This window comes from Streptomyces roseofulvus (genome assembly GCF_039534915.1).
In the GTDB taxonomy this organism is placed as follows: domain Bacteria; phylum Actinomycetota; class Actinomycetes; order Streptomycetales; family Streptomycetaceae; genus Streptomyces; species Streptomyces roseofulvus.
The window spans coordinates 563988-621141 of record NZ_BAAAWE010000001.1 but is presented as its reverse complement, the minus strand read 5'-3'; the positions used below and the strand labels follow the sequence as shown (position 1 = coordinate 621141).

Below are 57154 nucleotides of genomic sequence, written 5' to 3'. Positions count from 1 at the left end.
TCACCGCGGACGGCGGCTGGAGCCTGGACCTCTCCGAGCCGGTGGTCGCCCGCGCGCTCTGCCACATCGACAACACCTACTGGATCCCGAACGCCCGGGTCACCGGCCGCATCGCCAGGACCCACAAGGTCTCCAACACCGCCTTCCGCGGCTTCGGCGGCCCCCAGGGCATGCTGGTGATCGAGGACATCCTGGGCAGGTGCGCCCCGCTGCTCGGCCTCGACCCCATGGAGCTGCGGGAGCGCAACTTCTACCGGCCCGGGCAGGGCCAGACGACACCGTACGGACAGCCGGTCACCCACCCCGAACGGATCACCGCCGTCTGGCGGCAGGTCCGGTCCGACGGCGACGTCGACCGCCGCCGGCGCGAGATCGCCGCGTTCAACGCAGCCCACCCGCACACCAAGCGCGGACTCGCGGTCACCGGCATCAAGTTCGGCATCTCGTTCAACCTCACCGCCTTCAACCAGGCGGGCGCGCTCGTGCTGATCTACAAGGACGGCTCGGTCCTGATCAACCACGGCGGCACCGAGATGGGACAGGGCCTCCACACCAAGATGCTGCAGGTGGCCGCCACCACCCTCGGCATCCCCCTGCACAAGGTCCGGCTCGCCCCGACCCGTACCGACAAGGTGCCCAACACCTCGGCCACCGCCGCCAGTTCCGGAGCGGACCTCAACGGCGCGGCGGTGAAGAACGCCTGCGAGCAGCTGCGCGACCGGCTGACGCGGGTCGCCGCCACCCGGCTGGGGGCGAACGCCTCCGACGTCCGCGTCGTCGACGGCGTCGCCCGCGTCCTCGGCCAGGACGAGGTGCTGGCCTGGGACGAACTGGTGCGCACCGCCTACTTCCAGCGGGTGCAGCTGTCGGCGGCCGGCTTCTACCGGACCGAGGGCCTGCACTGGGACGCCCGGACGTTCAGGGGCTCGCCGTTCAAGTACTTCTCCTACGGCGCCGCGGCGGCCGAGGTCGAGGTGGACGGCTTCACCGGCGCGTACCGCCTCCGACGGGTGGACATCGTGCACGACGTCGGCGACAGCCTCTCCCCGATGATCGACATCGGCCAGGTCGAAGGCGGCTTCGTGCAGGGCGCGGGCTGGCTGACGCTGGAGGACCTGCGCTGGGACACGAGTGACGGGCCCGGCCGCGGCCGGCTGCTGACCCAGGCGGCGAGCACGTACAAGCTGCCCAGCTTCTCCGAGATGCCCGAGGAGTTCCACGTCCGCCTCCTGGAGAACGCCACGGAGGAGGGCGCGGTCTACGGCTCCAAGGCCGTGGGCGAGCCTCCCCTGATGCTGGCCTTCTCGGTGCGCGAGGCGCTGCGGCAGGCCGCCGCGGCGTTCGGGCCCGCCGGAGCGAGCGTGGAACTCGCCTCGCCCGCCACTCCGGAGGCGGTGTACTGGGCGGTCCAGGAGGCCCGGGCGCGGACCACGGCCGACGTGTCGCACCGTGTCTGACATGACCTGGGTCACCGCGGTCGCGGGGCTGCGGGCACGCCGGGAGCCCGGCGTGCTCGTGACCGTCGCGACCGTACGCGGCCACGCCCCCCGCAAGGCCGGAGCGAAGCTCGTCGTGGGGCGGACCGGGACGTGGGGCTCGATCGGCGGCGGCAACGTCGAGGCCGTCGCCATCGACCGGGCCCGCGAGCTGATCGCCGCGTCCGCCGCCGAACCGGAGATGCTCGACTTCGCCCTGAACGACAAGGTGACCAACCGCCACGGCGTCCAGTGCTGCGGCGGCACCGTCTCGGTGCTGCTCGAACCCCTCCCGGTGGTACGGGCGGTGGCCGTCTTCGGCGTCGGACACGTCGGGATGGAACTGGCCCGCGTCCTCGCCCGCCAGGACCTCGACCTCCACCTGGTCGACAGCCGCGCCGAGGTCCTCGCCGAGGAGCGGCTCGCCGCCCTCGCGGACGCCGTCGCGCGGATCCGGGTGCACCACACGCCCCTGCTGCCCGAGGAGGTCATCGAACAGCTGCCGGACGGCACCCACGTCCTGATCATGACGCACGACCACGCCGAGGACGCCGCCCTGTGCGACGCGGCCCTGCGCGCACCCCACCTCGGCACGATCGGCCTGATCGGGTCGGCGGCCAAGTGGGCGCGCTTCCGCACCCGCCTCCTCACGGAGGGCGGCCACGACGAGGCCGCCGTCGACCGCATCAAGACCCCGATCGGTCTGCCCGGCATCACCGGCAAGGAACCCGCGACCATCGCGGTGAGCGTCGCCGCCGACCTGCTCCGCACCTTCGAGAAGGAGGGCGTCTGACCGCCGGACACGGACGACCGGCAACCGGACCCGCCGGCTCTCACCGGCGCGTCACGGCAGGGCGACCTCGCGGGCCCTGCCGATGCCGGCGCGCCGGGCCAGCCGGGTCATGGCCTGCGACATCCTCGACGGCATCGAGTCGGGCTCCGGGATGGTCACCGGCCGCTGGCGGCCGTTCTGGATCGCCGCGATCCGCCAGCCCTCCGGAGTGCGCACGCAGACGATGATCTGCCGCGACAGCCGGCGCTTCGGCAGGCTCCTGCGCCAGGGCATGAGCACCGAACCGTTGCCCACCAGGACGGCGACGGAGTCGGTGAGGAGGCGCAGCGACTCGATCTCGCCGACCATCGCGGAGCCGGCGATCACACCGCGGAACAGTTTGTCGTGGTTGTCCTGGAGGCGGGTGACGCCGGCCGCCCAGCTGCCGTCGTACGAGACGTAGTCGGCGTCCTCCGTGAAGAGGCGGCCGAACCCGACCGCGTCGCCCTCGGTCCAGGTCCTGCAGTACTCCGCGAAGAGGTCGCGGATCTCCCTCTCGTAGGTGTCCATGGCGTTCTCCTTCCCCCATTTTTATTTCGTTCGGCCGAACGAAATATATGGGGGGTGGAGGAGGCCGTCAAGGGAGCCAGGGGGCGGGACGAAACGAAGTGGCCCGCCGCGTACGCGGCGGGCCACTTCGATCGACTCCTGAGGGCTTACTTCACGCTGCTCACAGGCCCAGCGGCCGCTGCTCGGCCTCCGCGTCCGACGCCGGGGCGCTCGGGCCCCGGAAGCGGGCGAAGGCCTTGCCGAAGGACTTCCAGGGCGAGTCGTCCTGCTTCGCCGCCGCCGCCGGCGACGCCGGCCGGGCGCCCTCGCCGCCGGTCGCCGCGGCGAGGGCTTCGAGCGCCGCCTCGGCGGCCTCGCGGTACGCGTCGCAGGAGGTCGTCATGGCCTCCAGGGCCCTGGCGTACCGGGTGACCATGGCCTGCGCGTGGGCCAGTTCCTCGGCCGGAGTGAGCAGGTGCCAGCCTTGGCGCAGCCGGGTCAGGGCCTGTTCGGCATCGGCCGGCAGGGGCTGCGGCAGGGACGTGAACTCCTCGATCTTGCGGAGGAGTTCGGTGGGCTCCGTACCGTCCAGGAACACGTTGCGGACTGTGAAGCGCTCCGCGTCGTCGTCCGGGGACCGCGGTGCCGTCGGCAGGACGACGGCACCCCCGCGCGGCAGCCCCACCCCCAGCTCGCGCCTCAGCACGAAGTCGGCGATCAGGGCCTGCTCCGGCGTGGCCCGGTGCTCGACCACCCGGTGGCGCAGGCTCGGCGGCAGGAACGCCGTGACCGGCCGACGGCCCAGCGCGTCCGGCGTCATCGCCTCGTGCACGACGACATGGAGGAACCAGCTCTGCCGGGTACAGGCCCGCAGCAGGCGGCGCACCTCGTCGTCGTCCTTCGGCAGGTGGTTGGCCGCCCGCAGACGCGGACCGGGCACCGTGTCGTGGTCCCAGGCGACCTGCTCGCTGTCGGGCCAGAAGACGGTGGCCGGCGAGGGCCAGTTCGCGTCCCACGCCTGCTCGGCCTCGGCGGCCAGGACCCAGACGACGCCCTCGCGCTTCATCGCGCGGGACTCGGGATCGAACGTGGTCAGTTGGGCCCGCACCGTGACGTCGTCGGCCACGCGCCAGCGGGCCTCGAAGAGACGGCGGGCCGCCGGACCGGGGTCGGCGGACTCGTCCCGCGGGTACAGGTCGGTGGAGCGCGCCGCCTCGACGGGGTCGAGGTCCAGGAAGTCGTCGATCACCCGGGCCGCCTTGAGGGCGATCAGGTTGCGCCGGACGTCCTGCTCGGGCTCGGGCCCGAGGTGACGCCCGCGCCCGACCCAGGCGGTGTCGGGGACGGTGGTCGCTGCAGTCGTGTTCTTGGCCATGGAACCGTTCGGTGGGCGATGGCGATCAGGGCCTGACCAGTATGGTCCGCGGCCCGCGCAGGGGAAGAGGCAACCCGTCCTACGGCTCGACGGGTGAGCCGAACGAGGCTCCACCCGTACGTGCGGACGAGGCCGGCCGCCTCAGGGGTGCTCGGGCGGACCGCTTTCCCGGCCCTTCAGCAGGGCCTCCGCGGCGGCCGTCGCCACGACCTGGGCCACGGTGGACAGGGCGGGTGAGTCCAGTTTCCACTGCTGCCAGTACAGGGGGACGTCCATGGGCCGCCCCGGTGCCAGTTCCACCAGCCGGCCCGAGCGCAGCAGCGGTTCCGCCTGTGGCTCGGGGACCATGCCCCAGCCGAGGCCGAAGGCCACCGCGTCCCGGAAGCCGTCGGACGTGGGTACCAGGTGGCGCACCGGTCCCGCGCCCCAGCGGCCCCCGGTGAGCGACTGCACGAAGGCGTCCTGGAGGCGGTCGCGCCGGTCGAAGACCACCGTCGGGGCCTCGCGCAGCGCCTCCGGCAGGGGTCCGGCGAGGTGGGCGGCGGCGAAGGCGGGCGTGGCCGCCGCCCGGTAGCGGGCCAGGCCCAGCCGCCGCACCGTGCAGCCGGCCACCGGGTCGGGGGAGGACGTGACGGCCGCCATGACCTGCCCCTCGCGCAGCAGGGCGGTGGTGTGGGACTCGTCCTCGCGGTAGAGCTCGAAGCAGATCGGCGGGGACTGCGGGACCCGGGTGAGGGCGGGCAGGAACCAGGTGGCCAGGGAGTCCGCGTTCACCGCGATCGGGATCCGGACCGGACCCGGCTCGGCCGCCAGGCCCAGCTCGGCGCGGGCGTCCCGCTCCAGCCGGGCCAGCTGGCGGGCGAACCGCACCACGACCTCGCCGGACTCGGTGGGACGCACCGGCTTGGTCCGCATCAGCAGGACTCGGCCGGTGCGCTGCTCCAGCGCCTTGACGCGCTGGCTGACGGCGGACGGGGTCACGTGCAGGGCGGCGGCCGCTGCGTCGAAGGTGCCCTCGTCGACCACCGCCAGCAGCGTCCGGACCTGGTCCAGGGGAAGCTCTTCCATAAGTACGGCTAAGGGTACCTAAGAATCTTTAGCTGTACTCATCCGCGAACCCTTCCTACCGTCGTAGCCATGACCAGCAGCCTCCTCGCCGCCGTGCTCGCCGGATTCGGAACCGGCCTCTCCCTCATCGTCGCCATCGGCGCCCAGAACGCCTTTGTCCTGCGCCAGGGCGCCCGCCGCCACGCGGTCCTCGCGGTGGTCGCGATCTGCGCCGTGTCGGACGCGGTGCTGATCGCCCTCGGCGTGGCCGGGGTCGGCGCGGTCGTCACGGCGTGGCCGGCCGCGCTGACCGCCGTGGGCCTGGCGGGCGGGGCGTTCCTGCTCTGTTACGGCTTCCTCGCCGCCCGGCGGGTCGTGCGTCCCGACGCGACCGCCGCCCTGACCGCCGCGGGCCCGGACGCCGGCTCGGCCCGCCGGGCCGTCCTGACCTGCCTGGCGATGACCTGGCTGAACCCGCACGTGTACCTGGACACCGTCCTGCTCCTGGGCTCCCTCGCCTCCGACCGCGGTGACCTGCGCTGGGCCTTCGGCATCGGCGCGGCCCTCGCCAGCCTGACCTGGTTCTTCGCCCTGGGCTTCGGCGCCCGGCTGCTCAGCGGTCTCCTCTCCCGCCCGAAGGCGTGGCGCGTCCTGGACGGGCTGGTCGCGGCCACCATGCTGACCATGGGCGGCATGCTGGTGGCCGGCGCCTAGGTCGTTTCTTTCGGATCAGGCCGGATCAGGGAGCGGCGTCTGGTGCGTGCGCTCGCAAGGCGGAGGAGGGAGTGAACGCGGAGCGTTGGCGACCGACGACAACGCCGCGAGCGTGCGTGCCAGGCGTCGCGAGCCCGGCATGATCCGGAAGAGACGGCCTAGCCGCGCACGACCCGACGCTCGGACGGGCCGGGCCCGCTCGGATCAGACGGGCAGTCGCCAGATCTGGTTCGAGGTGGCGTTGCAGTCCCAGATCTGCACGACGTTGCCGTTGGTGGTGTCGTAGCCCCGGACGTCCAGGCAGCGGCCGGACTTCGTGTTGACGATCGCTCCGTCGCTCCGGACCGACCACTGCTGGGCGATGTTGCCGTTGCACGGGCCGGTGTGCACCTGGGTGCCGTTGCCGGTGCGGCCGTCCCAGATGTCCAGGCAGACGCCGACGGCGCGGATGGTGCCGTCGGCGCCGATCTTCCACCGCTGGTTGACGTTGCCGAGACAGTCCCAGATCTGGGTGGGCGTCTTGTTGGCCATGCTGCCGCCGCGCACGTCCAGGCACTTGCCCCCGAGGCCGGTGACCTGGCCGACCGGGCCGGCCGGGACGGGGGATCCGAACGCGACGCCGCCCGCCCACCACGTGCTCGTGCCGAAGCAGCTCGCCGAGTGGGTGGTGTCGCCGACGACCCAGCTGCTGAACGCCTGCGAGAAGACGTACGAGTTGGTGCTGAAGTCCCAGGCCATGCAGGTGCCGCTGACGGTCCAGGTCTGCATCGGGTCGAGGCCCGTGCAGGTGGCGGACATGCCGCCGTCGGTGCAGCTCCCGACACCGCCGGGGCCCGGGACGGTCGCCGCGGCCCCCGTCGTGACGGCGGGGTTCTCGGCGGCGTGGGCGCCGGGCGCGGTGAGCGCGGCGGCTCCGGCGAGCAGGGCGGTGGCTAAGAGCGCGACGATTCGGCGCATCGAGGGTCCTCACGGAGACGGGATACGCGTCCCCACGCCTGCCGAGCGGGCGTGGGGACGTCGTGACGGTTGTGCGGGTCACGTGAGAGCTTCGGGCGCGAGGTGAGCACGGTCAACAACGCGGGGTGGAGATCACGCCAGCGCCCGGTCCGCGGAGGGCGCCGGGGCGAGAGGGGCCGCCACCTGCGCGTCCGGCGCGGACGGCTGCCTTCCGCCCTCGCCGGTCCCGGATCCGGGACCGGCCGGGACGGAGAGGGATCCCCGTCCCGGCCGGGCCGTGCCGGGTCAGGCGCAGGCGCTCGCGTTGAGGGTGAAGGCCGTGGGGGAGGGGGTCGATCCGGTGTGGGTCCCCTGGACTCCGAAGCTCACGCTCGCGCCGGGCGCGATCGTCCGGTTCCAGTCCGTGCCGCGGGCGCTGACGGACGGGCCGCTCTGGGTGACGGTGGCGTTCCACGCGCTCGTGACGGTCTGGCCGGCCGCGTAGGTCCAGGCCAGCTGCCATCCGTCCACGGCCGCCGTGCCGGTGTTGCGGATGGTGACGTTCGCGGTGAAGCCGGTGTTCCAGGAGTTGGTCACGGTGTACGTCACCGCGCAGGTGGCGGCGGGCGGTTCGCCCCCGCCGCCGTCGGAGGTCCGCTCGGCGGCGTAGGCGGCGAGCCAGGCCAGCGGGGCGTTCCAGTTCACGGCGACTTCGTTGGTCGAGTACGAGTCGATGTGGTCGATGTAGCAGGCGGCCGGGGCGCAGCCGCGCAGCCGCTCCTGGGCCACCGGGTCCTGGAGCCCGCTGTTCGGACCGCCCGCCAGGGATCCCGCGGGCGGGTGCGGCAGGGAGGCGTCCAACTGGTGGGCCCAGAAGCGGTGGTGCTGGTTCTGCGCGGTCGCCTCGCCGTGGCCCGTCACGTACGACACGCCGAGGGCGTTGCGGCCCAGCAGGTAGTCCATGGTCTCCAGCGCGCCGGCGCGGTAGCGCGCGTCGCCCGTCAGCTCGCCGGCGACGGCCATGACGACGGCGTCGTTGGCGACCTCGCCGTTCGAGCCCCAGAAGTAGCCGTCCGCGGGGACGGGTACGGCGTAGCCCTGGGCGGCCATCCGGTTCAGGTAACCGTCGGCCGCGGCGGTCACCGAGGCGCGGACGCGGGCCACGTCGGAGGCGGGCAGGCCGGTGGGGACGGTGGCCAGGACGAGCCGGCCGAGGGCGGCGGTGTCCGCCCAGCCGAAGCCGTACGCGCTGAAGGCGTCGGCGGAGGTGTGCCAGGACGAGGAGGTGAGCGCGTCCCGGAAGGCGCTCTCGCCGGTGGCCGCGTACAGCTCGGCGGCCGCCCAGTAGAACTCGTCGGTGACCCGAGTGTCCTCGTAGGCGCCGCCTCCCGTGCTGTCCGAACTCGGCGCGTACATGGCCGGGTTGGCCCGGGCGGCGGTCCAGGCCCGGCGGGCGGCCGACAGACAGCGGTCGGCGTAGGCCGCGTCGTACGGCCGGTAGACCCGGGCGCACTGCGCGGCGGCGGCCGCGAGGTTGAGGGTCGCGGCCGTCGACGGGCGGTGGAGCTCGCGCGGCTGGGCGTCCTGGTCGGGGCGCAGCGGCATGCCGGTCCAGGCCGCGTCGTGGACCTTGTGGAACGCCATGCCGGCGTACGGCTTGCCCTCGGGCACCTGCATCCGCATGAGGAAGTCCAGCTCCCAGCGGGCCTCGTCGAGGACGTCGGGCACGCCGTTGCCGCGCTCGGGGACCCGGAGCGTGGAGTCGCCGAGCGCCGCGCCCTTGCCCGCCCGCTCGGCCCGCTCGAAGGAGTTGACCACCAGCCAGGTCGAGAGGCCGCCGTTCACGACGTACTTGCCGTGGTCGCCGGCGTCGTACCAGCCGCCCCTGACGTCCTGCGTGTAGTCGCACACGCCGGCCTGGCAGGGGACGGAGACGTCGCCCTTGTTGGGCGCGATGCCCAGGTGCCCGGCCGGGCGCGCGTAGGCGGAGCCGACCAGGGAGGCGTCGATCGCGATGCCGCTGCGCTGGTGGTGGAAGAAGGCCATCGCGTCGGAGCGCAGCGCGTCGTAGAGGTCCGCGCGGATGTCGAAGGGTGCGCTGCTGCTGCCGTCCACGGTCAGGACGTATCCGGTGCCCGTCGCCCGGTGCGCGGAGAAGTCGGCCACCTGGACGGACTGCCCGGAGGGGGCGTCCGCGCCGCGCGGGACCGTCGAGCCGGAGGCGACCACCGTCCCGGACGCGTTCCGCAGCTGCCAGCCGAGCGCCTGCGTCGCCGTGGTGACGACGGTGGCGCGCTTGGGTCCGTCGGGCAGGTAGCCGACCTGGTTGACGCGGACGGCCGTGGTCGCCGCCGCCGTCACGGCGGGGGAGCCCGCCGCCGTCGGTGCGGCCGCGAGGCCGCCGAGGAGGAGTGCGCCCGTGAGGAGCGCGGCGGATAACGAGGACGTGGTGGGGGGCATGTGCGGCTCCTGCGGGGTGTCGTGGACGTCAGCGGGACCGAGCGGGTGGCGCGCGAGCCGGTGGAGACAGAGATCCCGGCGGGGAGGTGGGAGCGCTCCCAAAGGGTGCCGTGCCCCACCGAGGCCGTAAGGTCGGGGATCTGGAGCGGAGATTAGTGACGCCCGCCGTCCACCGTCAACGGTCGTGACGGCGGCGGCGTGCACGAGGCCGCACGTGCTCCGGTCCCGGGCGGGCGGGAGCCCGCCCGGGACCGGGCGCGGGAGGAGCGGACGTCAGCGGTTGAAGGTCAGCCGCGGTGCCGCGTTGCGGGCCAGGGTGTGGGCCTGGTCGGGCCACCAGGTGCCGGCGGGCGGGTCGACGATGCCGTACTCGGGGTCGATCGTGCCGCCGGTGTTGCGCGTGCAGCTGCCGTCGGACTCGCCGGGGATCTTGATCCACAGATAGGCGTCGACGAGCGGGACACCGGTGTCGGCGGTCGGGCGCGGGCCGAGGCCGCGGCCGGGCGCGTTGCACCAGATCTCCGGGTCGCCGGTGTACTTGCCGGGCTCCGGGGTCCAGGCGCCCAGGCCGTTGCGGCTGGTGTCGATGACGAAGTGCTCCAGCGCGTCGGCCGGCGGGGTCCCCATGGCCTGGTCGTACCAGGCGTCGGTCCAGCGCCAGGTGGCGGGGTCGGCGGAGTCGACGGCGTTGCCGGGGGCGCCGTCGTTGGGAGCGGCGGCCGAGTAGTACTGGGTGGCGCACCAGTCGGTGTGGCCGCGGGCGTGCTCGGGCCCCTCGGTGGCGTACCACATGCACTGGGCGATCCAGGTGCCGTAGCGCGCGTTGTGGTCGGTGGGGTGGGTGTTGGAGACGTTGAGGGCGAAGCCGTCGCCGTCCCCGACGCCGGCGTCGAGCAGGCGCCGCGCCATCTCGCCGACGGGTCGCCACAGGACGTTGCCCGCGTCGAGGTAGACCGCGGTGCGGGCCTTGGACTTGAGGGTCCTGACGGCGTAGGCGAGGTCGGCGACGCGGGTCGTCGTGAGCTCGCCGGTCGGGTCGACGTCCGGCCCGCAGTCGTTCGGGAGGAGCGCCAGGCCGTCGGGCTCGACCACGACGACGGCCTTGCTGTCGCCGATGCCGGCGGCGAAGGCGTCGATCCACTGCCGGTAGGCGGCGGAGGAGGCGGCGCCGCCGCTGGAGTACTGGGAGCAGTCGCGGCCCGGGACGTTGTACGCGACCAGGACGGGGGTGCGGTTCACCACGCGGGCCTCGCGGACGAGGCCCCTCACCTTGGCCCGGACCTCGTCGGGCGTGCCCTCGGTGAACCACTCGGCCTGCGGCCAGCTCGCGAGCCGGGCCATGTTCACCGCGTTGGTGAGGTCGCCCTTCCGGAGGTCGGTGAGCGCCTGCTCGGCGGCCTTGCTCTCCGGGTCCACGTAGAACCGGGTGGTCGGGGTGAGCGGGTCCGTGGCGGGTGCGGCCTGCGCCTGTCCCTGCGTCGCGGTGAGGGCGGCGCAGGCCGCGAGTGCCGCGAGGGCGGCGGTCGCACGGCGCCGTAGGGTGCGTGGCTTCATGGGGGCTCCTGGTCGGAGGGGCGGGGGTGGTACCTGTGGCCCGGTCGCGGGGCGGCGGTGCCCGGGCCACAGGAGTCGGATGTCAGTAGCCGTAGATCATCTTGTAGGCGACCTCCGGGAGGAACTGGCCGGCCGTGGAGCCGGTCCCGACGCCGCAGTTGCCGTCGGACTCGCCGGGGGCCTTGATCCACAGCAGCATCTCGGCGCCGCCGCCCAGCCGGGTGGGCGTGCCGATGCGGCGGCCGGCCGCGTTGCACCACTCGCCGTTGGAGCCGTTGCCGTTGCGGCTGGTGTCGACGACGAACGGCTTGGTGTAGCCGTAGCGGGCGGCCAGTTCGCTGTTGACGGCGTTGCCGTAGGCGGTGTTCTGGGTGGTGGTGTAGTAGTTCGAGATGTTGAGGGAGAAGCCGTGCGCCTGCCGGAGTCCGGCGTCGTGGAGGCGCTGGGCCATGGCCGCCGCGCTGATCCAGCCGGGGTTGCCGGCGTCGAGGTAGACCCAGGTGTTGGGGGCCTGGCGGTTGAACTCGGCGACGGCGCCGCTGATCATGCCCTGGCGTTCGCGGATCTGGGTCGGGTTCAGGCAGCCGTAGTCCGCGAGGGAGTCGGGTTCGAGGAGGACGACGGCCGGGCGGTTGGCGACCCCGCCGGCGAACTGGGCGATCCAGGTCGCGTAGGCGGAGGGCGACGAGGCTCCGCCGCCGGAGTGCCCGCCGCACGAGTCGCGGAGGTGGATGTTGTACGCGACCAGGACGGGCAGCTTGTCCTGCTGGTCCGCCGCGCCGACGTACGCGCCGGTCGCGGTGCCGATGGTGCCGCTCCAGGAGCCGAACCAGCGGGCCATCGGCGTGTTGGCGAGGGAGGTGTTGATCGCGGGGGCGCGTCCGTCGCCGGGGTTGGCGGCGACCCACTTCTTCGCGCTGGAGTCGGGGTCCACGTAGAACCCGCTGGTCATGGTGGTGGGGTCCGCCGCGTGGGCGGACGGGGCGAGGGTGAGCGCCAACGGCAGCGCGGAGAGGGCTGCGACGAGGGCGCGGATTCGGCGGCGCATGGCTGTACCTCGGTTTCCTGACGGCGGACGCGTCGCACCGCTCTCGTCCCGAGCGGTGCGGCGCACTGAGGAAGTGCGGTGGTACGAGGTCCCGGTGAGGTCGTGGCTCCGACCTCGGGGACACCAGCACGCCTGGGACGTACGAGACCTTGGAAGCGCTCCCACTGGAAGCGGTTCCAGTCCGCGGCGGTAGGTCCGGGGCGTGGCCGTATCGTGTGTTCCGCTGATCGTCACTGTCAAGTGGCCTCACGTAACCGACACTTCACATGGCGGCGATCACCCTTTACAGTCCTGGAACTGGAAGCGCTTCCAGCCTTCCAGGCGTTCAGGCCGCGACAGGAAGGCGGATCATGGCCGAAGATGTGCCGCGCCGGCAGTCGACCCTCGACGAGGTGGCCGAACTGGCCGGAGTCTCAAGGTCGGTGGCCTCGCGTGTGCTCAACAACGCCCCGCACGTCAGCCCCGCCAAACGCGAGGCGGTCGAACGGGCCGTCCACCGACTCGGATACGTACCGAACCCGACCGCCCGGGCGCTGGCGACCCGGCAGACCGGAGCGGCCGCCCTGGTCGTCTCGGGGGAGGATCCGTCGATCTTCGCGGATCCGTTCTTCGCCCAGGTGATCGTGGGGGCCTCGGCGGCCCTGGAGGACGCCGACCTGCACCTGATGCTGTGTCTGGCCGCCTCCGACCGGGGGCGCAGGCGCGTGGAGCAGCTGCTCCGGTCCAAGGGGGCGGACGGCGTCATGCTGATGGCGCTGCGCGAGGACGATCCCCTGGCCCGCATGGCCCAGGAGGCGGAGATGCCCGTCGTGTTCGGCGGGCGCCCCGTCGGTTTAGACCCCCGGTGGTACGTGGACGTCGACAACGTCGGCGGGGCGCGCGCGGCCACCGAGCGCCTGATCTCGCTCGGCCGGACCCGCGTCGCCACGATCTGCGGACGCCTGGACACGGAGGTGGGGCGCGCCCGTCACCGCGGCTACCGGGACGCGATGCTGGCGGCGGGACTGGAACCGTGTCCGCCGCAGGCCGGCGACTTCACCGAGTCGAGCGGAGCGGAGGGCATGGCCGCCCTGCTGGAGCGCCACCCGGACCTGGACGGGGTGTTCGCCGCCAGCGACAACATGGGTGTGGGGGCGCTGCGCACCCTGCGCGGGGCCGGCCGCCGCGTCCCCGAGGACGTGGCCGTGATCGGCTTCGACGACCTGGCCGTGGCCCGGATCGCCGATCCGCCGCTGACCACGGTGCACCAGCCCATAGAGGGTCTCGGCCGCGAGATGGCGCGCATGCTCGTCGCGCTCCTCAACGGACAGGCCCCCACCCCGCTGATCCTCCCCACCCGCCTGGTCGTCCGCGCCAGCGCCTGACGGGCCGCGTCGCGGCGGGCCTCCCGGCCCGCCGCCGCGCCCCCCGGGCTCCGCCGTGAGCTCCGTCCGCCTGCCCGTCCGCATGTCGACGCGCGTACGTGCGTGCGCCGATCCGGACGTTCGCCCGTGCGCCGATCGGCGCGCTCGTCCGTGCGGATCCGCGTGCGCTGTCCGCCCCGGCCGACCGCCTTGACAGACCGTCAAGCGGGCGGCAGGGTTTCGACGCCACCATTTGGGAGCGCTCCCAAACCCGGGACTCAGCTCCGACAGCGTGGCCTTCCCCCGGCCTTCGAAGGCCCTTCCCTCCCGCGCCGGCCACCGCCCCCGAGCGACCGCCGGCGGGTCCCTCGCCCCTCCCTTGACGCATCGAGGAGATGCCATGTCCCGACCGACCGTGCAGCGCGCCCGTCTCCGCTCCGCCGTCCTCGCCTCCGCTGCGGCGACCCTCGCGCTCGTCCTCACCGGCTGCTCGTCCTCCGACAGCGGCTCCGCCTCCGCCGACGGGAAGATCACCCTGACCGTCGGCACCTTCGGCACGTTCGGCTACAAGGAGGCCGGGCTGTACGACGCGTACATGAAGCAGCACCCGGGGATCACCATCAAGGAGAACCCGACGACCGTCGAGGGCAACTACTGGACCGCCCTGCAGACCCGCCTGTCCGGCGGCGGACTCGACGACGTCCAGGCCCTGGAGGTCGGCCGGATATCCCTCGCCACCTCCGAGGACCTCGCCGACGCCTTCGCCGACCTGTCCGACGCCCCCGGCGTCGAGAAGAAGAACTACCTGCCCTGGAAGTGGGACCAGGCGACCACCGCCGACGGCAGGACCATCGGCCTGGGCACCGACGTCGGCCCGATGGCCATCTGCTACCGCCAGGACCTGTTCAAGGCCGCGGGCCTGCCCTCCGACCCCGAGTCCGTCGGCAGGCTGTGGGCCGGCGACTGGGCGAAGTTCGTCGAGACGGGCAAGCGGTACCAGGCCAAGGCGCCCAAGGGCACCTTCTTCATGGACAGCGCCACCGGGCTGTTCAACGCCGTCGTCTCCAGCAGCCCCGTCCAGTACTACAAGGACGGCGAGCTCGCCTACAAGGACTCGCCCAGCGTCAAGACCGCCTGGGACCTGGCCGTCAAGGCCGTCCAGGGCAAGACCAGCCAGGGTCTGAAGATGTTCGACACCCCCTGGCAGACCGCGTTCTCCAAGTCGACCTTCGCCACCACCGTCTGCCCGTCCTGGCAGCAGGCCAACATCCAGCAGTTCTCCGGCCCCGCCAACAAGGGCAAGTGGAACATCGCCCAGCCCCCGGCCGCCGGCAACTGGGGCGGCTCCTTCCTCGCCGTGCCCGCCTCCGGCAAGCACGTCGAGGAGGCCAGGAAGCTCGTGGCCTGGCTGACCGCGCCCGAGCAGCAGGCGAAGGTCTTCCAGAAGGTCGGCAACATCCCCGCCAACCAGGCCGCCTACGAGCTGCCCGGCGTCGTCGACTACAAGAACCCCTACATCGGCCCCGGCGCGGCCACCGGACGGATCTTCTCCACCGCCGCCCAGGCCATCAAGCCCGCCGAGATCGGCCCGCACGCGCAGGACCTGGCGGGCGCCTTCGGCACCGGCGTCCAGCTCATGGAACAGAACGGCAAGAGCCCGGAGGAGGCGTGGAACGCCACGGTGCGCGAGGTCGACAGCACCCTCCAGTAGCGCGCCCCGTCCCGCCCGCCTCCCGCCCGGCCGCCGTCGCGGGGGTGGGGGCGGCCGGCCACAGGGGAGCCGGCCGCCCCCACCCCGTACCGACGCACCCGCCGTGACCACCGAAGGAACCGCCCGTGGCCTCCACGACCGCACCCAGCCGCAACGGCCCCGCCGGCCGCCGGTCCACCCCGCCGCCCCCGCCCCGCTCCGCCCGGGCCTCGGCCTGGCGCAGCCGCCTGCACCGCTGGGACACCAAGGGCACCCCGTACGCCCTCGTCGCCCCCTTCTTCCTCGTCTTCGCCGCCTTCGGCCTCTTCCCGCTCCTCTACACGGGATGGCTCTCCTTCCACCGGGTGAGCCTGTACAACGTCGACCGTGCCGAATGGGTCGGGCTGCGCAACTACGCGGACCTGTTCACCGGCCAGGTCAGCCACTACTTCTGGAACGCCCTCCTCAACACCTTCACCCTCGGCGTCCTGTCCACCGTGCCGCAGCTGCTGATGGCGCTGGGCCTCGCCCACCTGCTCAACTACCGGCTGCGCGCCCGCGGGTTCCTGCGTACCGCGCTGCTCGCCCCGTACGCGACCTCCGTCGCCGCCGCCACCCTCGTCTTCGCCCTCATCTTCAGCCCCGAGGGCGGCATGGCCAACTGGGTCCTCGGCCTGTTCGGCGCCGGGCCCGTGCACTGGGAGGCCGGCCGCTGGAGCTCGCAGTTCGCGATCTCCGTGATCGTCACCTGGCGGTGGACCGGCTACAACGCCCTGATCTTCCTCGCCGCCATGCAGGCCGTGCCGCGCGAGCTGTACGAGGCCGCCGCCCTCGACGGCGCCAACCGCTGGAAGCAGTTCCTGCACGTCACGATCCCCGCTCTGCGGCCCACGATCCTCTTCACGGTGATCGTCTCGACCATCGGGGCCACCCAACTCTTCGGCGAGCCCTATCTGTTCGGCGGCCAGAGCGGCCACCAGGGCGGCACCGACCACCAGTACGAGACCCTCGGCATCCTCATGTACGACCAGGGCTTCCACTCCAGCATGCTCGGGCGCGCCAGCGCGGTCGCCTGGATCATGTTCGGCCTGCTGCTGCTCATCGGGCTCGTCAACGCGCTGATCACCCGCCGCCTGCGCGCCTCCCAGTGACGTGGAGTACCCCATGACCACCACCACCCCCGCATCCGACCTCCCCCGGCGCACGGCGACGCGCCCGTCCGCCCGCGCCGGCCGCGCCGGCGGCCAGCACCGGGCCGGGCGACTCGCCCGGGTCGTCCTCGGACTCGCCGCCCTGGCCTCGCTGTTCCCGCTGTACTGGACGCTGGTCGCCGCCTCCACCGACAGCCACGCGGTCGTCTCCAGCCCGCCGCCGCTGCTGCCCGGCGGCAACCTCTTCGAGAACCTCACGTACGTCTGGAACAACGCCGGCGGACGCGGCATGGGCGTCGCCCTCCTCAACTCCACGCTCGTCGCCGGCGCCGTCACGGTCAGCACGGTGACCTTCTCCGTGCTCGCCGGCTTCGCCTTCGCCAAACTCCGCTTCCGCGGCAAGAAGGTGATGCTCGGCCTGGTCCTGTCCACCCTCGCCGTGCCCGCGCAGCTCAGCGTCGTGCCCCTGTTCATCCTGACCAAGAACCTGGGGCTCGCCAATCACCTCGGGGCGCTGATCCTGCCCGTCCTGGTCACCGCCTTCGGCGTCTTCTTCATGCGCCAGTTCCTCTCCCAGGCGCTGCCCACGGAGCTCCTGGAGGCCGCCCGGGTCGACGGCGCCAACTCGCTGCGGGTCATCTGGCACGTCGTCTTCCCCGTCGCCCGCCCGGCGATGGCGGTCCTCGGCATGCTGACCTTCGTCCAGTCGTGGAACGACTTCCTCTGGCCGATCATCGTCATGAACGGCTCCACCAACCCCACCGTCCAGGTCGCCCTCGCCGGACTGGGCACCGGCTGGTCGACCGACTGGTCCGTCATCACCGCCGGAGCGCTCATGGGCACCCTGCCGCTCCTGCTGGTCTTCGCCCTCTTCGGCCGGCACATCGTCGGCGGCATCACCCAGGGCGCCCTCAAGGGCTGACGCCGGCCCGCGCCCCGCCTCCTCGTCCACGAACCCCTTCGTCCAAGGGAGACACCACCATGTCCGCAACCCCCGTCACCGCCCCCGCCGCCGCGGCCGTCGACCGGCTGCAGTTCCCGCCCGGCTTCCTCTGGGGCGCGGCCACCGCCGCGTACCAGATCGAGGGCGCCGTCGCCGAGGACGGCCGCACGCCCTCCATCTGGGACACCTTCTCCCACACCCCCGGCAAGGTCGCGGACGGCGACACCGGTGACATCGCCTGCGACCACTACCACCGGTACCGCACCGACGTGACCCTGATGTCCCACCTCGGCCTCCAGGCGTACCGCTTCTCCCTGGCCTGGCCGCGCATCCAGCCCGGTGGCCGGGGACCCGCCAACGCCGCCGGCCTCGACTTCTACAGCCGGCTCGTCGACGAACTGCTCGACGCCGGCGTCCAGCCCGTCGCCACCCTGTACCACTGGGACCTTCCCCAGGAGCTGGAGGACGAGGGCGGCTGGACGGCGCGCGAGACGGCCGAGCGCTTCGGCGAGTACGCGGCCCTGGCGGCCGACGTCCTCGGCGACCGGGTCGCCCTGTGGACCACGCTCAACGAGCCCTGGTGCTCCGCCTTCCTCGGCTACGGCTCCGGCGTCCACGCGCCCGGCCGCACCGACCCCGCACTCGCCCTGCGCGCGGCCCACCACCTCAACCTCGGGCACGGCCGCGCCACCGCCGCCCTGCGCGCGGCCCTGCCCGGCCACGCCCGGGTCGCGGTCTCCCTCAACCTCCACCAGGTCCGCCCGCTCACCACGGACCCCGCCGACCTCGACGCGGCCCGCCGCATCGACGCCGTCGCCAACCGCGTCTTCACCGGCCCGATGCTCTCCGGCGGATACCCGGACGACCTCCTCGCCGACACCGCCCACGTCGTCGACTGGGACGCCCTCGTGAGGCCCGGCGACGAGGCCGCCATCGGCGCGCCCATCGACCTCCTGGGCATCAACTACTACACGCCCGCCGTCGTCTCCGCCCCCGGGTCCGGACCGGTCGCGGCCGACCACGCCCACGGCGAGAGCGACCACGCACCGTGGCCCGGCTCCGAGCACGTGCGCTTCCACCGCCCGCCCGGCGAGACCACCGACATGGGCTGGGCCATCGATCCCACCGGCCTCTACGACCGCCTGACGGCCGTCTCCCGCGCCCACCCCGGCCTCCCGCTGGCGGTCACCGAGAACGGCGCGGCCTTCCCCGACGTTCCCGCGGCGGACGGCCGGATCCACGACCACGACCGGATCGACTACCTCCACCAGCACCTCGCGGCCGTCCACCGGGCCATCGCCGACGGGGCGGACGTCCGCGGCTACTTCCTCTGGTCCCTGCTCGACAACTTCGAATGGGCCTACGGATACGCCAAGCGTTTCGGCGCCGTCCACGTCGACTACGCCACCCAGCTGCGGACGCCGAAGCGCAGCGCCCGGTGGTACGCCAGGGCCATCGCCGCGAACGCGATCCCGGCTCTCTGAGCCGTTCCTCAGGGGCGGAGCAGGACCCGCCCGACACGGGGATCGCCGCCGGCCGTGAGTGCCATGGCCCGCTCGAACTCGTCGACGCCCAGCTGGTGCGTGACGAGTTCGAGCGGTGTCAGCCGCGCCGCGGAGAAGGCGCGCACGGCGGAGGACCAGGCGCCGGAGGGGGCTCCGAGGGCGGTTCCGATCGACAGCTGCCGTGCGACGAGCCGGGCGGGATCGAGCCCGGCCGCGCCGTGGACCGGGATGCCGGTGAGCACCAGGCGTCCCCCCGGCCGCAGCAGGGACGTCGCGGCGCGCGCGGTCGACGCCGCGCCCACGGCGTCGATCACGAGGTCGAAGTCCACGAGACCGGAAGGCCGGTCCCAGGTGCGGTAGGCGGTGGCTCCGAAGCGGTCGGCCAGGGCGGCCCGGCCGGGGCCGGTGCCGACGACCGTCAGCTCGCTCGGGGAGAAGGCGCCGAGGAGCTGCGCGGTGAACAGGCCGAGGGCGCCGGCGCCGATGACGGCCACCCGCGCACCGGGCAGCGGGCCCGCCTTGAGGACGGCGGCGGCCGCGCGGGCGGCGGGTTCGAGCAGCGCGGCGGCGGTGAGATCGGCGTCCGGCGGCAGGGTGTGCAGCAGCCGGGCGGGTAGCGTCAGGGTCGGGGCCATCGCGCCGGGGCGGGTGAACCCCGTCTCCTCGTAGCCGGCGGTGCACAGGTCGGTCTCGCCGGCGCGGCAGCGGGCACAGGTCGCGCAGTTCCACAGCCCCTCGCCCACGACCTTCCGCCCGATGAGGGACGCCGGCGCGCCCTCGCCCACGGCGGTGACGGTGCCGGACCACTCGTGGCCGGGGGTGAGCGGATAGCGCGCGTACGGGGCGGGGCGGCGGCCCAGGTAGAGGTCGCGGTCGCTGCCGCACATCCCGGCGGCGTGGACGCGCACCTGGGCCTCGCCGGGGCCCGGCCGCCGGGGCACGTGCTCGACGAGACGAGACGTCCCGGGAGCGTCGAGGACGACGGCCTTCCCCGGCGGGCTCACCGCGAGCCGTCTCGGGCGCCGGACCGGGTGGAGGGCATGGGGCGCTCCCGTTGTTCGATATATCGGGCGTCGTTCGAAAAGGTGTCGCGACGATACGAAGCGCGGTGGAGGGTGTCAACGGCCCTCGTCGCACGGGGTGTCCGGCGATCGGCGCGATCCTGGGGAGGCGGGTGTTAACGCTCACAACTTGAGGGCGGGTGCTTGCTGCCACCGACGCGGGCCCGCGCATCAAAAACTGGTAACGCCCGTACAAGCCCTTGAGTTACGAGTCTGTTAGCGCTCACAATGTGTCGCGTTCGCCAGCTCACCGACCGCCGGGGGCCGACGTTTCACTCTGCCCCCGCCCGGTCCGACCATCGCTGCGCAGCCCTGTCTTCGCCGGGCCCCGACCCCTTCAGGGCTCCGCCTGGTACGACGCACGTCCCGAGAGGAACCACGACATGGCCCACAGAGCCCTCCGCGTCATCACCGCCGCCGTCCTGGCCGCTGGTGTGCTGACCGCCTGCACCACCGAGCCCGCGTCCGACGGCACCACCGGCGGTGCCGGCAAGGGCTCCTCCGACGGCAAGCTGGTGCTCGGGTTCGCCCAGGTGGGAGCCGAGAGCGGCTGGCGCACCGCCAACACCAAGTCCGTCCGCGAGGCCGCCGAGAAGGCGGGCATCACGCTGAAGTTCTCCGACGCCCAGCAGAAGCAGGAGAACCAGATCAAGGCGATCCGCACCTTCATCCAGCAGAAGGTGGACGTCATCGCCTTCTCGCCGGTCGTGGAGTCCGGCTGGGACACCGTCCTGAAGGAGGCCAAGAACGCCGGCATCCCGGTGATCCTCACCGACCGCGCGGTCGACTCGCAGGACACCTCGCTCTACCAGACCTTCCTCGGCTCCGACTTCGTCAAGGAGGGCCAGGAGGCCGGCAAGTGGCTCGTCAAGGAGTACGAGGGCACCTCCGACCCCGTCAACGTCGTCGAGCTCCAGGGCACCACCGGCTCCGCCCCCGCCAACGACCGCAAGGCCGGCTTCGCCGAAGCCATCAAGGGCGACCCCAAGTTCAAGGTCATCGCCTCCCAGACCGGCGACTTCACCCGCGCCAAGGGCAAGGAGGTCATGCAGGCCTTCCTCAAGTCCCACAAGGACATCGACGTCCTCTACGCCCACAACGACGACATGGCCCTCGGCGCCATCCAGGCCATCGAGGAGGCGGGCAAGAAGCCGGGCACCGACATCAAGGTGATCTCCGTCGACGGCATCAAGGACGCCTTCGTCGCCATGCAGGAGAAGAAGATCAACGTGGTCGTCGAGTGCAACCCGCTCCTCGGCGACCAGCTCATGGACCTCGTCAAGAAGGTCGCGGCGGGGGAGAGCGTCCCGCGACGGGTCGAGGTCGAGGAGGGCGTCTTCACCCAGGACCAGGCCGCCGCCGCCCTGCCCGGCCGCCAGTACTGATCCACCGCCCGCACCGGACCGGGGGCGGCCCTCGCGCCGCCCCCGGCCCCTCAGGAGAGGAGGGCGGATGACAGCCCCACCCACCCCCACCCCCACCGACCGGCCGGTCCTGGAGGCCCGCGGCATCCGCAAGGCTTTCCCCGGCGTCCTCGCCCTCGACGGCGTCGACCTGCGCCTCTTCCCGGGCGAGGTCCACGCACTGATGGGGGAGAACGGCGCCGGCAAGTCGACCCTCATCAAGGTGCTCACCGGCGTCCACCCGCCCGACGCGGGCACGGTCACCGTGGACGGCGACGCCCGGCGGTTCACCGAACCCCTCGAAGCCCAGCACGCCGGCATCAGCACCGTCTACCAGGAGGTGAACCTCTGCCCCAACCTCTCGGTCGCGGAGAACATCCTCGTAGGCCGGGAACCACGGCGCTTCGGACTCGTCCACTGGAAGGCCCTCCACCGGCGCGCGGCACAGCTCATCACCGAGCTGGAACTCGACCTCGACGTCCGCATGCCCCTGAGCGCCCACTCCATCGCCGTTCAGCAACTCGTCGCGATCGTCCGCGCCGTGGACGTCCAGGCGAAGGTCCTCGTCCTCGACGAGCCCACCTCCAGCCTCGACCGCGACGAGGTCGCCCAGCTGTTCGCCCTGGTGCGCCGGCTGCGCGACCGGGGCGTCGCGATCCTCTTCGTCACCCACTTCCTCGACCAGGTCTTCGACCTGTGCGACCGGGTGACCGTCCTGCGCAACGGACGGCTCGAAGGCGAGTACCGGATCGACGAACTGACCCCCGTCACCCTCGTCCACCGCATGGTCGGCAGCGAACTGAGCACCCTCGACGAACTGGCCGAGACCTCCCACACCGCCACCGCCGCCACCCCCGGGTCCGCGGAGACCCCCCTCCTCAGCGCCCGCGGGCTCGCCCGGACCGGCTCCATCCAGCCGTACGACCTCGACATCCACCGCGGCGAGGTCATCGGCCTCGCCGGACTCCTCGGATCCGGACGGACCGAGGCCGCCCGGCTGCTCTTCGGAGCCGACCACGCCGACGGCGGCGAACTGCGGATCCACGGCGAACGCGCCGTCCTGCGCTCGCCGCGCACCGCGATCGCCCACAAGATCGCCTTCTGCTCCGAGAACCGCAAGGCGGAGGGTCTGATCGGCGAACTCACCGTCCGCGAGAACATCGTGCTCGCCCTCCAGGCCGCACGCGGCTGGACCAGACCCCTCTCGCGCGCCCGGCAGGAGGAGATCGCCGCACGATGGACCGAGGTCCTCGACATCCGCCCGGCCGACCCCGAAGCCCAGGTCCGCAACCTCAGCGGCGGCAACCAGCAGAAGGTGCTGCTCGCCCGGTGGCTGCTCACCGACCCCGAGCTGCTGATCCTGGACGAGCCCACCCGGGGCATCGACATCGGCGCCAAGACGGAGATCCAGCGGCTCGTCAGCCGCCTGGCCTCGGAAGGCACGGCGGTGCTCTTCATCTCCGCCGAACTCGAGGAAGTGCTGCGGCTCAGCCACCGGGTCGGCGTGCTGCGCGACCACCGGCTCGTCGCCACCCTCACCAACGACACCACCCTGACGCCCGACCGGATCCTGGGCGCGATCGCCACCGGAGCCACCTCATGACACCACCTCACGACACCGGCGCCGGGGGGCGTCCGGCCCGGACGCGCGGCGCCCGGCGGCTCACCGAGCACCGGCTGTTCTGGCCCGCCGCCGTGCTGGCCGCGCTGCTCCTCGGGAACCTCGCGCTCACCCACGACTTCTTCGCCGTCCGCGTCCAGAACGGACACCTGTACGGCAGCCTGATCGACATCCTCCAGTTCGGCGCCCCGCTGATCCTGGTCTCCGTCGGCATGACGCTCGTCATCGCCACCCGCGGCATCGACCTCTCGGTCGGTTCGACGGTCGCCATCGCCGGGGCCCTCGCCTGCGAGCACATCGCCACCGCGAAGGACCCCGGAAGCCTCTCGACCGTCATGGCCGCGATCGCGGTCGCGCTCGGCGTGGCCGCGGCGATCGGCCTGCTCAACGGCCTGCTCGTCGCCCGGCTCGGCGTCCAGCCCATCGTCGCCACGCTGGTCCTCATGGTCGCCGGACGCGGCGTGGCCCAGCTGATCACCGACGGCCAGATCATCAGCGTCTCCAGCAGCGCCTACAAGATGATCGGCGGCGGCTACTGGCTCACCCTGCCCTTCGCCGTCCTGCTCGCCGCGGCCCTCGTCGCCGTCACCTCCGTCGTCACCCGGCGGACCGCGCTCGGCATGCTCATCGAATCGGTGGGCGGCAACCCGGTCGCGAGCCGGCTCGTCGGCATCCGGGCGTCCGGCCTCCTCGTCACGGTGTACATCGTCAGTGCCGTGTGCGCCGCGGTCGCCGGCCTGATGATCAGCTCCAACGTGTCCAGCGCCGACGGCAACAACGCCGGCCTGTGGATCGAGCTCGACGCGATCCTCGCCGTGGTCATCGGCGGCACCGCGCTGACCGGCGGCCGCTTCTCCCTCGGCGGCACCGTCCTCGGCGCGCTGATCATCCAGACCCTCTCGACCACCATCTACACCCTCGGCGTACCGCCGGAGACCACCCTCGTCTTCAAGGCCCTGGTCGTCATCGTCGTGTGTCTCGTCCAGTCGCCCGCGTTCCGCGCGCGGCTCTCCCGCCGTCGCCGGACGGCCGCCCCGGACCCGGCCCCGGCGGCCGGCGACCTGACGGCCCGCCGGCAGGAGGTCCACTCGTGAGCACCACCCTCGCCAAGCCGCTCCACCGCTTCTCGGCACGCCACGCCGCCCGCCTGCCGCTCATGGTGACGGCCACCCTCCTGGTGGCCATGTTCACGGTCGGCTCCGTGCAGTACGAAGGCTTCTTCTCCGCGCAGGTCCTGCTCAACGTCCTGATCGACAACGGCTTCCTGCTCGTCGTGGCGATCGGCATGACCTTCGTCATCCTCACCGGCGGGATCGACCTCTCGGTCGGCTCCATGGTGGCCCTGTCGACCATGCTGACCGCCTGGCTCGTCGAACAGAACGGCCTGCCGCTCGCCGTGGCGGTGCCGGTGGTCCTCCTGGTGGGAGCGGGCGGCGGAGCCCTCATGGGCTGGGTGATCCACGCCTTCGAGATCCAGCCCTTCATCGTCACCCTCGCCGGCATGTTCCTCGCCCGCGGCCTCTGCTACATGATCAGCACCGAGTCCATCTCGATCACGGACCCGACGACCACCCGGATCGCCCAGACCCGGGTGCTGCTGCCCGGCGGCCTGTTCGTCTCGCCCGCCGTGGTCATCGCCCTGGTCGTCCTCGCGCTCGCCTTCGTCGTCCTCCACCACACCCGCTTCGGCCGCACCGTCTACGCCCTCGGCGGCAACGAGTCCTCCGCCCGCCTCATGGGCCTGCCCGTGGGACGCACCAAGGTCATGGTGTACGCCGTCAGCGGCCTGTGCTCCGCCCTCGGCGGCCTGCTGCTGACCTTCTACATGCTGTCCGGCTACGCCCTGCACGCCGTCGGCATGGAACTCGACGCCATCGCCGCCGCCGTGATCGGCGGGACCCTGCTGACCGGCGGTTCCGGATTCGTCCTGGGCACCGCGCTCGGCGTGACGGTCCTCGGGCTGATCCAGACGATCATCAGCTTCCAGGGCACCCTCAGCTCGTGGTGGACCCGTATCGTCATCGGCGGTCTGCTGTTCGTCTTCATCCTCCTCCAGCGCCTCTTCGGCGGATCCCGCCAGGCGGAATAGACCCCGGGCCACGAGGGGGCAGGGACCTCCCTGCCCCCTTTTCGGCTGCGCCCCCTCGCGACCAAGGAACCCCATGAACCCAGCCACGCCCCCGCTCACCGGAGTCCCCCCGGTCCGCCACGCCGACCCGCGCGCCGGAGAACGATGGACCTTCGGCTTCCCCGGCGGACTCACGGCCGAGGTGCACACCCGCGGCGCCCGCCTCCACGGCCTGTGGGCGCCGGACCGGAACGGCACCCCGGCCGACGTGGTCCTCGCTCCCCGCGACCCGGCCGAGACGGCCACCACCGCCCGGTACTTCGGCTCCACCGTCGGCCGCTACGCCAACCGCATCGCCCACGGCCGGTTCACCCTGGACGGGACGCCGCACCAGCTGACCACCCAGGAGAACGGCCACTGCCTGCACGGCGGGACGGACGGCTTCGACACCCGGCTCTGGGAAGCCGAGAGCGTGCACACCCCGGAGTGGACCGGTGTGCTCCTGCGCCTCCGCAGCCCGGACGGCGACCAGGGCTTCCCCGGGAACCTGGTCGTCACCGTCAGCTGCCTCATCGGCCGCGACGACGAACTCGCCTTCTCCTACACGGCGGTCACCGACGCCGCCACCCTCGTCAACCTGACCAACCACGCCTACTTCAACCTCGACGGCGAGGGCGCCGGCGACGTGCTCGGCCACGAACTGGCCGTCGACGCCTCCCACTACACACCGGTCGACGGGGACCTCATACCCGACGGGGAGCACCGCCCCGTCGACGGCACCGCCTTCGACCTCCGCCGGCCGCTCAGGATCGCCGACGCCCTGGACCACCCCGGCGCGCCCGGCGGCTACGACCACAACTTCGTCCTGGACCCGCACGGCGACGGTCGGCTGCGCCGGGCCGCCGTCCTGTACGCCCCGGCCACCGGCCGGCGCATGGAGGTGCTGACCACGGAACCCGGCCTCCAGGTCTACTCCGCGGGGCAGTTCGACGGGACGGTCCTCGGCAAGAGCGGTACGCCCTACCGGGCGGGCGCCGGCATCGCGCTGGAGACCCAGCACTTCCCCGACTCCCCGAACCGCCCCGGTGACCCGTCCACGGTGCTGCGACCGGGGGAGCGGTACACGTCGAGGACGGTCCTCCGGTTCGGCACGCGCGACTGACCGCGCACCGACACGGCTGTGCCCGCCGGCGTTCCCGCCGGCGGGCACAGCCGTGTCCGGAGCCGCGTCAGGCGCCCGCCCGCCGCTTGTTCCACACGTCGAAGCCGACCGCGGCCAGCAGCACGAGGCCCTTGATGACCTGCTGCCAGTCGGTGCCCACCCCGACGAGGTTCATGCCGTTGTTGAGCACGCCGAGCACCAGACCGCCGATGATGGCGCCCAGGACGGTGCCGACGCCTCCGCTCATCGACGCCCCGCCGATGAACGCGGCGGCGATGGCCTCCAGCTCGAAGTTCACGCCCGCCTTCGGCGAGGCCGCGTTGAAGCGCGCCGCGAAGACGAGCCCGGCGAGCGCCGCGAGCATCCCCATGTTGAGGAAGACCGCGAAGGTCACCTTCCGGTCCTTGACGCCGGACAGCTTCGCGGCGGGCAGGTTGCCGCCGATCGCGTACACGTGGCGGCCGATCACCGCGTTGCGCATCACGTAACCGAAGCCGACGAGCAGCACGGCCAGGATGAGCAGGACCACCGGCGCGCCCTTGTAGCTGGCGAGCAGCAGGGTCGTGAGCAGTACCGCGGCCACCAGCGCGGTCACCTTCAGCGCGAACAGGCCGGTGGGGAGCGTCTCCAGGGCGAACTCCCGCTGGCGGCGACGGTCCCGGACCTCCTGGAAGACCACGTAGGCGATCAGGCCCAGGCCGAGGAGCAGCGTCAGGTTGTGGTAGTTCGTGCGCGGCCCGACCTCCGGCAGGAAGCCGTTGGCGACCTTCTGCAGGCCGTCCGGGAACGGGCCGAGCGTCTGCCCCTTGAGGAAGATCTCCGTGAGCCCGCGGAAGAGCAGCATGCCGGCCAGGGTCACGATGAACGACGGTATGCCGACGTACGCGATGAAGTAGCCCTGCAGCGCGCCGGCGACGGCCCCCAGGAGCAGGGTGAGGAGCACGGCGACCGGCCAGGAGACGTGGTGCTCGACCATGAGCACCGCCCCGACGCCGCCCACCAGGGCCATCAGCGAGCCCACCGACAGGTCGATGTGCCCGGAGATGATGACGATCATCATGCCGATGGCCAGGATGAGGATGTAGCTGTTCTGCAGGACCAGGTTGGAGACGTTGCGCGGCAGCAGGAGGTCGCCGCCCGTCCAGATCTGGAACAGCAGCACGATCAGGCCCAGCGCGAAGAGCATGCCGTACTGGCGCATGTTCCGCCGGACGCCGTCGAGGAGCATCCGGAGCACCGGTGTCCCGGTGACCGGGGAACCGGCGCCCGGGGGCGCCGGGGCGGTCGTCTTCGTGCCGACTTCGGTGCTCATGCCTGGTGTCCTTCGGTGGAGGCGGTGCCCGCGGGGACCGCCGGCGGTGCGGGGGAGCTCTGCGTCATGTGCCGCATCAGCACTTCCTGGGTGGCGTCGGCACGGCCGACCTCGCCGGTCAGCCGCCCGGCGGCCATGGTGTAGATGCGGTCGCACATGCCCAGCAGTTCGGGCAGTTCGGAGGAGATGAGGAGGATCGCCTTGCCCTCGGCGGCGAGCCGGTCGATCACGGTGTAGATCTCGTACTTGGCTCCCACGTCGACCCCGCGCGTGGGCTCGTCGAGGACGAGGACGTCCGGTCCGGCGAGGATCCACTTGCTGAGGACGACCTTCTGCTGGTTGCCGCCGGACAGACGGCCGACCGGTTCGAGGACGTTCGGAGCCTTGATGTTCATGGTCCGCCGGTACCGCTCGGCGACCCGGCGCTCCTCGTGCCCGTCGACGACCCCGCGGCGGGCGAGCGCGCCGAGCGAGGCGAGCGAGATGTTCCGGCTCACGGAGTCCCCGAGGTCGAGGCCGTAGTGCTTGCGGTCCTCGGTGACGTACGCGATGCCGTGGGCGACCGCCTCGGGAACCGTACGCGTCCGCACCTCGCGGCCGTCCTTGAGCACGGTGCCCCGCTCGTAGCGGCCGTAGGAACGCCCGAAGACGCTCATGGCCAGTTCGGTCCGGCCGGCCCCCATGAGTCCCGCGACGCCGACGATCTCCCCGCGCCGGACCTGGAGCGACACGCCGTCGACGACCTTGCGGCCGCGGTCGAGCGGGTGGCGCACGGTCCAGTCGCGGACCTCCAGGACGGGGGTGGCGTCGGCCGGGCCCTCGTACGGCGTCCGGTCGGGGAAGCGGCTGTCGAGGTCGCGGCCCACCATGCCGCGGATGATGCGCTCCTCGGTGGTGGCCGGGTCCCTGACGTCGAGGGTCTCGATGGAGCGCCCGTCGCGCAGGATGGTGACGGCGTCGGCGATCCGGGCGATCTCGTTCAGCTTGTGCGAGATGAGGATCGAGGTGATGCCCTGGCTCTTCAGTTCTCCCATCAGACCCAGGAGCTTCGCGCTGTCCTCGTCGTTGAGCGCCGCGGTGGGCTCGTCGAGGATGAGCAGCCGGACGTCCTTCGCCAGCGCCTTCGCGATCTCCACCAGTTGCTGCTTGCCGACGCCGATGTCGGCGACCCGGGTCTCCGGGTGCTCGTCGAGGCCGACCCGTCGCAGCAGTTCGGACGCCCGGCGCAGCGCCTCGCGCCAGTCGATGATGCCGCGCCGGGACGGTTCGTTGCCGAGGAAGATGTTCTCGGCGATCGACAGATGGGGGACGAGCGCGAGCTCCTGGTGGATGATGACGATCCCGCGCCGCTCGCTGGCCCTGATGTCCTTGAAGCGGCACGGCTCGCCGTCGAAGAGGATCTCGCCCTCGTACGTCCCGTGCGGGTGGACCCCGGAGAGGACCTTCATCAGGGTCGACTTGCCGGCGCCGTTCTCCCCGCACAGGGCGTGCACCTCACCGCGTTCCACGGAGAGGGTCACGTCGTCGAGCGCCCTGACTCCGGGGAAGGTCTTGACGATGGAACGCATCTGGAGAAGGGCGGTCACTTCAGTGCCCCGGCGTCGATGTAGCCGGACTCGACCAGGACGTTGCGGTAGTTCGACTTGTCGACGCTGACCGGCTCGAGCAGGTAGGCCGGAACGACCTTCTTGCCGTTGTCGTACGTCTTGTCGTCGTTGGTCTGCGGCTTCCTGCCCTCCAGGACGGCGGTGACCATGTCCGAGGCGACCTTCGCGAGGGCGCGCGTGTCCTTGTAGACGGTCTGCGTCTGCTCGCCCGCGATGATCGACTTCACGGAGGCGACCTCCGCGTCCTGGCCGGTGACGACCGGCAGCGGCTTGGCGGCGCTTCCGTAGTCGTCGGACTTCAGCGCGGACAGGATGCCGATGGAGATGCCGTCGTAGGGGGAGAGCACGGCGTCGACGCGGGCCGTGGAGTACGCGGAGGTCAGCAGGTCGTCCATGCGCTTCTGCGCCGTCCCGCCGTCCCAGCGCAGGGTGGTGACCTGGTTGAGCTGGGTCTGCTGGGAGCGCACGACCAGCTGCTTCTTGTCGAGGTAGGGCTTCAGCACCTTCATGGCGCCGTTGAAGAAGTACTTGGTGTTGTTGTCGTCGTTGGAGCCGGCGAACAGCTCGATGTTGAAGGGGCCCTTCTTCGCGCCGGACTTCAGCCCCAGCTTCTCGACGATGTACGTGGCCTGCAGCTCGCCGACCTTCTCGTTGTCGAAGGAGGCGTAGTAGTCGACGTGGGGGGAGCCCAGGATGAGCCGGTCGTAGGAGATGACCGGGATGTCGGCGTCCGCGGCCTGCTGCAGGACGTTGGACAGGGCCTCGCCGTTGATGGCGGCCACGACCAGCGCGTCGACGCCCTGGGTGATCATGTTCTCGATCTGGGCGACCTGCTGGTCGGGGTCGTCCTCGCCGTACTGCAGGGTCGTGGCGAAACCGGCCTGCTTCAGGCTCTCGGTCATGTTGCGGCCGTCGGCGATCCACCGCTCGGAGGACTTGGTGGGCATCGCGATGCCGATGGTGCGCTCCTTCTTCTCCTTCGCCTCCTGGCTGCCGCCCTCGGCGGTCTGTCCGCAGGCGGTCAGGAGCAGGGCGCAGCCGGTCGTCACGGCGAGGAGAGCGGATGCGGATCGGAACTTCTTCATGGGCGGTACCCATCCCGTCGTCGAGGGCGGCTCAGACCGGGAACGGGCGCGACGGCAGCGCGGGTCCTCGCACTGCCGGGACGGCGCCGTTCCGGCTGGGGGGCCGGGGCGTCGGCACCCCGGTCGAGCTAGATTGTTAGCGCTCACAACAGCGTGATACAAGAGGCGCTAAGGTTTTTCCCGTATCGATACACAGCCGTGAGCACGGAGAAGGGAGGCGAGCGTGGTCCATCCCGCGGAAGACGTCCGCCCGCCGACGATGGCCGACGTCGCACGGGAGGCGGGGGTCTCCCACCAGACGGTCTCCCGGGTGCTGAGCGGTCACCCCAACGTGCGCGCGGCCACCCGCGAGCAGGTCACCCTGGCCATCGAGCGGCTCGGCTACCGCCGCAACTCCGCCGCGCGCGCCCTGGTGACGCGCCGGACCAGGACGCTCGGCGTCATCGCGGTCAACACGGCCCTGTACGGACCCGCCAGCACCCTGACCGGCCTGGAGGAGGCGGCCCGCGAGGAGGGCTACCTCGTCTCGACCGTCAGCCTGCGCAGCGGAGGGGGACAGGGGCTCAGGGACGCGATCGACCACCTCGCGGCCTGGGGCGTGGAGGGCGTCGTCGCCATCACCCCGCAGCGCTCGCACGTGCAGGCGCTCGCCGAACTCGACGCGCCCTTCCCCGTCGTCACCGTCGAAGGCGGTCACCAGCTCGACCTGCCCGGCGTCTCCCTCGACCAGGAGCTCGGCGCCCGCATGGTCACCGAGCACCTGCTCGCCGCCGGCCACGCCAACGTCTGGCACGTGGCCGGGCCAGGCGACTGGCTGGAGAGCGAGGCCCGCACGGCGGGCTGGCGCGCCGTGCTGGAGGAGAGCGGCATCCGGCCGCCGCGCGTCCTGACGGGGGACTGGAGCCCGCTCTCCGGCTATCGGGCGGGCCAGGAACTCGCGGGCCTCGTCCTGGCCCGCCGGGGCACGACACCGGTCACGGCCGTCTTCGTCGCCAACGACCAGATGGCGCTCGGCGTCCTGCGGGCGCTGCGCGAGGGCGGCATCCGCACGCCCGCGCAGGTGGCCGTCGCCGGCTTCGACGACATCCCCGAGGCCGAGTTCTTCCCGCCGCCGCTGACGACGGTCCGCCAGGACTTCGCCGCGATCGGACGCCGGAGCATCCAGCTGCTCGTCGACCACATCGAGGGCCGCGCCACGAAGACCGAACACCTCCTGGTCGAACCCCAACTCATCATGCGCGCGAGCACGCGGCCGCCGGGGGATGCGTGACGGGTGGTGTCTGCAGCCGGCGGGGCGGCGTTTCGCCTGTGCGGGCCGGTGCGGGCCGGTGGGCTGGTGGGCCGGTGACGGCCTCTGCGAGGCGGCGTTCGCCCACCTCGGGGCGGCGCGGGAGCGGTGACTGCCCCCGGGCCGGACGGCGTGTGACCGGCGGGACTCTCCCCGGCGACGCCTGACCGGCGCAGACGGCGTGTGCCGCCTGCGCCAGGCGGCTGCGGGCGGCGTGTGACCGGCCGGACCCTCCCCGGCGACGCCCGGCCGGCGGAGGCGGCGTCTGCCCACGCTGCGGCGACGACTGGCCCGCCGGCCGGGTGCCGCTGGAACGCCGGCGTGGTGTTTGACCTGCCTCCGGGTGCGCTCCTGGCCCGTCGAGGGGGCTCCGGGGCCCGCCCCGGCGGGGCCCGCGTCACCGCGCATGCGTGGGGCGGTGGCGCGGCGGCCGGCGAGTGCCCGCAAGGGCTTGCGGGGCCGTTCCCCGCGGCCAGGCCCCGCTCTCGGGCGTCACGTCGCTCCCGCGCTCGTCCCGTCGGCCGGTCCGCGTCGCCCTTCATCGAGTGAGCGCTCACTTCGAAGGCCCGAGTTCTGGCCCCAAATTCGACAGAACCGCACTCAGCTCTTGTCCAAGTGAATTGTGAGCGTTAACAATCAGAGTGCTTCGCCGCCGCCCCCCTCCCGACGAGAGAGACCGCATCGTGACCCCACACGTTCCTTCCGGTCCCGCAGCCCGCCAGCACCCCGAGGCATGCACCATCGGAGTCGACTTCGGCACCCTCTCCGGGCGTGCCGTCGTGGTCAGGGTCCGGGACGGCGCCGAGCTCGGTTCGGCGGTGCACGAGTACCGCCACGCCGTCATCGAGGACCGCCTCCCCTCCACCGGAGCGGCCCTGCCCCCGGACTGGGCCCTGCAGCACCCCGAGGACTGGCGCGACGTCCTGCGCACCGCCGTTCCGGCGGCGCTCGCCGACGCCGGAGTCGACGCGTCCCGCGTCATCGGCATCGCCACCGACTTCACCGCCTGCACGGTGCTGCCGACCACCCCGGACGGCACCCCGCTCGCCCTGACGCCCGAGTGGGCCGAGCGCCCGCACGCCTGGCCCAAGCTGTGGAAGCACCACGCGGCGCAGGAGCAGGCCGACCGCATCAACGCCCTCGCGCACGCCCGGGGCGAGAAGTGGATCGCCCGGTACGGCGGCAAGATCTCCGCCGAGTGGCAGTACGCCAAGGCCCTCCAGGTCCTGGAGGAGGACCCCGCCGTCTACGCCGCCTGCGCCCGCTGGATCGAGGCGGCCGACTGGATCGTCTGGCAGCTCACCGGCGCCGAGTCCCGCAACACCTGCACCGCCGGCTACAAGGGCATCCACCAGGACGGCGCCTACCCCTCCCCGGACTACCTGGCCGCGCTCCACCCGGACTTCGCGGACTTCCCCGCCACGCGCCTGGAGCACCCGCTGTCGCCCCTGGGCTCCCGCGTCGGCGGACTGAGCGCCAGGGCCGCCCGCTGGACCGGCCTTCCCGAAGGCATCGCCGTCGCCGCCGGCAACGTCGACGCCCACGTGGCCGCGCCCGCCGCGGGCGCCGTCGAGAACGGGCGGATGCTCGCGATCATGGGCACCTCCACCTGCCACGTCCTCAACGGCGCCACCCTCGCCGAGGTCCCCGGCATCTGCGGGGTCGTCGACGGCGGCATCGTCGACGGCGCCTACGGTTACGAGGCCGGCCAGAGCGCGGTCGGCGACATCTTCGCCTGGTGGCTCCGGCAGGGCGTCCCGGACCACTACCGCACCGAGGCCGAGGCGTCGGGCGAGGACCTGCACCAGCTCCTGACCCGCAAGGCCGCGGACCAGCCGGTCGGCGCGCACGGTCTCGTCGCCCTGGACTGGATGAACGGCAACCGTTCCCCCCTGGTCGACCACCACCTCTCCGGCGTCGTCGCCGGCCTCACCCTCGACACCCGGCCCGAGGACGTCTACCGGGCCCTGCTCGAATCCACCGCCTACGGCACCCGGTTGATCGTCGAGACCTTCGAGAGCGGCGGGATCCCCGTCGAGGAGTTCATCGTCACCGGCGGCCTGAAGAAGAACCCGCTGCTCATGCAGATCTACGCCGACGTGCTCCGCCGCTCCGTCTCCCTCGGCACCTCCGAGCAGGGGCCGGCCCTCGGCTCGGCCATCCACGCCGCCGTCGCCGCGGGCGCCCACCCCGACGTCCGGACCGCCGCCGCCGTCATGGGCAGCGTGCGGCGCCACGCGTACCTGCCCGACCCCGCGCGGGCGGACGCCTACGACGCGCTGTTCGCCGAGTACCGGGCCCTGCACGAGCACTTCGGCACCGGCGCCGACCTCCTGCTGCACCGCCTGCGGCGTATCCGCAACACCGCACGCGCCGCCACCACCGGCTGACCGACCCCACCTCCCCGCCCCAGCACCTCCGAGGAGCACACCCGACATGACGCTCGCCCAGCCCGACCGCGAGATCTGGTTTCTCACCGGCAGCCAGGACCTCTACGGCGAGGACACCCTGGCCCAGGTCGCCGAACAGTCCCGTGCCATCTGCGACACCCTCGCCGACCGGCCCCAGCTGACCGTCCGCCTGGTGTGGAAGCCCGTCCTCACCGACGCGGCCGCCATCCGCGCGGTCTGCCTGGAGGCCAACGCCGACGACCGCTGCGTCGGCCTGATCGCCTGGATGCACACCTTCTCCCCGGCCAAGATGTGGATCGCCGGCCTCGACGCCCTCCGCAAGCCCCTGCTGCACCTGCACACCCAGGCCAACCGCGAACTGCCCTGGTCCACCATCGACATGGACTTCATGAACCTGAACCAGGCCGCCCACGGCGACCGCGAGTTCGGCTTCGTCCAGACCCGCCTCGGCGTCCCGCGCAAGACCGTGGCCGGCCACGTCTCCACCCCCGAGGTCGTCGACCGCGTCGCCGGGTGGGCCCGCGCCGCCGTCGGCCGCGCCGAACTCACCACCCTCAGACTCGCCCGGTTCGGCGACAACATGCGCGACGTCGCCGTCACCGAGGGCGACAAGGTAGAGGCGCAGCTGCGGTTCGGTGTCTCGGTCAACACCTACGGCGTCAACGACCTCGTCGCCGCGGTCGACGCCGCCGACGAGTCCACCGTCACCGCCCTCGTCAAGGAGTACCAGGACCTCTACGCCCTCGCCCCCGAGCTGCGGCCCGGCGGCGAGCGCCACGACTCGCTGCGCTACGCGGCCCGTGTCGAAGCCGGTCTGCGCACCTTCCTCACGGAAGGCGGATTCCGTGCCTTCACCACCAACTTCGAGGACCTCGGCGGCCTGCGCCAGCTGCCCGGGCTCGCCGTGCAGCGCCTGATGGCGGACGGCTACGGCTTCGGCGGCGAAGGGGACTGGAAGACCTCCACCCTGCTGCGCACCCTGAAGGCGATGGCCCACGGCCTGCCCGGCGGCACCTCCTTCATGGAGGACTACACCTACGACCTGACGCCCGGTCAGGAGCTCATCCTGGGCGCCCACATGCTGGAGGTCTGTCCCTCGATCACGACGTCGAGGCCCAGCTGCGAGATCCATCCCCTCGGCATCGGCGGACGCGAGGACCCGGTCCGCCTCGTCTTCGACGCCGACCCCGGTCCGGCCGTCGTCGTCGGTCTCGCCGACATGGGCGACCGGTTCCGCCTCGTCGCCAACCGCATCGACGTCGTCGCCCCGCCCGAGCCGCTGCCCAAGCTCCCCGTCGCCCGCGCCGTCTGGCGGCCCCGCCCCGATCTGCGTACCTCCACCGAGGCGTGGCTGACGGCGGGAGCGCCCCACCACACCGTCCTGACCACCGCGCTGGTCGGGGAGGAGCTCGACGACCTCGCCGAGATGCTGCGGACCGAACTCGCCGTCATCGACGAGGACACCACCGTCCGGCGGTTCACGCGCGAGCTGCGCTGGAACCAGGCGTACCACCGACTGGCCCAGAGCCTGTGACCGCCCCCGCCGCCCCCACCAGGACGGAGTCCGCCGTGAGCAGGACCGTTTCCGAGGAGCTGCGCCGGGAGGTGCTGGAGGCGAACCTCCGCATCCCCCGGGCCGGCCTCGCCACCCTCACCTGGGGCAACGTGAGCGGAGTGGACCGGGAAGCCGGCGTCTTCGTCATCAAGCCCTCGGGCGTGACCTACGACGTGCTGACCGAGGAGGACCTGGTCGTCGTCTCCCTGGCCGACGGGAGCGTGGTCGAGGGCCGGCTGCGGCCGTCCACCGACACGGAGACGCACCGGAGCCTCTACCTGGCCTTCCCCTCGATCGGCGGCGTCACCCACACGCACTCCACCCACGCCGTCGCCTTCGCACAGGCCCGGCGGTCGATACCGGTGCTCGGCACGACGCACGCGGACACCTTCAACGGTCCCGTCCCCGTCACCGACGTCCTCACCCCCGAGCAGTGCGCCACGGACTACGAGTACAACACCGGCCAGGTCATCGTGGACCTGCTGGACCGTGACGACACCCGGGCCCGGGAGGTCCCGGGCGCCCTGGTCGCCCACCACGGCCCCTTCACCTGGGGCGCGGACGCCACCACGTCCCTGGAGCACGCCATCGTCTGCGAGGCGGTGGCCGAGATGGCCCTGCGGACCATCGCCCTGGGCACGGTGGAGCCCCCGCAGCACCTCCTGGACCGCCACTTCACCCGCAAGCACGGCCCGGATGCGTACTACGGCAACCCCTCCGCCACCTGACCGCACCGAGGGGAGCCGGGATCTTCCCGGCTCCCCTCCCTGGTGCGAGCGGTGCGCGTGGTGCGTGTGGTGCGAGGTGTCAGCGCGACGGTCAGCCGCGCGTCCACCGCTGGTTGGTGCCGTTCCAGCACGAGTACAGCTGGATCAGCGTGCCGTTGGCGGTGCCGCTCGCGGCGGCGTCGAGGCAGAGGCCGGACTGCACGCCGACGATGGATCCGTCGGAGCCGAGCCGCCACTTCTGGTTGTCGCCGCCCCAGCAGCTGTAGATCTGCACCTTGGCGCCGTTGCCGGTGCCGGCCGCGTCCAGGCACTTGTCGCCGTAGACCCTGAGCTCACCCGCGGCGGTGTAGGTCCACTGCTGGTTGGTGCGGCCGTTGCAGTCCCACAGCTGGACCTGCGTGCCGTCGGCGGTGGCGGCGCCGGGCACGTCCACGCAGCGGCCGGAGGCGACGCCCTTGATCGGGCCGGAGCCGGGGGCGGGGGTCGGCGTGGGGGTCGGCGTGGGGTTGGGGTTGGAGGTGCCGGCGTTGAGCGCGTTGAGGACGGAGGTGTACGCGGGCTTCTTGCTGCCGTCGCCGTTGAACAGCAGCGGCGTCTGGTCCGCCCGCCAGGAGTCGGTGTCGCGCACGCCCCAGACGGTGATGCCGAGGCAGCGCGGGACGGCCAGGCAGTCGTTCGTCACGTTGGCGTAGGTCGTGGGCGAGGCGCCCTGGATGTCGAGCTCGGTGATGGCCACGTCGACGCCGAGGGCGGCGAAACTCTGCAGCGTGGTGCGGTAGTTGCTGTTGTAGGGGCTGTCGTTGTTGAAGTGCGACTGGAACCCGACGCAGTCGATCGGCACGCCACGCTGCTTGAAGTCCTTGACCATGGCGTACACGGCCTGGGTCTTGGCCCAGGTCCAGTTGTCGGTGTTGTAGTCGTTGTAGCAGAGCTTGGCGGCCGGGTCGGCGGCGCGCGCGGTGCGGAAGGCGACCTCGATCCAGTCGTTGCCGCTGCGCTGCAGGTTCGAGTTGCGCCTGGCGCCCGAAGTGCCGTCCTCGAAGGCCTCGTTCACGACGTCCCACTGGGCGATCTTGCCCTTGTAGTGGCCCATCACGCCGGTGATGTGGTTGATCATCGCCTGGCGCAGCGTGCTGCCCTCGAGCGCCTGCATCCAGCCGGGCTGCTGCGAGTGCCAGGCCAGGGTGTGGCCGCGCACCTGCTTGCCGTTCTGCACCGCCCAGTTGTACACGCGGTCGCCTGCGGTGAAGTTGAACTGCCCCCGCTGCGGCTCGGTGGCGTCGATCTTCATCTCGTTCTCGGCCGTCACCATGTTGAACTCGCGGTTCGCGATGGTCGTGTACGTCGAGTCGCCGAGCCGCCCCGAGGCGATGGCGGTGCCGAAGTAGCGGCCGCTCTGCGCCGCGGCGCGACCCAGCGTGCTCTCGGCGGCGTGCGAGGCCGGCGCCGTCAGCACGGTGGTGGCGCCGACGGCGCCGACGATCAGCGCCGCGCACAGACCTCCTATTCTCCGGCGGGCGGCGGACAGGGAAAGCGTGGGGGAACGCATCGAGGAACCTCCAGGACGGAAATCACGGAAGGATGGTGCGCGCGGCAGAGGAATTCGGAATCTGCGGCGTCGGCGTCCGTCGGCGAAAGAGTGCGCGTGCTGCCGGGACGCAATGATTCGAGGCCGGCGCCATGGCACGCGAGAAAGAGAGCGAGCGGCCTCGGGAATCAGTGTGGAAACACCGCGGAAACGTGTCAAGAGTTTCGAAGGTATTTCGGGATCCTGGCTGCGGGGTAACTGCCGCAGGAATCACGAAGGGCGTCCCTCGTCGAAAACATTTCGACGACGAACGCCCTTGGCCTGCGGTTGTCTCCGGGGTATTCGGCCGATTTCGGAATCGGACAAACGGAGGAAAACCGAGATTGGGTCGGCGATTTCATTTCCCGTGCCCGGCGGCGTCACCGCCGCCCGGACGGTTCCGCCCGGTGCGGATAGGCGATGTCGAACCACGCGAAACGGGCCTCTCCGGTGGAGGGACGGCCGTGGGAGGTGGCGTAGACCCCGAGCTGGACGCCGGTGAACAGCGGGGCGAGGAAGCCGGCTTCGACGGTGGCCAGATCGTGCCAGGAGCCGCCCGGCGCCGCGTAGCCGAAGGCATGGTGGAGGCCGCGGACGCGGACGCCCAGCCGGACGGGGCCCGGAGGGGCGGGAGCACGCGCCAGGACGTCGGGCCCGCGGCGGAGGACGACTCCCCTCGCGGTGCGCAGCAGGAGCAGGTGGGCGTCGTCGTCGAGGACGACGGCCAGGCCGGCCTCCTCGTTCGGTCCCGCCGGAGCGAAGTGCAGCTCCGTGGAGGCGTCGCAGTCGGGCTGCTCCTGCGGGCGGACGAGGAGGGAGGGGGAGGCGCGCTCGCCGAGGCGTTCCGGGCGGAGCCGGAGGCGCAGCCCGTCGCCGGTGGTCCAGAACCGCGTGCGCGGGGTGCGCAGGGTGCTCCACTCGGGGGAGAGCGTGGCGAAGTCGTCGTGGACGCGCCGGCGATCCGGCACGTGGGCGACGGGGGAGAAGACCGGCCGGCCGTCCTCCCACGTGACGTCGGCGAGGAAGGTCTCGCGGCCGATGGCGGAGCCCGGGCGGACGCCCAGGAGCACGGCCCGCCAGTCGCCGGACGGGGTCTGGACGAGGTCGGCGTGCCCCGTGCAGGTGACCGGGCCCTCGGCGGGAGGGAGCACCGGATTCCCGGGGTCGCCCCGGTAGGGGCCGGGCACCCGGTCGGCCCGGGCGGCCACGACGCTGTGGTCCGCCGCGGTGCCGCCCTCCGCGGTGAGCAGCAGATACGTTCCACCCACCTTGTAGAGGTGCGGGGCCTCCGACCAGCGGGCGCCGGGCCTGCTCCCGGACCACAGGACGTACTCGGGTCCCGTGAGCCGGTGTTCGCGGGGGAGGTACTCGCGCATCCAGATCTGGGTGAGGCCGGCGGCCTCGTCCAGGACGCGCGCGGCGGTGAACCAGGCGCGGCCGTCCCCGCCGTCCGGTCCGTCGTCGAAGAACAGCGACGGGTCGAATCCCTCGCCCTCCAGCCAGTACGGCTCCGACCACGGCCCCGCCGGGTCCGTCGCCGTGACGACGAAGTGGCCGGGTCCGTCCATCAGCGTGCAGACGAGATGGAAGACCCCGTCGTGGTGCCGGATCGTCGGCGCGAAGAGGCCGCGTGAGGGCCCGCATCCGTCGAGGTCGAGCTGGGAGGGACGGTCGAGTGCGGAGCCGACGCGCCGCCAGCGCACGAGGTCGCGGCTGTGGAAGACGGGCAGGCCGGGGAACCACTCGAAGCTGGACGTCACCAGGTAGTAGTCCGCTCCGACCCGGCAGACGGACGGGTCGGGCCGGAACCCGGGCAGCACGGGATCACCGAAGGGCGTGCTCATGGCACCGCGACGCGGTCGGCCGGCACGGACGGCCCCGGGCCGGCCGAGGGGGGACGGGCGGAAGCGTGCGGAGGGGAGGAGCCGCACACGGAGGCGGGCGGACAGAGGGTGCTCCAGGGCTCGTTCAAGGGGTGCTCCTAGGGGTGGGGCGGGGCGGTGGAGAGCCTGACCTTGAGCTCGGTCGAGAGCTCCATCCGCGGGCTGACCAGGGACTGGCCGTCCAGCAGCTGGAACAGGGTGCGGGCGGCGACCCGGCCCATCTCCTCCAGCGGCTGGCGGACCGTCGTCAGCGGGGGAGACAGCCAGTCGCACATCGGCAGATCGTCGAAGCCGACCACGCTGAGGTCCCGCGGGATGCTCAGTCCGGCCTGCCGGGCGGCCTCGTAGACGCCCATCGCCTGCTGGTCGCTGCCGGCGAAGACGGCGGTCGGCGGCTCGGGGAGGGCGAGCAGCTCCTGGGCGCACCGGAAGCCGCCCTCGTGCTGGAAGTCGCCGAACCGGATGAGGTCCCGGTCGACCTCGATCCCGGCCCGCTCCAGGGCCGCCCGGTACCCGTCGATGCGGGCCTGGCTGCAGAGCATCTCCCTGCGTCCGCCGATCGTGGCGATCCTGCGGTGACCCAGTTCCAGCAGGTGCTCGGTGGCGGCGAGGCCGCCGGCCCAGTTGGTCGCCCCGACGCTCGGCACGTCGTTGCCCGGCATGTCGATCGGGTCGATGACGACCAGCGCCGCACCGGCCCGTTCGACCTGGGCGCGCTGGGCCTGGGTGACCGAGGCGGTGACGAGGATGACGCCGTCGCTGCGGTGCAGGGCCGGCAGCGCGGTCCAGCTGGACGGCGTCGCCTCGCCCGGCGGGACGAGCGACACCACGGTGCCGACGGTCCGATGGGCGCACTCGGCCTCGACACCGCGCAGGATCTCCACCGCCCACGCGCTGTCCAGACCGCCGATGATCAGGTCGACGAGACCCGATCTGCGGGCTCTGCCCTGTCGGCCGGGCGGCAGGTAGTTGTGGGTGTGCAAAAGGCCCTCGATCCGTTCGCGGGTCGAGGGCGCGACGTCGGAGCGGCCGTTGATCACCTTGGACACGGTGGCCTGGGACACCCCCGCCGCCGCGGCGATGACGGCCAGGGTCGGGCGCTGCTCGCTCAACTTCTCTCCTCTGCGCGGATGCCTTCGGCCGACAGGTATCGCAAACTTTCGATGAGTTTCCGGGCGCCCCGACCTGCTTGTCAACCCCGCGAACAGCCGGTGCGCGCAAATAAATTGACGCGGGGTCTTGACCGATAAGCCTCACGTTCCTAGTTTGTGGCAGCGCAGAATTCGAGAGTATTTCGAAAAGTTTTCGGGCGCGTACCGCCCCGGCATTCCCCTCCCGGAGGTCCCATGGCCAGCACCCTCCCGAGCCGACGAAGCTTCCTGGCGCTCACGGGCTTGACCGCCCTGTCCGTCTCCCTGACCGCGGCCTGCGGAGCCGACGGGTCGGACACGCGGGCCGCCGACGGCAAGGTGTCCTTCGCCTGGTGGAACATCGCCACGACGGAGCCGGGCAAGTCCCTCTTCCCGCAAATCTCCTCGGCGTTCACGTCCGCTCACCCGAACATCGTGATCAACACGACCTCCTTGGAGAACGAGGCGTTCAAGTCCAAGCTGACCGCGACCACGTCGTCGGGGAAGCTCCCCGACGTCTTCCAGACCTGGGGCGGCGGTGTGCTGCGGCAGCAGGTCGACGCGGGGCTGGTCGAGGACCTCACCGACCTCCTCGACTGGTCGTCCGAGCTCACCCCCGTCTCCCTGCAGGCGTACCAGTTCGACGGCCGGACCTACGGAGTGCCGTACGACATCGGCATGGTCGGCTTCTGGTACAACAAGAAGCTCTTCGCCAAGGCCGGGATCACCACCCCGCCGTCCACCTGGGCCGAACTCCTCGACGACGTCAGGAAGCTGAAGGCGGCGGGCATCACCCCGATCGCCCTCGCGGGCAAGGAGAAGTGGCCGGGCCACTACTACTGGGCCTACCTCGCGATGCGCGTCGCCGGCCTCCCCGCGCTGCAACAGGCCGCCACCACCAAGGACTTCACCGGCGAGGGCTTCGTCCAGGCCGGCGTCCACCTCAAGGAGCTGGTCGACCTCCAGCCCTTCCAGCCCGCCTTCCTCGGCGCCGGCTACGCCACCCCCGGCGGGCAGGCCGCGACCATGGGCAACGGCAAGGCCGCCATGGAGCTGATGGGGCAGTGGGGCCCGTCGGTGCAGAAGGACGCGGGCGCCGACCTCGGAGCGGACCTGGGCTTCTTCCCCTTCCCGACGGTCGACGGCGGCGCCGGCCGGGCCACCGAGGTGTTCGGCGGCGGCGGCGGATTCGCCCTGCGCAAGGGAGCACCCAAGGAGGCGCTGGACTTCCTGAAGTTCTTCGTCCTGGAGAACGAGTCCAAGCTGCTGGCCTCCAACGGCTACCTGCCGGTGGTGAAGGGCGCGGAGAGCCAGCTCACCGACGCCAACAAGAAGGTGGTGGCACAGAGCCTGGTCCAGGCGACGGGCTTCCAGCTCTTCCTCGACCAGGCCTATCCGCCGGCCGTCGGCCAGGAGGTCAACGACAGCGTCGCCGACCTGATCGCGGGCAAGAAGACACCCGAGCAGGTCACCGCGTCGATCACCGAGGCTGCGAAGAGTGCCTAGCTCCGTGTCCACCCTGACGAAGGAGCGGACCGAGGACGCCGTTCCGGCGCGCCGCCCGCCCGCCCCGGTCCGGTCGCTGCTGCGCGGGTGGCGGGACTGGGCCTCGGTCGCCTGGTTCCTCGTCCCGGCCCTGGTCCTCTTCCTCGTCTTCGTCCTCGCCCCGATCGTGGTCGCCGTCTTCACCGGCTTCTTCAAGTGGGGCGGGATCGGCCCCATGGACGACTTCGTCGGTTTCGGGAACTACACCCGGCTCTTCGAGGACGAGGTCTTCCTCGGCGATCTGGGCCGCGGGCTGTACCTGATCGTCCTGTCGGTCACGGTGCAGCTGCCGTTCGCGCTCTTCACCGCGGTCCTGCTCAACCAGCGGCTGCGCGGCCGGGCCGTCTACCGGATGCTGTTCTTCGCCCCGTACATCCTGTCCGAGGTCGTCACGGCGGTCCTCTTCACGATGATCTTCCTGCCCGGCTCCGGCATGGCCGACCACCTCGCCGGCCTGCTGGGCCTGGAGGGTCTGCAGGGGAAGTGGCTCGCCGACCCCTCGACGGTCATGCCGACCCTGTTCGTGGTGATGATCTGGAAGTACTTCGGCTTCCACATGATGCTCTTCCTCGCCGGACTGCAGGGCATCCCGGCCGAGATCCTGGAGGCCGCCTCCATCGACGGCGCCGGGGCCTGGCAGCGCTTCCGGCACGTGACGCTGCCGCTGCTCGGCCCGACGATCCGGATCAGCGTCTTCCTCTCGGTCATCGGCTCCATTCAGCTCTTCGACCTCGTCTGGGTCATGACCGCGGGCGGGCCCAACCACTCCTCCGAGACGATGGCGATCGCGATGTTCCAGTTCGGGTTCAAGCGCTACCAGGTCGGCTACGCCAGCGCCATCAGTGTGGTGCTGTTCATGATCAGCCTGGTCTTCTCGCTCTTCTACCAGCGCTATGTGCTCCGCCGTGACCTGAGCGGGGCCGTCACCTCGGGAGGCGCCCGGTGAACGCCCGCCGGACGGCACGCGGCCTCTCCCTGCACACCGTGATCTGGCTGATCGGCGCCTTCGTCGTCGTCCCGCTGATCTACGCGGTGCTCTCCGGGTTCAAGAGCACCGGCGAGCTCACGAGCAACCCGTTCGGGCTGCCGGAGGAGTGGAAGGTCGGCAACTACACGGGCATCCTCGGCGACGGGATGTTCTGGCGGCAGATCGCCAACAGCGCCGGCATCGCCGTCGGCACGACGTTCTTCACGGTGGCGGCCTCCGCGATGGCGGCGTTCGTCCTGGCCCGCTACGCCTTCCGGGGCAGGGAGTTGTTCTACGGACTGTTCACCATCGGGCTCATGTTCCCGTTCGCGGTGGCCGTCCTGCCGCTCTTCCTCATGCTGCGCACCTTCGGACTGCTCGACAACCCGCTCGGGGTGATCCTTCCGCAGGCGGCCTTCGGGCTCCCCATGACGATCATCATCCTGCGCGGCTTCTTCCGGACCATCCCGGCGGAGGTCGAGGAGGCCGCCGTCATGGACGGCTGCGGCAAGCTCCGCTTCTTCTGGAAGATCCTGCTGCCGATGGCGCGTCCGGCCCTGGGCACGGTCTCGGTCCTGGCGATCGTGGCGAGCTGGAACAACTTCTTCCTGCCGCTGCTGGTGTTCAACGACCCGAAGTGGCAGACGATCCCCGTCGGCGTCCAGCAGTTCCAGGGCCAGTACTCGACCGACTACGCGCTCGTCCTCGCCTACATCGTCCTCGCCATGGTCCCCGCCCTCGCCTTCTACGCCGTCGCCGAGCGGCAGCTGATCGGCGGCCTCACCGCCGGCGCCACCAAGGGCTGACACGTCCACCCGCCCCACCCGTTCCGAGGAGATTCCGTGAAACGTCTGACCGCCCTGACGGCCGTCATATTGTTAGCGCTAACAACGTCGGCCGCGGCCGAGCCCGCCGCTCCCGCGCGCCCCGCCATCGACTTCCGGTCCGAACTGCAGCCCATCGACGGATTCGGCTTCTCCATGGCCTTCCAGCGGGCGGACCTGCTGCACGGCGCCCGCGGCCTCGGCCCCGCCAAACAGCGTGAGGTGCTCGACCTGCTCCTCAGCAAGGAGAAGGGCGCGGGCCTGTCCATCCTCCGCCTCGGCATCGGGTCGTCGACCGACCGGGTCTACGACCACATGCCGACGATCCTCCCGACCGACCCCGGCGGCCCCGACGCCACCCCGACGTACGTCTGGGACGGCTGGGACGGCGGCCAGGTCTGGCTCGCCAAGGAGGCCAAGAAGTACGGCGTCGAACGGTTCTTCGCCGACGCCTGGAGCGCCCCGGCCTTCATGAAGACCAACAACAGCGAGAACGACGGCGGCGAGCTCCGGCCCGAATGGCGCCAGGCCTATGCCGACTACCTCGTGCAGTACGCCAAGTTCTACCGACGGGAGGGCATCCGGATCACCGACCTGGGATTCACCAACGAACCCGACTGGACGGCCACCTACGCCTCGATGCGCTTCACCCCGCAGCAGGCCGTCGACTTCCTCAAGGTGCTCGGGCCGACCGTCCGCGCCTCCGGACTGAAGACGCAACTGGTCTGCTGCGACGCCGCCGGCTGGGACCGGCAGGTCGCCTACACCGAGGCCATCGAGGCCGACCCCGAGGCCGACAAGGCCGTGCGGACCGTCACCGGCCACCGCTACAGCGGTCCCACCACGGTCCCGCAGCCCACCGACAAGCACGTCTGGATGTCGGAATGGTCGCCCGACGGCACCACCTGGAACGAGAACTGGGACGACGGCAGCGGCTACGACGGCCTCACCGTCGCCGCCGACATCCAGACCACCCTGACCACCGGCAACGCCAACGCCTACGTCTACTGGACCGGCGCCTCCCTCGGCGCCACCCGCGGACTCATCCAGCTCGCCAACCCCGGTGACTCCTACCGGGTGTCCAAGCGGTACTGGGCACTGGCCGCCTTCAGCCGCTTCATCCGCCCCGGCGCCGTCCGCGTCCCGGTCACCCACGCCGACCCGGCGCTCCGGATCACGGCCTTCCGCAACACCGACGGCAGCCGCGTCATCGAGATCCTCAACACCGCGACCACCGAGACCTCCGCCGCCTTCACCCTGCGCGGCGGGCACGACCGGCACCCCGACGCGTACGTGACCGACGAGACCCGCTCGATCACCCCGGCCGACGTGGCCTCCGTCCACGGCACGACCCTCACGGCCACGCTCGCCCCGCGCGCGCTGACCACCATCGTCCTCGACTGACCCCCGAACCCCCGAGCCCCCGAGGAGCCACCCATGTCCCTGTCCCGGCATCTCGTCGCCCTCTCCGCCGCCGTCTGCGTCGCGGCCGGCCTCGCCGCCGCCCCCGCGAGCGCCGAGCCCAAGCCCAGAACGCTCGGCGAACTCGCCAAGAAGCACCACAAGTACTTCGGCTCCGCCACCGACAACCCCGAGTTCACCGACGCCGCCTATCTGAAGCTCCTCGGCAGCGAGTTCGGGCAGACCACCCCCGGCAACGCCATGAAGTGGTACGCCACCGAACCCCGGCCCGGCGTCTTCGACTTCACCGCCGGCGACGAGGTCATGGCCTTCGCCAAGGACCACCACCAGAAGGTCCGCGGCCACACGCTCGTCTGGCACAGCCAGCTCCCCGCCTGGCTGACCGAACGCAGCTGGACCGCCGAGGAACTGCGCCCCGTCCTCAAGAACCACATCCAGACCGTCGCCCGGCACTACAAGGGCCAGGTCATCCACTGGGACGTCGTCAACGAGGCGTTCAACGAGGACGGCACCTACCGCGAGTCCGTCTTCTACAAGACGCTCGGCCCCGGCTACATCGCCGACGCCCTGCGCTGGGCCCACGAGGCCGACCCGCACGCCAAGCTCTACCTCAACGACTACAACGTCGACGGCATCAACGCCAAGAGCGACGCCTACTACAAGCTCATCAAGCAGCTGAAGGCCGACGGCGTCCCGATCGAGGGCTTCGGCCTCCAGGGCCACCTGGCACTCCAGTACGGCTACCCCGCCGGCGTCAAGGAGAACATCCAGCGCTTCGCCGACCTCGGCGTCGACGTCGCGATCACCGAGCTCGACATCCGGATGGAGCTCCCGGCGACCCCCGAGAAGCTCGCCACCCAGGCCACCTGGTACGCCGACTACGTCAAGGCGTGCCTGGAGGTCGAGAGGTGCGTCGGCGTCACCGTGTGGGACTACACGGACAAGTACTCGTGGATCCCCTCCGTCTTCCCCGGCGAGGGCGCCGCACTGCCCTACGACGAGAACCTGGCGCCCAAGCCCGCCTACCACGCCCTCCGGAAGGTGCTCGGCGGATGATCAGGACCGCCATCGTCGGAACGGGCGGGATCGCCGGCATCTGCCACGTCCCCGCCCTCCGGGCCCAGGCGCACCGCGCCGAGATCGTGGCGGCCGTCGACGTCGACGCCCTGCGCGCGGAGGAGTTCGCGGCCGAGCACGGCATCCCCGCCGTCTACACGGACCTGCACACGATGCTCCGGGAACAGCGCCCCGACCTCGTCCACCTCTGCACGCCGCCGTTCCTGCACGCCGAACAGGCCGTGGCCTGCCTGGAGTCGGGGTCCTGGGTGTGGTGCGAGAAGCCGGTCGCCCTGTCGCTGGCCGAGCTCGACCGGATCCAGGCCGCCGAAGGCCCCGCCGTCGCCGGCGCGGTCTTCCAGCACCGGTACGGGTCGGGGGCCCGCTACCTGCGTGAGCGGATCGCCGCCGGCGCCCTGGGCCGCCCCCTGGTCGCGCAGTGCGCCACGGTCTGGTACCGGGACGACGCGTACTACGACGTGCCCTGGCGCGGCACCTGGCGGAGCGAGGGCGGCGGTCCGACCCTCGGCCACGGCATCCACCAGATGGACCTGATGCTGGACGTCCTCGGCCCGTGGGCCGAGGTGCGCGCGATGGCCGGCCGCCTCGACCGCGACGTCCAGACCGAGGACGTGTCCGCGGCCCTGGTCCGCTTCGAGAACGGAGCCATCGCCACGGTCGTCAACAGCGTCCTCTCCCCCCGCGAGGAGAGCTACCTGCGGTTCGACCTCACCGACGCCACCGTCGAACTGCGGCACCTGTACGGCTACTCCAACGCCGACTGGACGTTCACCGCCAAGTCGCCCGGCGCGACGTGGGAGCCGCCGGAGGACCGGCCCAGCTCGCACACCGCCCAGCTCGCGGCCCTCCTCGACGGCTACGAGCAGGGGATCCGCCCCGACCTCGGCAGGCCGACCATGGAACTCGTCACCGCCCTCTACAAGGCCGCCCTCACCGGACTGCCCGTCCGGCGCGGCGAGATCGACACCACCGACCCGTTCTACGGCTCGCTCCACGGCGGGCGCCCGGAGGTGTTCCGATGACGTTCGACATCCTGGAGGACGAGGACGCGCTGACCGTCCGCGCCCGCGACGTCGACCTCTTCCGCTACGTGCACCGGCCGGTCATGGACCCCTTCGAGGCGCCGAAGCCCTATCTGCACCCGGTGCGGACGCTCGCCGGCGACGTCGTCACCGGCTACCGGCCGCACGACCACCGCTGGCACAAGGGCATCCAGCTCACGGCGTCCTGGGTGTCGGGGCAGAACTTCTGGGGCGGCGGCACCTACCTGCGCGGGCAGGGCTACGTCGACCTGCCCAACCTCGGCACGATGCGCAGCCTCGGCGTGTCCACCCGGACCGGCCGCGGCCGCGCCGTGATCACCGAGGACCTCGCCTGGCACACGATGGCGGGGGAGCACTGGATCGACGAGCACCGCACCCTGACCGCACGCGACCTCGAAACCGACTCCTGGACGCTGGAGATCACCACCGCGCTCACCAACGTCCACGACACCGTCCTCACGTTCGGCAGCCCCGGCACGCAGGGCCGGGAACTGGCCGGCTACTCCGGCCTGTTCTGGCGCGGTCCGCGCGCCTTCACCGGCGGCGGGGTGTCCGGCCCGGCGATGGGCGAGAAGGGGGACTGGCTGGCCTTCGTCGGCACCCACGACGAGGTCGACCGCGCCTCCACGCTCCTCTTCCTGGACGATCCGGACGCCCCCGGCCGCTGGTTCGTCCGCAGCGAGCCCATCCCCGCCGTCAACCCCTCGCTGGCCTTCGACGAGGAGCTGCCGCTCGCGCCCGGCGCCACCCTGGCGCGCCGCTACCGGATCGTCGTGGCCGACGGCGCCTGGACCCCCGAGCGGCTGTCGCGGCACATCATGGAGCACCCGTGGTGACACCGCTCCCCGGCGGCGTGGGCGTCTCCGGCCTGACCGTGTACGACTGGGAGGCCGCCGACGGCCTGTGCGGGGGCACCCCCCACATGCACCTCGCCTGCTCGGAGGCGTACATCGTCATCGAGGGCACCGGCAGCGTCCAGACCCTCACCACGAGCGGCTACGCGGACACCCCGCTGCGCCCCGGCGACATCGTCTGGTTCACTCCCGGCACGATCCACCGCCTCGTCAACTCCGGCGGTCTGCGCCTCGTGGTGCTCATGCAGAACAGCGGGCTCCCCGAGGCCGGCGACGCCGTCTTCACCTTCCCCGCCCCCGTCCTCGCCGACCCCGACGCCTACCGGGCGGCGGCCGTGCTGACCGGGGACCACGCGGCGGCGGCGCGCCGCCGCCGCGACCTGGCCCTCGAAGGCTTCCTGAGCCTGCGCGAGGGCGGGCTCCAGGAGTTCCACACCGCGGCCCACCGACTGAAGCGCGAGCTCCTCGACGCCTGGTGGGTCCGCTGGCGCGACGGCCCGCTGGCCGCGGCCCTCGCGACCGGCGGCCAGCTCGCAGCGCTGAGGACGGGAGACCTCTCCCACCTCGACGACGGCGCCGTGGCCCGCCTGGAGCGCCCGGTGGATCCGCGCTTCGGCATGTGCGGCCACCTCCACCCCTATCCCGTCCCCACGTCCCACCCCCATCCTCCGAAGGAGCTCGACCGATGAGATTCCGCCGTCCACCCCTGGTCCTGAGCCTCGTGCTCACGGTCCTGTCGTCCCTGCTGCTCGGGGCCGGCCTCTTCGCGGCCCCGCCCGCCGCCGCGGCGACCGTCGACACCAACGCCTGGTACGTCCTGGTCAACCGCAACAGCGGCAAGGCCCTGGACGTCTACAACCTGGCGACCGGCGACGGCGCCCGCATCACCCAGTGGACCAGGAACGACCAGAACCAGCAGCAGTGGCAGTTCGTCGCCTCCGGTGACGGCTACTACCGCGTCAAGTCCCGCCACTCCGGCAAGGTCCTGGACGTCCAGAACGGCTCCACCGCCAACGGGGCCGCGATCGTCCAGTGGTCCGACGCGAACGGCACCAACCAGCAGTGGCGGCTCGCCGACAGCGCGGACGGCCACGTCCGGCTCATCGCCAGGCACAGCGGCAAGGCCCTGGAAGTCCAGGGCGCCTCCACCGCCGACGGCGCGAACATCGTCCAGTACGACGACTGGGGCGGCGCCAACCAGCAGTGGCAGTTCGTCAAGGTCGGCTCCGGCACCGGCACCCCGGGCACCTGCGAGCTCCCCTCGACGTACCGCTGGTCCTCGACGGGCGCGCTGGCGCAGCCCAGGCCCGAATGGGCGGCGCTCAAGGACTTCACCGTCGCCCCGCACAACGGCAAGCAGGTCGTCTACGCGACGACCCACGGAGCCGCGGGGACGGGCCGGGGCTGGGGCGGGATGAACTTCACCCCGTTCACCAACTGGTCGGAGATGGCCTCGGCCGGCCAGAGCGCCCTCCCGTTCACGGCCGTGGCGCCCTCGCTCTTCTACTTCGCGCCGAAGAACGTGTGGGTGCTCGCCTACCAGTGGGGTGGATCCTCCTTCTCGTACCGGACGTCGAGCGACCCCACGAACCCGAACGGCTGGTCGGCGGAGCAGGTGCTCTTCACCGGCAAGATCGCGGACTCGGGCACCGGGCCGATCGACCACGCCCTGATCGCCGACGGGTCGAACATGTACCTGTTCTTCGCCGGTGACAACGGCAAGATCTACCGGTCGAGCATGCCGCTCGGGAACTTCCCGGGCAGCTTCGGCTCGTCGTACACGACGATCATGAGCGACACGGTGAAGAACCTGTTCGAGGCCCCGCAGGTCTACAAGCTCCAGGGCCAGAACCGCTACCTCATGATCGTCGAGGCCCGGGGTGCGAACGAGCACCGCTACTTCCGCTCGTTCACGGCCACCAGCCTGAACGGCACGTGGACGCCGCAGGCCGCGACGGAGAGCAACCCCTTCGCCGGCAAGGCCAACAGCGGTGCCACCTGGACCAACGACATCAGCCACGGCGAGCTGCTGCGGACGAGTGCCGACCAGACCATGACCGTCGACCCCTGCAACCTGCAGCTGCTGTACCAGGGGCGCAGCCCCAGCTCCGACGGCGTCGACTACGGCCTCCTGCCCTACCGGCCGGGCCTGCTGACCCTGCAGCGCTGACGCCGTCCGGCGAGCGCGGCGCGTGACCCCCGTGCGGGGCCGCAGGTTCCACGCCTGCGGCCCCGCACGGGCCGTTCAGTCGGGGCCGCTCCAGTCGAAGGGGAAGTACTTGCTCGACTTCCCGGTGCGCTCCCAGGAGAAGCCGAACGCGTCCGCGCGGTCGACGGTCGCGCGCCCCCACGTGGCGACCTGCCCCGGGCCCACCTCGGACCCCGGCGCGTTGAGGACCTGGACGCGTGCGCCGTCCGGGGTGGTCGGGCCGCCCAGTGCCTCGGCGGCCGCCGTGACGCGGCCCGGGATCTCGGCCCGCCACGTGGCGAGGTCCTCGTCGACCTCCACGTGGATCGGAGCCACGTCCATGCCCCGCATCTCGGGGTGGAACATCGCCCCGAACTCCGCCGGCCAGCCGCCCGCCTCGCCGCCGAACACGGCACCGAGCGCGGCCCGCTGCCGCTCGTCGGCCCGCTCGTCCAGGAAGACCGCGGCATACGGCTCGGTGTGCGTGCCGGCCCACGGATTGCCCTCGAAGGAGCCGAGCATCAGGACGTTGAGGTCGTCGAGCCGCACGTCGCCGAAGTTCCCCTCCCGGATGTGCCAGACCAGGACGCCCTCGCAGTCGCCGTAGGTGGGGGGCTGTGCGAACGTGCACGGGCAGGGAATCGCGCACTTGCACACGTCGAACCAGTCGCCCGTCAGATGCCAGCGGGTGCCGGTGGTGGCCTGCTGTGTCATCGCGCTGCCTCCAGCCGAGCTCCGAGGAGCTCACTCGGAGTGGCGAGACCGCGCGTCCCGGGCCCGTTCCCGGGCACGGAGGGACGGTCTCCCTTCCAGCTTGCACCTGATCTCCCCGCGAGGGAACCGGGCGGCGCCCGCCGCGCTCACATGTCGTCCATGGGTGGCATCGAGCCCTCCAGCCCCGGCAGCAGCCAGCCCTGGAACGGCGCGAGCACCGCCAGGACGAGGAAGACGATGCCCACGACGCCGCTGAGGAGGACGCCCCGCGACCACAGCTTCTCCACGAAGATCACCAGGGCGAGGCCCGCCATCGCCGCCACGTTCATCACGCCGAGCGGGAGGAAGACGACCATCAGTCCCGCACAGCAGCCGACGCAGTACACACCGTGGTGGAGGCCCACCCGCAGATCGCGGGCCGGTCCCCGGAAGCCGGAGTACCGCACCAGATGCCCCAGCGGGTCGCGGCAGTGCCGCAGACAGACGTTCTTGAGGGGGCCGAGCTGGTACAGGCCGGCGAGCAGGAAGGCGACCGCGCCGATCCAGCGCCCGGCGGCGGGGTGGTCGGCCACCAGGCCGCCGGTGAGCGCCAGGGCCGCGTAGACGAGCAGCCCGAAGGCGGTCCACACGAGCAGGTATCCGCCCGCGAACGCGACGGTGCGGACGGTACGGGCCCAGCCGGAGGACCGGCGACCGATCCCGCGCACCCAGGAGAGGGCCACCGGCGCCATGGACGGCAGCATCATGGCCGCCATCATCGTCACCCACAGCAGCAGGAACAGGGGCAGCGCCATCCCCATGGTGCCGGGCTCGACGCCCATGTCCTCGGCCTGGCCGACGGTCAGCACCCAGGCGGGCACCGTGATCAGGACCACGACGGCCCACGCGGCCGCGAGACTCCGCGTCGGCCGCAGCCCTCCGCCGGCTCCGGTCGGGGCGGTCGGCCGGGCCGGTGCGAAGGCGGAGATCCGGCTGCGACGCATCGGCGTGCCTTCCCACGGCTCCTTCCAGCACAGCACACGTCCCCACGCGGGGCGACCGGGTCCCCGCGCGCATCTCACGCACCGGCAGAGGTTTCGGCGTCGCTCTCGGTGACAGGATGATGACCGTGACCAGTCATGGGCAGACACCCGCGGTACGGGCAGGATCCGCGTCGGCCACCGGCCAGGGCACCCCCGCGGCAGGCCGGCGCAGACGGCCCCTGACCATGGGGGCCGAGGAGGAGTACCTGCTGGTGGACCCGGTCACCCGCGAACTGAGGCCGGAGGCCCCCAAGGTGGTGGCCGGGGCCGCCGCCGAGCTGGGCGCACGGGTCACCACGGAGATCACCTGCTACCAGGTCGAGGCGCGCACGGACCCCCACACCAGCCTCGCCGCCTTCGCGGAGCAGGTCCGCGCCATGCGCGGGGCCGTCGTGCGCGCCGCCGCCCGGCACGGCCTGGGCGTCGTCTCCAGCGGCACCCCGGTCCTGCCCCAGCCCCATCCGCTCGCGGTCACCGACGGCCCCCGGTACGCCCGCAGCGTGGCCATGTTCGGCGCCCTCGACGACGAGCAGACCATCTGCGCCTGTCACCTCCACATCGGCGTCCCCGACGTGGACCTGGCCCTCCAGGTCAGCAACCATCTGCGGGGCCGGCTCCCGCAGTTGATCGCGCTCGCCGCCAACTCGCCGTACTGGCAGGGCCGGGACACCGGTTACGCGAGCTGGCGCACCCTGGCCTGGGCCCGCTGGCCGGCCGCCGGGCCCCCGCCGCACTTCGACTCGACGGCGCACTTCGACGCTCTCGTCGAGGACCTCACGGCCACCGGAACCATCATGGACCGCGGCGGCCTCTACTGGGACATCCGCCCCTCCCACCACGTGCCCACCCTGGAGATCCGGGCGTTCGACGCCACTCCCGCCGCCGCCGACACCGTGCTGCTAGCCGCCGTCACCAGGGCCCTCGTCGCCACCGCCCTCGCGGACATCGAGGCGGGCAGACCGGCCTTCCGGCCGCCGTCGGGCCTCCTGCGGACCGCGTGCTGGCGCGCCGCCCGCGACGGCCTGACCGGGGACGCCGTGGACCTGCGGACCCGGCGCCTCCGGCCGGCCGTGACGCTCGTCGAACGGATGCTGGAGGAGCTGCGCCCCGCCCTCCTGCACCACGGCGACCTGGACGCGGTGACCGCCGGCTGGGCCCGCCTGCGCGCCGTCGGCACCGGCGCCGAACGCCAGCGCGCCGCCCACCGGGGCCGCGACCGCCCCGTGGACGTCGTGGACGCGCTCATGCGATCCGTCGACGCGGACGAGCGCCCCGTCTGACGCGGCGGGCGGAAGGGAGGCGGCACGGGGCCCGCCGGGGTCAGGGCAGCGGGGTTCCGCCGGTGGCGTTCACGATCTCGCCGGTGATGTACGAGGCCTGGCCGGAGGCGAGGAAGACGTACGCGGGTGCCATCTCGGCCGGCTGCGCGGGCCGCCCCCACAGCGACTGCTCGCCGAACGTCGTCGCGTCGGGCATCGTCGCGGGGATCAGCGGCGTCCAGACCGGTCCGGGGGCCACGGCGTTGACCCGGATCCCGCGCCCGGCCAGCATCTGGGCCAGACTGTGGGTGAAGGAGACGATCGCGGCCTTGGTCATGGCGTAGTCGAGGAGCGGCGGGCTCGGCTGGTACCCCTGCACGGACGTCGTGTTGATCACGGAGGCCCCGCGCGGCATGTGGGGCAGCGCCGCCTTGGTGAGCCAGAACATGCCGTACAGGTTCGTCTTCATCACCCGGTCGAACTGCTCGGTGGTGATCGCCTCGATCCCGTCCGGCTGGGCCATCTGGTAGGCGGCGTTGTTGACGAGCACGTCGATGCCGCCCAGTTCGCCCGCCGTCCTCTCGGCGAGGGCGGTGCACTCGTCCTCGTTCCGGATGTCGCAGGCGACGGCCACCGCCGTGCGGCCGGCACCGCGGACCAGGCGGGACGTCTGCTCGGCCTCCTCCGCCTCCTCGGGGAGGTGGGTGAAGACGACGTCGGCCCCCTCGCGCGCGAAGGCGAGGCAGACGGCCCGGCCGATTCCCGAGTCCCCTCCGGTGACCAGCGCCCTGCGGTCGTGCAGCAGGGCGTGCCCCCGGTAGGTGTCCTCCCCGTGGTCGGGGCGCGGATCCATCGCCTCCGTCGAGCCGGGGTGGTCCTGGTCCTGCTCGGGGAACGGGGGACGGGGGTACAGCTCCGCCGGATCGGTCGGCTGGGACTGCTCGTGTGCGGACATCGTCGTCTCCTTCCGGCTCGGTCGACCGGGGCGGTGGGTCAGGATGAGGGCGGGTAGGGGGCGGCCTTGAGACGGCGCGCGAGGTGCGCGGTGTTCGCGGCGAGGGTCCTGGTCGTCGCGGCGGTCTTCTCGGGGGTCTCGTCGAGGTCCTGGTAGTCGGTGCCCTGCATGGCTTCGCCGACCCAGTAGGTGACGGCGTTCGGTGCGAGGGAGAACCCGACGTCGTTGAGGCCCTGGAAGAGTTCGGCGCTGACGTGGTGGGCGCCGTCCTCGTTGCCGACGACGCACACGGCCGCCGCCTTGCCGTAGGTGAGCATGCGGCCCTCGTCGTCGCTCTCGCCCAGCTCTGCGTCGAGGCGCTCCAGGACGCGCTGGGCGTGGCTGGAGGGGTGGCCGAGCCAGATGGGGGTGGAGAGGACCAGGATGTCGGAGCGCAGGAGCGTGTCGCGGATCTGCGGCCAGGCGTCCCCGTCGCCCATGTCGGTCTGGACGCCCGGTTTGACGTCGTGGTCGGCGATCCGGATCACCTCTCCGGTGACGCCGTGATCACCGAGGGCGGCCATGGTCTGTTCGGCCAGCAGCTGAGCGCTCGACCGCTTCGGCGACGGGGACAGGGTGCAGACCAGCGCGACGGCGCGCAGCGGCGTGGTGTCGGTCGTGGTGTCCATGTGGTCCGGCTACCCCGATGTCTCTCCCGTATCCGGACATTTCTCCCGACGGGGGTGATCGGCATTCTCCACCGCGCGGGCGCCCTCCGGCCCGCCGACGCCCCCGCCCCACATCCGCAGCGGCGGAGACGGGGGCGGGGGCGTCGGCGGCATCCCGGTGGGAGGCGGCGTCAGAGGGCGCCGGGCCAGTCGGCGTCCTCGCTCAGCAGGGCGCGGGCCAGGGACCGGTAGAAGAGGAGGACGCCGGGCTCCTTGGGGGAGAGGTGGCCCCGCTCGGCGAAGCGGGAGGCGGCGCCGCGCTGGACCGCCTCCAGGCCCCGGCGGTCCTCACCGTTGATGACGGCGGCGTAGGCCTCGGCCTCCTTCCGTACGGCGTCCCGGTCCTGCCCCTCGATCATGGCGGGGGGCATCAGGATGCCGCCGCGGACCGTGGTGCGGTCGAGGGCCGTCGGGACGAGGCTGAGCCAGATCACCATGTCGCCCGAGGCGGCGAGGCTGCCCGAGGGGAAGACGAAGAAGCCGTACAGATGCGCCCGTTCCTCCTCCGTGAGGTCCAGGACGCCGGGCTCCAGCGGCGTCGCGTACCGGACCCTCATGCTGTCGGCCCAGGGCGAGTCCGCCCGGACCGTCGTCTCCGCGCCGCCGGGCGTGGTCGGGTGCAGGGTCTCCGGGTGGAAGCCCATGACGTGGTAGTTCTCGTGGGCGTTCTCGACCGCGACCTTCCAGTTGCAGTGCCACTCCTCCGTCCAGCCCGCGACCTGGGTCAGCTCCGGCAGGCGGTAGTGGGCCAGGTCCTCGCCGATCCGCCTCAGGTGGGGGCCCAGCGGCTCGGCCGAGGCGTCCAGGTTGACGAAGACGAATCCGTGCCACTCCTCCACCGCGAACCGCGGCAGCCGGCACGCCGACGGATCGAACGCCGGGTTCCGCTTCATGTAGGTGGCGCCCACGAGCCGGCCGTCCAGCCCGTACCGCCACAGGTGGTACGGGCAGGTGAACACGTCCGTGCGGCCCGAACCCTCCTCCACCACCGGCATCAGCCGGTGCCGGCACACCGGCGACATCCCGCGCAGGACCCCGTCCTCGCCCCGGACCACCACGACCGGCTCGCCCGCGACCGACAGCGCCACGTACGCCCCGGTCTCCGTCAGTTCGTCGGCGTGCGCCACCAGGACCCAGGAACGTCCGAACACCCGCTCCCGCTCCACCTCCCACAACGCGGACGAGGTGAACGCCGCCGGCGGCAGGCTCAACTCCTCGGCGTCCGGCCCCAGATACCGCCCCAGCTCCTCCAGGATCTCCCCGACGTCCACGTCGGCCCTCCGCTCGTTCCAGCTCTCGTCCGGGTCTCGTTCCGTCCGGCCGAGGGTGACGCCGCGTCCTGGTGGATCGGTCGCCACCCGATGGACACGCCGTCGGCGCCGCCTCCATCCGTCCTGGTCGGTTTCTCCAGTCCCCCTTCCGACGATCCGTCCATGTACGGCGCTGAACTCACCGAGATCCACGACCTGATCCACGAGAGCCGAGGCAAGGACTACGGGGCCGAGGCGCGCGAGCTGACCCGGCGCGTGCGCCGTCTGCGGCCCGACGCCCGTTCCCTCCTCGACGTGGCCTGCGGCACCGGAGCACACCTGCGCCACTTCGCCGGGCACTTCGACGCGGTGGCCGGCCTCGAACTGTCCGAGCCCATGGTGCGGGCGGCGCGCCGCGCGCTGCCGGACGTACCCGTGCACGTCGGCGACATGCGGGCCTTCGACCTGGGCGTCCGGTTCGACGTGGTCACCTGCATGTTCGGGTCCCTCGGCTACGCGACCGAGGAGGCCGAACTCCACGCCACCCTGGCCGCCTTCGCCCGGCACCTGACGCCGGGCGGAGTGGTGGCCGTGGACCCCTGGTGGTTTCCCGAGACGTACCTCGACGGGTACGTCTCGGCGGACGTGACCACGGTGGCGGGACGCACCGTGGCCCGGGTCTCGCACTCCGCGCGCGAGGGGGAGGCCTGCCGGATGGACGTCCACTACGTGGTGGCCGACGCCCACGCGGGCGCCCGGCACTTCACCGAGACCCACCGCATCTCCCTCTTCACCCGATCGGCCTACGAGGCCGCCTTCCGGGCCGCCGGCCTCACCGTCGAGTACGTTCCCGGTCCGCACTCCGGCCGGGGTCTCTTCCTCGG

Annotated in this window: 47 protein-coding genes (2 of these 47 only partly in view); 28 read left to right on the top strand and 19 right to left on the bottom strand. The window is 72.1% G+C overall.

The genetic code is table 11. The features are described 5' to 3' along the window. Positions 1 to 1457: the 3' portion of a xanthine dehydrogenase molybdopterin binding subunit gene (gene xdhB, locus ABFY03_RS02980; protein WP_346169070.1), read on the top strand. It extends 904 nt beyond the left edge of the window; the window shows 1457 of its 2361 coding nt (coding positions 905-2361); the start codon falls outside the window, past its left edge; it ends in the stop codon at positions 1455 to 1457. Between the two features lies 1 nt (position 1458). Then, complete coding sequence (gene xdhC, locus ABFY03_RS02975) at positions 1459 to 2268, top strand: xanthine dehydrogenase accessory protein XdhC (protein ID WP_319012460.1); 810 nt, start codon at positions 1459 to 1461, stop codon at positions 2266 to 2268. 51 nt (positions 2269 to 2319) lie between these two features. Here xdhC and ABFY03_RS02970 read toward each other — a convergent pair whose 3' ends face one another. From ABFY03_RS02970 to ABFY03_RS02960, 3 genes are all read right to left on the bottom strand, one after another. Then, positions 2320 to 2817, bottom strand: a complete 498-nt coding sequence (locus ABFY03_RS02970) for an SgcJ/EcaC family oxidoreductase (protein ID WP_319012459.1) — start codon at positions 2815 to 2817, stop codon at positions 2320 to 2322. 160 nt (positions 2818 to 2977) lie between these two features. Next, a complete protein-coding gene (locus tag ABFY03_RS02965) occupies positions 2978 to 4171 on the bottom strand; it encodes a hypothetical protein (protein WP_346169069.1) in 1194 nt (397 codons plus the stop codon). Positions 4172 to 4312: 141 nt separating this feature from the next. Next, positions 4313 to 5239, bottom strand: coding sequence for a LysR family transcriptional regulator ArgP (locus ABFY03_RS02960; RefSeq protein WP_346169068.1), 927 nt, complete (start codon positions 5237 to 5239; stop codon positions 4313 to 4315). A 69-nt stretch (positions 5240 to 5308) separates the two neighbouring features. Between ABFY03_RS02960 and ABFY03_RS02955 the strand changes: the two genes are divergently transcribed. Further along, positions 5309 to 5932 carry a LysE/ArgO family amino acid transporter gene (locus ABFY03_RS02955; protein WP_319007324.1) on the top strand — a complete coding sequence of 208 codons (624 nt, stop codon included), beginning with the start codon at positions 5309 to 5311 and terminating at the stop codon, positions 5930 to 5932. A gap of 204 nt (positions 5933 to 6136) precedes the next feature. Here the strand turns inward: ABFY03_RS02955 and ABFY03_RS02950 are convergent, their stop codons facing one another. From ABFY03_RS02950 to ABFY03_RS02935, 4 genes are all read right to left on the bottom strand, one after another. Then, positions 6137 to 6889, bottom strand: a complete 753-nt coding sequence (locus ABFY03_RS02950; protein WP_346169067.1) for an RICIN domain-containing protein — start codon at positions 6887 to 6889, stop codon at positions 6137 to 6139. 285 nt (positions 6890 to 7174) lie between these two features. Further along, positions 7175 to 9328 carry a glycoside hydrolase family 9 protein gene (locus ABFY03_RS02945; protein WP_346169066.1) on the bottom strand — a complete coding sequence of 718 codons (2154 nt, stop codon included), beginning with the start codon at positions 9326 to 9328 and terminating at the stop codon, positions 7175 to 7177. Between the two features lie 273 nt (positions 9329 to 9601). After that, a complete protein-coding gene (locus ABFY03_RS02940) occupies positions 9602 to 10882 on the bottom strand; it encodes a glycoside hydrolase family 6 protein (RefSeq protein WP_346169065.1) in 1281 nt (426 codons plus the stop codon). Between the two features lie 82 nt (positions 10883 to 10964). After that, positions 10965 to 11930, bottom strand: a complete 966-nt coding sequence (locus tag ABFY03_RS02935; RefSeq protein ID WP_319013361.1) for a glycoside hydrolase family 6 protein — start codon at positions 11928 to 11930, stop codon at positions 10965 to 10967. Between the two features lie 350 nt (positions 11931 to 12280). On the opposite strand from ABFY03_RS02935, the gene ABFY03_RS02930 reads away from it, so the two are divergent. The 5 genes from ABFY03_RS02930 to ABFY03_RS02910 all read left to right on the top strand — a co-directional run bounded on the left by ABFY03_RS02930 (position 12281) and on the right by ABFY03_RS02910 (position 18541). After that, positions 12281 to 13294, top strand: a complete 1014-nt coding sequence (locus ABFY03_RS02930) for a LacI family DNA-binding transcriptional regulator (protein ID WP_319013362.1) — start codon at positions 12281 to 12283, stop codon at positions 13292 to 13294. A 379-nt stretch (positions 13295 to 13673) separates the two neighbouring features. Further along, positions 13674 to 14984 (top strand): ABC transporter substrate-binding protein, encoded by a 1311-nt coding sequence (locus ABFY03_RS02925; protein WP_346169064.1) that lies wholly within the window; start codon positions 13674 to 13676, stop codon positions 14982 to 14984. 125 nt (positions 14985 to 15109) lie between these two features. Then, positions 15110 to 16114, top strand: a complete 1005-nt coding sequence (locus ABFY03_RS02920) for a carbohydrate ABC transporter permease (protein WP_386723747.1) — start codon at positions 15110 to 15112, stop codon at positions 16112 to 16114. Positions 16115 to 16127: 13 nt separating this feature from the next. After that, positions 16128 to 17036, top strand: a complete 909-nt coding sequence (locus ABFY03_RS02915; protein WP_319013364.1) for a carbohydrate ABC transporter permease — start codon at positions 16128 to 16130, stop codon at positions 17034 to 17036. Between the two features lie 59 nt (positions 17037 to 17095). Further along, positions 17096 to 18541 carry a GH1 family beta-glucosidase gene (locus tag ABFY03_RS02910; RefSeq protein WP_346169063.1) on the top strand — a complete coding sequence of 482 codons (1446 nt, stop codon included), beginning with the start codon at positions 17096 to 17098 and terminating at the stop codon, positions 18539 to 18541. Between the two features lie 8 nt (positions 18542 to 18549). Here the strand turns inward: ABFY03_RS02910 and ABFY03_RS02905 are convergent, their stop codons facing one another. Then, positions 18550 to 19566, bottom strand: a complete 1017-nt coding sequence (locus tag ABFY03_RS02905) for a zinc-dependent alcohol dehydrogenase (RefSeq protein WP_346169062.1) — start codon at positions 19564 to 19566, stop codon at positions 18550 to 18552. Positions 19567 to 20006: 440 nt separating this feature from the next. On the opposite strand from ABFY03_RS02905, the gene ABFY03_RS02900 reads away from it, so the two are divergent. The 5 genes from ABFY03_RS02900 (at position 20007) to ABFY03_RS02880 (ending at position 25877) form a co-directional block, all read left to right on the top strand. Then, the gene (locus tag ABFY03_RS02900) at positions 20007 to 21008 is read left to right on the top strand and encodes an ABC transporter substrate-binding protein (RefSeq protein ID WP_319013367.1); all 1002 of its coding nucleotides are present in this window, start codon (positions 20007 to 20009) and stop codon (positions 21006 to 21008) included. A gap of 67 nt (positions 21009 to 21075) precedes the next feature. Continuing rightward, positions 21076 to 22629 carry a sugar ABC transporter ATP-binding protein gene (locus ABFY03_RS02895; protein ID WP_346169061.1) on the top strand — a complete coding sequence of 518 codons (1554 nt, stop codon included), beginning with the start codon at positions 21076 to 21078 and terminating at the stop codon, positions 22627 to 22629. Continuing rightward, positions 22626 to 23741 carry an ABC transporter permease gene (locus tag ABFY03_RS02890; protein ID WP_346169060.1) on the top strand — a complete coding sequence of 372 codons (1116 nt, stop codon included), beginning with the start codon at positions 22626 to 22628 and terminating at the stop codon, positions 23739 to 23741. Before ABFY03_RS02895 ends, ABFY03_RS02890 begins: the two co-directional genes overlap by 4 nt. Beyond that, a complete protein-coding gene (gene yjfF, locus ABFY03_RS02885; protein ID WP_346169059.1) occupies positions 23738 to 24736 on the top strand; it encodes a galactofuranose ABC transporter, permease protein YjfF in 999 nt (332 codons plus the stop codon). The genes ABFY03_RS02890 and yjfF overlap by 4 nt, the downstream gene beginning before the upstream one ends. 73 nt (positions 24737 to 24809) lie before the next feature. Continuing rightward, positions 24810 to 25877 carry an aldose epimerase family protein gene (locus ABFY03_RS02880; RefSeq protein WP_346169058.1) on the top strand — a complete coding sequence of 356 codons (1068 nt, stop codon included), beginning with the start codon at positions 24810 to 24812 and terminating at the stop codon, positions 25875 to 25877. 67 nt (positions 25878 to 25944) lie between these two features. Here ABFY03_RS02880 and mmsB read toward each other — a convergent pair whose 3' ends face one another. From mmsB to chvE, 3 genes are read right to left on the bottom strand one after another with little or no spacing between them, the layout of a single operon-like run. Continuing rightward, complete coding sequence (gene mmsB / locus ABFY03_RS02875; RefSeq protein ID WP_319013372.1) at positions 25945 to 27189, bottom strand: multiple monosaccharide ABC transporter permease; 1245 nt, start codon at positions 27187 to 27189, stop codon at positions 25945 to 25947. Continuing rightward, complete coding sequence (mmsA, locus tag ABFY03_RS02870; protein WP_319013373.1) at positions 27186 to 28757, bottom strand: multiple monosaccharide ABC transporter ATP-binding protein; 1572 nt, start codon at positions 28755 to 28757, stop codon at positions 27186 to 27188. Before mmsA ends, mmsB begins: the two co-directional genes overlap by 4 nt. A 14-nt stretch (positions 28758 to 28771) precedes the next feature. Next, entirely contained in the window at positions 28772 to 29881 is a 1110-nt protein-coding gene (chvE, locus tag ABFY03_RS02865; RefSeq protein ID WP_319013374.1) for a multiple monosaccharide ABC transporter substrate-binding protein, read from the bottom strand. 259 nt (positions 29882 to 30140) lie between these two features. On the opposite strand from chvE, the gene ABFY03_RS02860 reads away from it, so the two are divergent. The 4 genes from ABFY03_RS02860 to araD all read left to right on the top strand — a co-directional run bounded on the left by ABFY03_RS02860 (position 30141) and on the right by araD (position 35863). Then, positions 30141 to 31151, top strand: a complete 1011-nt coding sequence (locus ABFY03_RS02860; protein ID WP_319013654.1) for a LacI family DNA-binding transcriptional regulator — start codon at positions 30141 to 30143, stop codon at positions 31149 to 31151. A gap of 701 nt (positions 31152 to 31852) precedes the next feature. Further along, the gene (araB, locus tag ABFY03_RS02855; protein WP_346169057.1) at positions 31853 to 33559 is read left to right on the top strand and encodes a ribulokinase; all 1707 of its coding nucleotides are present in this window, start codon (positions 31853 to 31855) and stop codon (positions 33557 to 33559) included. 46 nt (positions 33560 to 33605) lie between these two features. Then, positions 33606 to 35114 (top strand): L-arabinose isomerase, encoded by a 1509-nt coding sequence (gene araA, locus ABFY03_RS02850; protein ID WP_319013376.1) that lies wholly within the window; start codon positions 33606 to 33608, stop codon positions 35112 to 35114. Between the two features lie 35 nt (positions 35115 to 35149). After that, positions 35150 to 35863, top strand: coding sequence for an L-ribulose-5-phosphate 4-epimerase AraD (gene araD, locus ABFY03_RS02845; protein WP_319013377.1), 714 nt, complete (start codon positions 35150 to 35152; stop codon positions 35861 to 35863). Between the two features lie 91 nt (positions 35864 to 35954). Here araD and ABFY03_RS02840 read toward each other — a convergent pair whose 3' ends face one another. The 3 genes from ABFY03_RS02840 to ABFY03_RS02830 all read right to left on the bottom strand — a co-directional run bounded on the left by ABFY03_RS02840 (position 35955) and on the right by ABFY03_RS02830 (position 40425). Then, on the bottom strand, positions 35955 to 37412 hold the full coding sequence (locus ABFY03_RS02840; RefSeq protein WP_319013378.1) for an endo-1,4-beta-xylanase: 1458 nt from the start codon (positions 37410 to 37412) through the stop codon (positions 35955 to 35957). 398 nt (positions 37413 to 37810) lie between these two features. Beyond that, positions 37811 to 39274 (bottom strand): glycoside hydrolase family 43 protein, encoded by a 1464-nt coding sequence (locus ABFY03_RS02835; protein WP_346169056.1) that lies wholly within the window; start codon positions 39272 to 39274, stop codon positions 37811 to 37813. A 137-nt stretch (positions 39275 to 39411) separates the two neighbouring features. After that, positions 39412 to 40425, bottom strand: coding sequence for a LacI family DNA-binding transcriptional regulator (locus ABFY03_RS02830; protein ID WP_319013380.1), 1014 nt, complete (start codon positions 40423 to 40425; stop codon positions 39412 to 39414). Positions 40426 to 40659: 234 nt separating this feature from the next. Here ABFY03_RS02830 and ABFY03_RS02825 point away from each other — a divergent pair, with 234 nt between their 5' ends. The 9 genes from ABFY03_RS02825 to ABFY03_RS02785 are packed head-to-tail and all read left to right on the top strand — an operon-like array spanning position 40660 to position 50345. After that, on the top strand, positions 40660 to 41949 hold the full coding sequence (locus tag ABFY03_RS02825; RefSeq protein WP_319013381.1) for an extracellular solute-binding protein: 1290 nt from the start codon (positions 40660 to 40662) through the stop codon (positions 41947 to 41949). Continuing rightward, a complete protein-coding gene (locus ABFY03_RS02820; protein WP_386723746.1) occupies positions 41942 to 42934 on the top strand; it encodes a carbohydrate ABC transporter permease in 993 nt (330 codons plus the stop codon). Before ABFY03_RS02825 ends, ABFY03_RS02820 begins: the two co-directional genes overlap by 8 nt. Then, positions 42931 to 43761 carry a carbohydrate ABC transporter permease gene (locus tag ABFY03_RS02815; protein WP_319013382.1) on the top strand — a complete coding sequence of 277 codons (831 nt, stop codon included), beginning with the start codon at positions 42931 to 42933 and terminating at the stop codon, positions 43759 to 43761. Before ABFY03_RS02820 ends, ABFY03_RS02815 begins: the two co-directional genes overlap by 4 nt. Positions 43762 to 43797: 36 nt before the next feature. Beyond that, positions 43798 to 45183, top strand: a complete 1386-nt coding sequence (locus tag ABFY03_RS02810; RefSeq protein WP_319013383.1) for a glycoside hydrolase family 30 protein — start codon at positions 43798 to 43800, stop codon at positions 45181 to 45183. A gap of 33 nt (positions 45184 to 45216) precedes the next feature. Beyond that, complete coding sequence (locus ABFY03_RS02805) at positions 45217 to 46257, top strand: endo-1,4-beta-xylanase (RefSeq protein ID WP_346169055.1); 1041 nt, start codon at positions 45217 to 45219, stop codon at positions 46255 to 46257. Further along, on the top strand, positions 46254 to 47300 hold the full coding sequence (locus tag ABFY03_RS02800; protein WP_346169054.1) for a Gfo/Idh/MocA family protein: 1047 nt from the start codon (positions 46254 to 46256) through the stop codon (positions 47298 to 47300). The genes ABFY03_RS02805 and ABFY03_RS02800 overlap by 4 nt, the downstream gene beginning before the upstream one ends. Continuing rightward, positions 47297 to 48157, top strand: a complete 861-nt coding sequence (locus tag ABFY03_RS02795) for a DUF6807 domain-containing protein (RefSeq protein WP_346169053.1) — start codon at positions 47297 to 47299, stop codon at positions 48155 to 48157. Before ABFY03_RS02800 ends, ABFY03_RS02795 begins: the two co-directional genes overlap by 4 nt. Further along, positions 48154 to 48864: a cupin domain-containing protein gene (locus ABFY03_RS02790; protein ID WP_386723759.1), complete on the top strand. Its 711-nt coding sequence runs from the start codon at positions 48154 to 48156 to the stop codon at positions 48862 to 48864. Before ABFY03_RS02795 ends, ABFY03_RS02790 begins: the two co-directional genes overlap by 4 nt. Then, positions 48861 to 50345 (top strand): non-reducing end alpha-L-arabinofuranosidase family hydrolase, encoded by a 1485-nt coding sequence (locus ABFY03_RS02785; protein WP_346169051.1) that lies wholly within the window; start codon positions 48861 to 48863, stop codon positions 50343 to 50345. The genes ABFY03_RS02790 and ABFY03_RS02785 overlap by 4 nt, the downstream gene beginning before the upstream one ends. A gap of 75 nt (positions 50346 to 50420) precedes the next feature. On the opposite strand, the gene ABFY03_RS02780 is transcribed toward ABFY03_RS02785, so the two are convergent. Continuing rightward, positions 50421 to 51077 (bottom strand): DUF1326 domain-containing protein, encoded by a 657-nt coding sequence (locus ABFY03_RS02780; protein WP_319013389.1) that lies wholly within the window; start codon positions 51075 to 51077, stop codon positions 50421 to 50423. A 146-nt stretch (positions 51078 to 51223) separates the two neighbouring features. Then, the gene (locus ABFY03_RS02775; protein ID WP_346169050.1) at positions 51224 to 52060 is read right to left on the bottom strand and encodes a DUF2182 domain-containing protein; all 837 of its coding nucleotides are present in this window, start codon (positions 52058 to 52060) and stop codon (positions 51224 to 51226) included. Between the two features lie 119 nt (positions 52061 to 52179). Between ABFY03_RS02775 and ABFY03_RS02770 the strand changes: the two genes are divergently transcribed. After that, positions 52180 to 53379 (top strand): carboxylate-amine ligase, encoded by a 1200-nt coding sequence (locus tag ABFY03_RS02770; protein WP_386723745.1) that lies wholly within the window; start codon positions 52180 to 52182, stop codon positions 53377 to 53379. 40 nt (positions 53380 to 53419) lie between these two features. Here ABFY03_RS02770 and ABFY03_RS02765 read toward each other — a convergent pair whose 3' ends face one another. The 3 genes from ABFY03_RS02765 to ABFY03_RS02755 all read right to left on the bottom strand — a co-directional run bounded on the left by ABFY03_RS02765 (position 53420) and on the right by ABFY03_RS02755 (position 56378). Beyond that, positions 53420 to 54313 carry an SDR family oxidoreductase gene (locus tag ABFY03_RS02765; RefSeq protein ID WP_319013392.1) on the bottom strand — a complete coding sequence of 298 codons (894 nt, stop codon included), beginning with the start codon at positions 54311 to 54313 and terminating at the stop codon, positions 53420 to 53422. A 38-nt stretch (positions 54314 to 54351) separates the two neighbouring features. Further along, positions 54352 to 54981, bottom strand: a complete 630-nt coding sequence (locus ABFY03_RS02760) for a flavodoxin family protein (RefSeq protein ID WP_346169048.1) — start codon at positions 54979 to 54981, stop codon at positions 54352 to 54354. 170 nt (positions 54982 to 55151) lie between these two features. Beyond that, positions 55152 to 56378, bottom strand: a complete 1227-nt coding sequence (locus ABFY03_RS02755) for an aromatic ring-hydroxylating oxygenase subunit alpha (protein ID WP_346169047.1) — start codon at positions 56376 to 56378, stop codon at positions 55152 to 55154. A 75-nt stretch (positions 56379 to 56453) separates the two neighbouring features. On the opposite strand from ABFY03_RS02755, the gene ABFY03_RS02750 reads away from it, so the two are divergent. Then, positions 56454 to 57154, top strand: partial view of a class I SAM-dependent methyltransferase gene (locus tag ABFY03_RS02750; protein ID WP_346169046.1) — the 5' portion only. Its footprint extends 13 nt past the window's final position; only the first 701 of its 714 coding nucleotides appear in the window; it begins with the start codon at positions 56454 to 56456; its stop codon lies off the right edge, out of view.

Bases quoted from the DNA above. Each gene is read 5' to 3' on its own strand.
- xdhC (WP_319012460.1), top strand. From the start codon at position 1,459: ATGACCTGGGTCACCGCGGTCGCGGGGCTGCGGGCACGCCGGGAGCCC.
- ABFY03_RS02970 (WP_319012459.1), bottom strand. From the start codon at position 2,817: ATGGACACCTACGAGAGGGAGATCCGCGACCTCTTCGCGGAGTACTGC.
- ABFY03_RS02965 (WP_346169069.1), bottom strand. From the start codon at position 4,171: ATGGCCAAGAACACGACTGCAGCGACCACCGTCCCCGACACCGCCTGG.
- ABFY03_RS02960 (WP_346169068.1), bottom strand. From the start codon at position 5,239: ATGGAAGAGCTTCCCCTGGACCAGGTCCGGACGCTGCTGGCGGTGGTC.
- ABFY03_RS02955 (WP_319007324.1), top strand. From the start codon at position 5,309: ATGACCAGCAGCCTCCTCGCCGCCGTGCTCGCCGGATTCGGAACCGGC.
- ABFY03_RS02950 (WP_346169067.1), bottom strand. From the start codon at position 6,889: ATGCGCCGAATCGTCGCGCTCTTAGCCACCGCCCTGCTCGCCGGAGCC.
- ABFY03_RS02945 (WP_346169066.1), bottom strand. From the start codon at position 9,328: ATGCCCCCCACCACGTCCTCGTTATCCGCCGCGCTCCTCACGGGCGCA.
- ABFY03_RS02940 (WP_346169065.1), bottom strand. From the start codon at position 10,882: ATGAAGCCACGCACCCTACGGCGCCGTGCGACCGCCGCCCTCGCGGCA.
- ABFY03_RS02935 (WP_319013361.1), bottom strand. From the start codon at position 11,930: ATGCGCCGCCGAATCCGCGCCCTCGTCGCAGCCCTCTCCGCGCTGCCG.
- ABFY03_RS02930 (WP_319013362.1), top strand. From the start codon at position 12,281: ATGGCCGAAGATGTGCCGCGCCGGCAGTCGACCCTCGACGAGGTGGCC.
- ABFY03_RS02925 (WP_346169064.1), top strand. From the start codon at position 13,674: ATGTCCCGACCGACCGTGCAGCGCGCCCGTCTCCGCTCCGCCGTCCTC.
- ABFY03_RS02915 (WP_319013364.1), top strand. From the start codon at position 16,128: ATGACCACCACCACCCCCGCATCCGACCTCCCCCGGCGCACGGCGACG.
- ABFY03_RS02910 (WP_346169063.1), top strand. From the start codon at position 17,096: ATGTCCGCAACCCCCGTCACCGCCCCCGCCGCCGCGGCCGTCGACCGG.
- ABFY03_RS02900 (WP_319013367.1), top strand. From the start codon at position 20,007: ATGGCCCACAGAGCCCTCCGCGTCATCACCGCCGCCGTCCTGGCCGCT.
- ABFY03_RS02895 (WP_346169061.1), top strand. From the start codon at position 21,076: ATGACAGCCCCACCCACCCCCACCCCCACCGACCGGCCGGTCCTGGAG.
- ABFY03_RS02890 (WP_346169060.1), top strand. From the start codon at position 22,626: ATGACACCACCTCACGACACCGGCGCCGGGGGGCGTCCGGCCCGGACG.
- ABFY03_RS02880 (WP_346169058.1), top strand. From the start codon at position 24,810: ATGAACCCAGCCACGCCCCCGCTCACCGGAGTCCCCCCGGTCCGCCAC.
- mmsB (WP_319013372.1), bottom strand. From the start codon at position 27,189: ATGAGCACCGAAGTCGGCACGAAGACGACCGCCCCGGCGCCCCCGGGC.
- mmsA (WP_319013373.1), bottom strand. From the start codon at position 28,757: ATGCGTTCCATCGTCAAGACCTTCCCCGGAGTCAGGGCGCTCGACGAC.
- chvE (WP_319013374.1), bottom strand. From the start codon at position 29,881: ATGAAGAAGTTCCGATCCGCATCCGCTCTCCTCGCCGTGACGACCGGC.
- ABFY03_RS02860 (WP_319013654.1), top strand. From the start codon at position 30,141: ATGGCCGACGTCGCACGGGAGGCGGGGGTCTCCCACCAGACGGTCTCC.
- araA (WP_319013376.1), top strand. From the start codon at position 33,606: ATGACGCTCGCCCAGCCCGACCGCGAGATCTGGTTTCTCACCGGCAGC.
- ABFY03_RS02840 (WP_319013378.1), bottom strand. From the start codon at position 37,412: ATGCGTTCCCCCACGCTTTCCCTGTCCGCCGCCCGCCGGAGAATAGGA.
- ABFY03_RS02835 (WP_346169056.1), bottom strand. From the start codon at position 39,274: ATGAGCACGCCCTTCGGTGATCCCGTGCTGCCCGGGTTCCGGCCCGAC.
- ABFY03_RS02825 (WP_319013381.1), top strand. From the start codon at position 40,660: ATGGCCAGCACCCTCCCGAGCCGACGAAGCTTCCTGGCGCTCACGGGC.
- ABFY03_RS02805 (WP_346169055.1), top strand. From the start codon at position 45,217: ATGTCCCTGTCCCGGCATCTCGTCGCCCTCTCCGCCGCCGTCTGCGTC.
- ABFY03_RS02800 (WP_346169054.1), top strand. From the start codon at position 46,254: ATGATCAGGACCGCCATCGTCGGAACGGGCGGGATCGCCGGCATCTGC.
- ABFY03_RS02795 (WP_346169053.1), top strand. From the start codon at position 47,297: ATGACGTTCGACATCCTGGAGGACGAGGACGCGCTGACCGTCCGCGCC.
- ABFY03_RS02785 (WP_346169051.1), top strand. From the start codon at position 48,861: ATGAGATTCCGCCGTCCACCCCTGGTCCTGAGCCTCGTGCTCACGGTC.
- ABFY03_RS02780 (WP_319013389.1), bottom strand. From the start codon at position 51,077: ATGACACAGCAGGCCACCACCGGCACCCGCTGGCATCTGACGGGCGAC.
- ABFY03_RS02775 (WP_346169050.1), bottom strand. From the start codon at position 52,060: ATGCGTCGCAGCCGGATCTCCGCCTTCGCACCGGCCCGGCCGACCGCC.
- ABFY03_RS02770 (WP_386723745.1), top strand. From the start codon at position 52,180: ATGACCGTGACCAGTCATGGGCAGACACCCGCGGTACGGGCAGGATCC.
- ABFY03_RS02765 (WP_319013392.1), bottom strand. From the start codon at position 54,313: ATGTCCGCACACGAGCAGTCCCAGCCGACCGATCCGGCGGAGCTGTAC.
- ABFY03_RS02760 (WP_346169048.1), bottom strand. From the start codon at position 54,981: ATGGACACCACGACCGACACCACGCCGCTGCGCGCCGTCGCGCTGGTC.